The sequence below is a fragment of the Clostridium sp. AF37-5 genome (assembly GCF_003477605.1).
GTDB lineage: Bacteria > Bacillota > Clostridia > Lachnospirales > Lachnospiraceae > Eubacterium_F.
Genome location: NZ_QUDR01000001.1, coordinates 173,014 through 230,684 on the forward strand (window position 1 = coordinate 173,014; position 57,671 = coordinate 230,684).

The 57,671-nt window shown below is 41.5% G+C and carries 51 protein-coding genes (2 of these 51 only partly in view); 48 read left to right on the forward strand and 3 right to left on the reverse strand.

The window, feature by feature from the left end; genetic code table 11:
- From ilvB to miaB, 13 genes are all read left to right on the forward strand, one after another.
- Positions 1-1,680 carry the 3' portion of a biosynthetic-type acetolactate synthase large subunit gene (ilvB, locus tag DW019_RS00755; protein ID WP_022378055.1) on the forward strand. 9 nt of this gene lie to the left of the window's left edge, so 1,680 of the gene's 1,689 nt are visible here — the last part of the coding sequence; the start codon falls outside the window, past its left edge; the stop codon is at positions 1,678-1,680.
- Between the two features lie 28 nt (positions 1,681-1,708).
- The gene (serC, locus tag DW019_RS00760) at positions 1,709-2,791 is read left to right on the forward strand and encodes a 3-phosphoserine/phosphohydroxythreonine transaminase (RefSeq protein WP_117477689.1); all 1,083 of its coding nucleotides are present in this window, start codon (positions 1,709-1,711) and stop codon (positions 2,789-2,791) included.
- A complete protein-coding gene (locus DW019_RS00765; RefSeq protein ID WP_022378053.1) occupies positions 2,791-3,957 on the forward strand; it encodes a phosphoglycerate dehydrogenase in 1,167 nt (388 codons plus the stop codon). Before serC ends, DW019_RS00765 begins: the two co-directional genes overlap by 1 nt.
- Before the next feature lie 100 nt (positions 3,958-4,057).
- Entirely contained in the window at positions 4,058-6,463 is a 2,406-nt protein-coding gene (locus DW019_RS00770) for a glycoside hydrolase family 43 protein (RefSeq protein WP_182430991.1), read from the forward strand.
- Positions 6,464-6,614: 151 nt separating this feature from the next.
- The gene (locus tag DW019_RS00775) at positions 6,615-7,049 is read left to right on the forward strand and encodes a hypothetical protein (protein ID WP_117477692.1); all 435 of its coding nucleotides are present in this window, start codon (positions 6,615-6,617) and stop codon (positions 7,047-7,049) included.
- A gap of 19 nt (positions 7,050-7,068) precedes the next feature.
- Positions 7,069-8,355, forward strand: coding sequence for a folylpolyglutamate synthase/dihydrofolate synthase family protein (locus tag DW019_RS00780; RefSeq protein WP_118442179.1), 1,287 nt, complete (start codon positions 7,069-7,071; stop codon positions 8,353-8,355).
- 27 nt (positions 8,356-8,382) lie between these two features.
- A complete protein-coding gene (gene ybaK / locus DW019_RS00785; protein WP_117477694.1) occupies positions 8,383-8,880 on the forward strand; it encodes a Cys-tRNA(Pro) deacylase in 498 nt (165 codons plus the stop codon).
- Positions 8,881-8,975: 95 nt separating this feature from the next.
- Positions 8,976-9,530, forward strand: coding sequence for a GTP cyclohydrolase I FolE (gene folE / locus DW019_RS00790; RefSeq protein ID WP_022378048.1), 555 nt, complete (start codon positions 8,976-8,978; stop codon positions 9,528-9,530).
- Between the two features lie 17 nt (positions 9,531-9,547).
- Positions 9,548-10,357: a dihydropteroate synthase gene (gene folP / locus DW019_RS00795; RefSeq protein WP_117477695.1), complete on the forward strand. Its 810-nt coding sequence runs from the start codon at positions 9,548-9,550 to the stop codon at positions 10,355-10,357.
- 2 nt (positions 10,358-10,359) lie between these two features.
- Positions 10,360-11,181 (forward strand): 2-amino-4-hydroxy-6-hydroxymethyldihydropteridine diphosphokinase, encoded by an 822-nt coding sequence (gene folK / locus DW019_RS00800; protein WP_118442180.1) that lies wholly within the window; start codon positions 10,360-10,362, stop codon positions 11,179-11,181.
- Positions 11,178-12,311: a prephenate dehydratase gene (gene pheA / locus DW019_RS00805; RefSeq protein WP_118442181.1), complete on the forward strand. Its 1,134-nt coding sequence runs from the start codon at positions 11,178-11,180 to the stop codon at positions 12,309-12,311. Before folK ends, pheA begins: the two co-directional genes overlap by 4 nt.
- A 111-nt stretch (positions 12,312-12,422) precedes the next feature.
- Entirely contained in the window at positions 12,423-13,583 is a 1,161-nt protein-coding gene (locus tag DW019_RS00810; protein WP_181974889.1) for a trypsin-like peptidase domain-containing protein, read from the forward strand.
- A 12-nt stretch (positions 13,584-13,595) separates the two neighbouring features.
- On the forward strand, positions 13,596-15,044 hold the full coding sequence (gene miaB, locus DW019_RS00815) for a tRNA (N6-isopentenyl adenosine(37)-C2)-methylthiotransferase MiaB (RefSeq protein ID WP_117477699.1): 1,449 nt from the start codon (positions 13,596-13,598) through the stop codon (positions 15,042-15,044).
- Positions 15,045-15,102: 58 nt separating this feature from the next.
- Here miaB and DW019_RS00820 read toward each other — a convergent pair whose 3' ends face one another.
- Positions 15,103-15,627 (reverse strand): peptidylprolyl isomerase, encoded by a 525-nt coding sequence (locus DW019_RS00820; protein WP_022378042.1) that lies wholly within the window; start codon positions 15,625-15,627, stop codon positions 15,103-15,105.
- A 270-nt stretch (positions 15,628-15,897) separates the two neighbouring features.
- On the opposite strand from DW019_RS00820, the gene DW019_RS00825 reads away from it, so the two are divergent.
- Entirely contained in the window at positions 15,898-16,719 is an 822-nt protein-coding gene (locus DW019_RS00825; protein ID WP_182430992.1) for a sigma-E processing peptidase SpoIIGA, read from the forward strand.
- Between the two features lies 1 nt (position 16,720).
- Positions 16,721-17,467, forward strand: coding sequence for an RNA polymerase sporulation sigma factor SigE (sigE, locus tag DW019_RS00830; protein WP_022378040.1), 747 nt, complete (start codon positions 16,721-16,723; stop codon positions 17,465-17,467).
- 110 nt (positions 17,468-17,577) lie between these two features.
- On the opposite strand, the gene DW019_RS00835 is transcribed toward sigE, so the two are convergent.
- Positions 17,578-19,155, reverse strand: coding sequence for a glycoside hydrolase family 43 protein (locus DW019_RS00835; protein WP_118442183.1), 1,578 nt, complete (start codon positions 19,153-19,155; stop codon positions 17,578-17,580).
- Between the two features lie 278 nt (positions 19,156-19,433).
- Here DW019_RS00835 and DW019_RS00840 point away from each other — a divergent pair, with 278 nt between their 5' ends.
- The 12 genes from DW019_RS00840 to DW019_RS00895 all read left to right on the forward strand — a co-directional run bounded on the left by DW019_RS00840 (position 19,434) and on the right by DW019_RS00895 (position 37,583).
- The gene (locus DW019_RS00840; RefSeq protein WP_118442184.1) at positions 19,434-22,553 is read left to right on the forward strand and encodes an extracellular solute-binding protein; all 3,120 of its coding nucleotides are present in this window, start codon (positions 19,434-19,436) and stop codon (positions 22,551-22,553) included.
- A gap of 15 nt (positions 22,554-22,568) precedes the next feature.
- Positions 22,569-23,504, forward strand: a complete 936-nt coding sequence (locus DW019_RS00845; RefSeq protein ID WP_022378037.1) for a sugar ABC transporter permease — start codon at positions 22,569-22,571, stop codon at positions 23,502-23,504.
- Between the two features lie 17 nt (positions 23,505-23,521).
- Positions 23,522-24,385 carry a carbohydrate ABC transporter permease gene (locus DW019_RS00850; protein ID WP_117477703.1) on the forward strand — a complete coding sequence of 288 codons (864 nt, stop codon included), beginning with the start codon at positions 23,522-23,524 and terminating at the stop codon, positions 24,383-24,385.
- Positions 24,386-24,400: 15 nt separating this feature from the next.
- Positions 24,401-25,888 carry an SMP-30/gluconolactonase/LRE family protein gene (locus tag DW019_RS00855; RefSeq protein ID WP_117477704.1) on the forward strand — a complete coding sequence of 496 codons (1,488 nt, stop codon included), beginning with the start codon at positions 24,401-24,403 and terminating at the stop codon, positions 25,886-25,888.
- Complete coding sequence (locus DW019_RS00860; RefSeq protein ID WP_118442185.1) at positions 25,885-26,550, forward strand: YIP1 family protein; 666 nt, start codon at positions 25,885-25,887, stop codon at positions 26,548-26,550. The genes DW019_RS00855 and DW019_RS00860 overlap by 4 nt, the downstream gene beginning before the upstream one ends.
- Before the next feature lie 20 nt (positions 26,551-26,570).
- Positions 26,571-29,162, forward strand: a complete 2,592-nt coding sequence (locus tag DW019_RS00865) for a DUF5696 domain-containing protein (RefSeq protein ID WP_118442186.1) — start codon at positions 26,571-26,573, stop codon at positions 29,160-29,162.
- Complete coding sequence (locus tag DW019_RS00870) at positions 29,163-30,077, forward strand: sugar ABC transporter permease (RefSeq protein WP_117477706.1); 915 nt, start codon at positions 29,163-29,165, stop codon at positions 30,075-30,077.
- The gene (locus DW019_RS00875) at positions 30,070-31,062 is read left to right on the forward strand and encodes a carbohydrate ABC transporter permease (protein WP_118442187.1); all 993 of its coding nucleotides are present in this window, start codon (positions 30,070-30,072) and stop codon (positions 31,060-31,062) included. The genes DW019_RS00870 and DW019_RS00875 overlap by 8 nt, the downstream gene beginning before the upstream one ends.
- A 125-nt stretch (positions 31,063-31,187) precedes the next feature.
- On the forward strand, positions 31,188-32,621 hold the full coding sequence (locus DW019_RS00880; RefSeq protein WP_117477708.1) for an extracellular solute-binding protein: 1,434 nt from the start codon (positions 31,188-31,190) through the stop codon (positions 32,619-32,621).
- A 237-nt stretch (positions 32,622-32,858) separates the two neighbouring features.
- Positions 32,859-34,826, forward strand: a complete 1,968-nt coding sequence (locus tag DW019_RS00885; protein WP_118442188.1) for an alpha-glucuronidase family glycosyl hydrolase — start codon at positions 32,859-32,861, stop codon at positions 34,824-34,826.
- Positions 34,827-34,894: 68 nt separating this feature from the next.
- Positions 34,895-35,965, forward strand: a complete 1,071-nt coding sequence (gene uxuA / locus DW019_RS00890) for a mannonate dehydratase (protein ID WP_118442189.1) — start codon at positions 34,895-34,897, stop codon at positions 35,963-35,965.
- A gap of 13 nt (positions 35,966-35,978) precedes the next feature.
- The gene (locus DW019_RS00895) at positions 35,979-37,583 is read left to right on the forward strand and encodes a mannitol dehydrogenase family protein (RefSeq protein WP_118442190.1); all 1,605 of its coding nucleotides are present in this window, start codon (positions 35,979-35,981) and stop codon (positions 37,581-37,583) included.
- A gap of 99 nt (positions 37,584-37,682) precedes the next feature.
- Here the strand turns inward: DW019_RS00895 and sigG are convergent, their stop codons facing one another.
- Positions 37,683-38,462 (reverse strand): RNA polymerase sporulation sigma factor SigG, encoded by a 780-nt coding sequence (gene sigG / locus DW019_RS00900; RefSeq protein ID WP_117477712.1) that lies wholly within the window; start codon positions 38,460-38,462, stop codon positions 37,683-37,685.
- A 109-nt stretch (positions 38,463-38,571) separates the two neighbouring features.
- On the opposite strand from sigG, the gene DW019_RS00905 reads away from it, so the two are divergent.
- The 21 genes from DW019_RS00905 to DW019_RS01005 all read left to right on the forward strand — a co-directional run.
- Positions 38,572-38,832, forward strand: a complete 261-nt coding sequence (locus DW019_RS00905; protein ID WP_117477713.1) for a YlmC/YmxH family sporulation protein — start codon at positions 38,572-38,574, stop codon at positions 38,830-38,832.
- Between the two features lie 60 nt (positions 38,833-38,892).
- Positions 38,893-39,357: a transcriptional regulator NrdR gene (gene nrdR, locus DW019_RS00910; protein ID WP_117477714.1), complete on the forward strand. Its 465-nt coding sequence runs from the start codon at positions 38,893-38,895 to the stop codon at positions 39,355-39,357.
- Between the two features lie 70 nt (positions 39,358-39,427).
- Positions 39,428-40,960 (forward strand): YifB family Mg chelatase-like AAA ATPase, encoded by a 1,533-nt coding sequence (locus DW019_RS00915; RefSeq protein ID WP_117477715.1) that lies wholly within the window; start codon positions 39,428-39,430, stop codon positions 40,958-40,960.
- On the forward strand, positions 40,957-42,030 hold the full coding sequence (gene dprA, locus DW019_RS00920; RefSeq protein ID WP_118442191.1) for a DNA-processing protein DprA: 1,074 nt from the start codon (positions 40,957-40,959) through the stop codon (positions 42,028-42,030). The genes DW019_RS00915 and dprA overlap by 4 nt, the downstream gene beginning before the upstream one ends.
- Before the next feature lie 110 nt (positions 42,031-42,140).
- A complete protein-coding gene (gene topA / locus DW019_RS00925) occupies positions 42,141-44,204 on the forward strand; it encodes a type I DNA topoisomerase (protein ID WP_022378022.1) in 2,064 nt (687 codons plus the stop codon).
- A 70-nt stretch (positions 44,205-44,274) separates the two neighbouring features.
- A complete protein-coding gene (codY, locus tag DW019_RS00930; protein ID WP_022378021.1) occupies positions 44,275-45,054 on the forward strand; it encodes a GTP-sensing pleiotropic transcriptional regulator CodY in 780 nt (259 codons plus the stop codon).
- Positions 45,055-45,135: 81 nt separating this feature from the next.
- Entirely contained in the window at positions 45,136-45,525 is a 390-nt protein-coding gene (gene flgB / locus DW019_RS00935) for a flagellar basal body rod protein FlgB (RefSeq protein WP_022378020.1), read from the forward strand.
- Positions 45,526-45,546: 21 nt separating this feature from the next.
- A complete protein-coding gene (gene flgC / locus DW019_RS00940) occupies positions 45,547-45,987 on the forward strand; it encodes a flagellar basal body rod protein FlgC (protein WP_022378019.1) in 441 nt (146 codons plus the stop codon).
- Positions 45,988-46,008: 21 nt separating this feature from the next.
- On the forward strand, positions 46,009-46,335 hold the full coding sequence (fliE, locus tag DW019_RS00945; RefSeq protein ID WP_117477718.1) for a flagellar hook-basal body complex protein FliE: 327 nt from the start codon (positions 46,009-46,011) through the stop codon (positions 46,333-46,335).
- 32 nt (positions 46,336-46,367) lie between these two features.
- The gene (locus DW019_RS00950) at positions 46,368-47,996 is read left to right on the forward strand and encodes a flagellar M-ring protein FliF C-terminal domain-containing protein (RefSeq protein ID WP_118442192.1); all 1,629 of its coding nucleotides are present in this window, start codon (positions 46,368-46,370) and stop codon (positions 47,994-47,996) included.
- Positions 47,996-49,021: a flagellar motor switch protein FliG gene (gene fliG / locus DW019_RS00955; protein WP_022378016.1), complete on the forward strand. Its 1,026-nt coding sequence runs from the start codon at positions 47,996-47,998 to the stop codon at positions 49,019-49,021. The genes DW019_RS00950 and fliG overlap by 1 nt, the downstream gene beginning before the upstream one ends.
- Positions 49,014-49,841, forward strand: a complete 828-nt coding sequence (locus tag DW019_RS00960) for a FliH/SctL family protein (RefSeq protein WP_117477721.1) — start codon at positions 49,014-49,016, stop codon at positions 49,839-49,841. The genes fliG and DW019_RS00960 overlap by 8 nt, the downstream gene beginning before the upstream one ends.
- Before the next feature lie 29 nt (positions 49,842-49,870).
- The gene (fliI, locus tag DW019_RS00965) at positions 49,871-51,202 is read left to right on the forward strand and encodes a flagellar protein export ATPase FliI (RefSeq protein ID WP_118442193.1); all 1,332 of its coding nucleotides are present in this window, start codon (positions 49,871-49,873) and stop codon (positions 51,200-51,202) included.
- A 12-nt stretch (positions 51,203-51,214) separates the two neighbouring features.
- Complete coding sequence (gene fliJ / locus DW019_RS00970; protein WP_022378013.1) at positions 51,215-51,664, forward strand: flagellar export protein FliJ; 450 nt, start codon at positions 51,215-51,217, stop codon at positions 51,662-51,664.
- A gap of 13 nt (positions 51,665-51,677) precedes the next feature.
- Positions 51,678-52,439: a hypothetical protein gene (locus DW019_RS00975; protein WP_118442194.1), complete on the forward strand. Its 762-nt coding sequence runs from the start codon at positions 51,678-51,680 to the stop codon at positions 52,437-52,439.
- A gap of 74 nt (positions 52,440-52,513) precedes the next feature.
- Positions 52,514-53,908 (forward strand): flagellar hook-length control protein FliK, encoded by a 1,395-nt coding sequence (locus tag DW019_RS00980; protein WP_118442195.1) that lies wholly within the window; start codon positions 52,514-52,516, stop codon positions 53,906-53,908.
- Between the two features lie 15 nt (positions 53,909-53,923).
- Positions 53,924-54,742 (forward strand): flagellar hook capping FlgD N-terminal domain-containing protein, encoded by an 819-nt coding sequence (locus DW019_RS00985; protein ID WP_118442196.1) that lies wholly within the window; start codon positions 53,924-53,926, stop codon positions 54,740-54,742.
- A 23-nt stretch (positions 54,743-54,765) separates the two neighbouring features.
- The gene (locus DW019_RS00990; protein ID WP_118442197.1) at positions 54,766-55,128 is read left to right on the forward strand and encodes a TIGR02530 family flagellar biosynthesis protein; all 363 of its coding nucleotides are present in this window, start codon (positions 54,766-54,768) and stop codon (positions 55,126-55,128) included.
- A 92-nt stretch (positions 55,129-55,220) separates the two neighbouring features.
- Positions 55,221-56,672: a flagellar hook-basal body complex protein gene (locus DW019_RS00995; protein WP_117477728.1), complete on the forward strand. Its 1,452-nt coding sequence runs from the start codon at positions 55,221-55,223 to the stop codon at positions 56,670-56,672.
- 48 nt (positions 56,673-56,720) lie between these two features.
- Positions 56,721-56,936, forward strand: a complete 216-nt coding sequence (locus tag DW019_RS01000) for a flagellar FlbD family protein (protein ID WP_347461284.1) — start codon at positions 56,721-56,723, stop codon at positions 56,934-56,936.
- Between the two features lie 11 nt (positions 56,937-56,947).
- Positions 56,948-57,671: the 5' portion of a motility protein A gene (locus DW019_RS01005; protein ID WP_117477729.1), read on the forward strand. 92 nt of this gene lie beyond the right edge of the window; only the first 724 of its 816 coding nucleotides appear in the window; it begins with the start codon at positions 56,948-56,950; its stop codon lies off the right edge, out of view.

Sequence of the window (57,671 nt, forward strand, 5' to 3'; positions counted from 1 at the left end):
AATGGGTCACAGATTATGATTGAATGTCTGCTTGAGCAGGGCGTAGATACCATCTTTGGTTATCCGGGAGGTTCTATTTTAAACGTGTACGATGAATTATATCGTTATCAGGATAGAATCCGTCACGTGCTTACCTCTCATGAGCAGGGAGCTTCCCATGCGGCAGACGGTTATGCCAGAGCAACAGGAAAAGTTGGCGTGTGTATGGCAACGAGCGGACCGGGAGCAACGAACTTAGTTACCGGTATTGCAACGGCATATATGGATTCTGTACCGATGGTTGCGATTACCTGTAATGTTACACTTCCGATGCTTGGAAAAGATTCCTTCCAGGAGGTTGATATTGCCGGTGTCACAATGCCGATTACGAAACATAGTTTTATTGTAAAAGATGTAAAGGATTTGGCTGCGGTTATGCGCCGTGCCTTTAAGATTGCACAGACCGGTCGTCCGGGTCCTGTTTTGGTGGATGTAACAAAGGATGTAACGGCTGCAGTGACCGATTTTACACCACAGACACCGGAATTGATTCAGAGACAGGTTGACACGATTGATGAAAAAGATATCGAAAGTGTAGTCAATGCAATTAAAAAATCGCAGAGACCAATGATTTTTGTCGGCGGTGGTGCCGTAATTTCCGGCGCAGAGAAAGAATTAAAAGAATTTGTCTATAAGGTAGACGCTCCGGTAACGGATACTTTGATGGGAAAAGGTGCATTTGACGGCACAGACCCATATTATACAGGAATGCTTGGTATGCATGGTACAAAGACAGCAAACTTAAGTGTAACCGAATGTGACTTATTGATTGTATTAGGTGCCAGATTTTCAGACCGTGTTACGGGAAATGCAAAGAAATTTGCAAACCGTGCAGAAATTGTTCATATTGATATTGATCCGGCTGAAATTAATAAAAATATTCCGGTGGATTATTCCATTATCGGTGATTTAAAGGCAGTTTTGGAAATCTTAAACCGCAAATTGGAGCAGCACTATCATAAGGCTTGGGTTGATAAGGTTATGGCGAGAAAAGAAGCTTTGCCGCTTTCTTATCACACGGATGCTCTTACAGGACCTTATGTGATTGAGCGAATCAGTGAACTTACCGATAACGAAGCTATTATTACGACTGATGTCGGCCAGCACCAGATGTGGGCGGCACAGTATTATAAATACCGCTCTCCGAGACATTTTATTACGTCCGGCGGAATGGGTACGATGGGATATGGTCTTGGTGCCTGTATCGGTGCGAAAGTCGGAGTGCCTGACACACCGGTTATTAACATCGCAGGAGACGGATGTTTCCGCATGAACATGAATGAGATTGCGACAGCAACAAGATATAATATTCCGATTATTGAAGTAGTATTTAATAACCATGCACTTGGCATGGTAAGACAGTGGCAGACCTTGTTTTATGGTAAGAGATATTCTCAGACCATTTTGGAAGATAAAGTAGACTATTGCAAAGTATCAGAAGCAATGGGTGCAAAAGCAATCCGTGTAACGAAAAAAGAGGAGATTGACGATGCGATTAAGACTGCATTGTCAGCAGAGGTACCGGTTGTGATTGAAGTCGTAATCAACCAGGATGACAAGGTATGGCCAATGGTTGCTCCGGGAGCAGCGATTGAAGATTCTTTTGATGAGAAAGATCAGGAGAATCGCATTCAGAATTAATTAACAGTTATGTAAGGAGGATATAACAGTGGCTAGAGTGTATAACTTTTCAGCAGGACCGGCCGTATTGCCGGAAGAGGTATTAAAAGAGGCAGCAGATGAGATGCTTGATTATCAGGGAACAGGAATGTCCGTTATGGAGATGAGCCATCGTTCCGCAGCATATGATAAAATTATCAAAGATGCTGAGCAGGATTTGAGAGATTTGATGGAAATTCCGGACAATTACAAAGTATTGTTCCTTCAGGGCGGCGCTTCCCAGCAGTTTGCCATGATTCCGATGAATCTTATGAAAAACGGCGTGGCTGATTACATCGTAACCGGCCAGTGGGCAAAGAAAGCTTATAATGAGGCTTGCAAATATGGAAAAGCAGTTAAAATTGCTTCTTCTGAGGATGAGACATTTTCCTATATTCCGGATTGTTCCGACCTTCCGATTGATGAGGATGCAGATTATGTTTATATTTGTGAGAACAATACCATTTATGGTACAAAATATAAAACACTGCCAAATACCAAAGGAAAGACATTGGTAGCAGATGTGTCTTCCTGCTTTTTGTCAGAACCTGTAGATGTCAGCAAATACGGCGTTATCTACGGTGGTGTTCAGAAGAACATCGGACCTGCCGGTGTTGTTATTGTAATTATCCGTGAGGATTTGATTCCGGATGAAGTGGATGAGAAAGTTCCTACGATGCTTCAGTACAAGATTCATGCCGATGCACAGTCTCTTTACAATACACCGCCTGCTTACGGTATTTACATTTGCGGCAAAGTATTTAAATGGATTAAGAAAATGGGCGGCTTGAAAGAGATGCAGAAGAGAAACATCGAAAAAGCAAAAGTTTTGTATGATTTCTTAGATTCTTCCAAACTGTTCAAAGGAACCGTACGCAAAGAAGACCGTTCTTTGATGAATGTACCATTTGTAACAGGAGATAAAGATTTGGATGCAAAATTTGTTGCAGAAGCAAAAGCAGCTGGATTTGAAAACTTGAAAGGACACCGTACCGTTGGTGGTATGCGTGCCAGCATTTACAATGCAATGCCAAAAGAGGGTGTTGAGAAATTGGTTGAGTTTATGAAGAAGTTTGAGGAGGAGAATGCATAATGAGTATCAAAGTAAACTGCTTAAATCCGATTGCAGCCTGCGGTCTGGATATGTTGGGAGATAACTACGAGATTACGGAAAATACAAATGAAGCAGAAGCCATTTTGGTTCGCAGTGCCGGTATGCACGACATGGATTTACCGAAATCTTTGTTAGCCGTTGCCCGTGCAGGTGCCGGTGTAAATAACATTCCGCTTGATGCATGCGCAGAAAAAGGTATTGTTGTCTTTAATACACCGGGTGCAAATGCAAATGGTGTAAAAGAGTTAGTGATTGCTTCCCTTTTATTGGCTGCCCGTGATATCACAGGTGGTATCAAATGGTGTCAGGATAACAAAGACGATGAGAATATTGCAAAATCCGGAGAAAAAGCAAAGAAAGCATTCGCCGGAACAGAAATTAAAGGCAAGAAATTGGGCATTATCGGTCTTGGTGCAATTGGTGTATTAGTTGCCAATGCGGCAAACCGTCTCGGTATGGATGTTTACGGATGTGATCCTTATTTGTCCGTTGAGCATGCACTTAACATGTCCCGCGATGTAACGATGGTAAAAACAAATGAGGAATTGTATGAGATGTGTGATTACCTTACCGTACATGTTCCGCTTTTGGATTCCACCAAGGGAATGTTTAACAAAGAGGCATTTGACAAGATGAAAGACGGTGTTGTTCTTCTTAACTTCTCCCGTGATACACTGGTGAACGAAGACGACATCAAAGTGGCACTGGAGTCCGGTAAAGTAGCAAAATACGTTGTTGATTTCCCAAATCCGACAACAGTAAAGCTGCCAAATACAACCGTAACACCTCATCTTGGTGCTTCTACACAGGAGTCTGAGGACAACTGTGCGAAAATGGCAGTCAGTGAGATTCGCGATTTCATGGAAAATGGTAACATCAAAAATTCTGTGAACTATCCAAACTGCGACGCCGGTGTATGCCAGACAGCAGGACGTATCACGATTGCTCATAAGAATGTACCGAATATGTTGAGCCAGTTTACGACATTGTTCTCCAAAGATGGTGTCAATATCGAAAACATGGTAAATAAGAGCCGTGGAAACTTTGCGTATACAATTCTTGATATCTGCTCTGATTCGACCGATGAAGTGGTAAAAGAATTAGAGGCACTTGACGGTGTTATCCGCGTTCGTGTGATTAAATAAAAAGTGCTGGAAATATCAAAAACAGTGCATGACATATCATGGAAATATCTCCTTCTATTTGCTACAATTTAAGCAGATAAAAAAGAAGGAGGTATTTTTTATGTTACAGAAAAAAACAAAAAGAGTTCTTTCGCTTGCAACAGCACTTGCTCTTGTTTGTACAGGAATATCACTTCCTGACAGCAATGTAGCAAAGGCGGCAAAAAAGGCAAAACTCAAAACAAAGAAAATATCATTAAAAGTAGGAAAGAAAAAGAAAATTGCAATTTCCGGAAAAGTAAAGAAAGCAAAGTACACGTTTAAGAGTAGTAAAAAAGCAGTTGCTTCGGTTAGTAAATCCGGTGTTGTAACAGCAAAGAAAAAGGGTAATGCGGTAATTACGGTAAAAGAGAAAAAGAAGAAAAAGACAAAGGTAATTGGAAAGGTGAAAGTGACGGTTAAAGCAGTGAAAGCTGTTACACCTTCAAAGCCACAGACAAAACCAAATACGGCAGTATCGTCGCCGTCGCCGTCGCCGTCGCAGGCGACAAATGCTACGCCAACGGCTACACCTTTAAAACCGACGGCTACACCGACAAGTGTACCAACGCCAACGCCGGACCCAAATATTTTTAAAATGGAAGGTGACCAAGTGAAACCAACGGATGCAGATACAAGAGCTACTTATACACTAAACAGTGATGGCAGTGTAACAGTAGAGGCAGGATGGAAATATTATGCAATAGCTTTTGAGAGTCCATTAAACCTTAATAAAGTTAAAAGTATTACGATTGAGGGAAGTGCATCAGCAGGCTTTCGCTTGAGCTTTGGAAATAAAGATGGCGAGTACTTTATTGACCATAACAATCTGGACAGCTGGGTATATCCAAATGAATTCAGTGACAAGATTACGATTGATTTGACAGAACAAAATCCGTCAGGAAAAGCAGACTGGTTATTCCTTGGAACAAAACAGAATGATGAAGTTACTTTTAATATTAAATCTATTTCATTTAAATTAGGAGCAGAAAACTTGGAAAATGTAAACACAGACGGCTTGACTGAAGCGATAAAAGAAGTAGGAAATAATAACCCGATTGCGGCGCAGCGATTTATGGCGGATCCGTATGCAATTGAATATAATGGACGCGTTTATGTATATGGTACAAATGACAGCCAGTCCATGAGAATTGGTGAAGATGGCAAGATTCCAAATAACAATTATTCCAATATCAATACGTTAAACTGTTATTCTTCTGCTGATATGGTAAACTGGCGTGATGAGGGTATTATTCAGGTGGCAGGAAAGAAAGGTCCGGCAACTTGGTCAAAGAATAGCTGGGCACCTGCGGTATGCTATAAAAACATTGACGGCAAAGACAAGTTCTTTATTTACTTTGCTGACAACGGAAGCGGAATTGGTGTGTTGGAGGGAGATAGCCCGACTGGTCCATGGCGTGACCCAATTGGCAAGCAGTTAATCAGTAGAAATACTCCAAACTGCGGCGGAAGTGAAGTGCCATGGTTATTTGACCCGGCTGTATTTGTCGATGATGATGGACAGGGATATTTGTATTTTGGTGGAATTGGTGAAGCAACTGACCGTGAACATCCAAAATGTATTCGTGTCGTAAAACTTGGAGATGACATGATAAGTCTTAAAGAGGATCCGGTTGTTATCGATGCACCGGCACCATTTGAGGATTCCGGAATTAATAAATTTAACGGTAAATATTATTATAGCTATTGTACAAACTGGGATGGTGCCAAGAAACGGCCGACGACAAATGAACTTGGTATAGCGAATATTGCTTACATGGTTTCGGATTCACCGATGGGACCATGGTCCGAGGCAAAGGTTGTTTTGAAAAACCCAACATCTTATTTTACCGGTTTGCCAAGTAATGATAAAAATAATAATCACCACTGCATGCTTCAAGTAGGAGATAAAATTTATATGTTCTATCATTCACAGAAGCTGGCAGCCGATTTGGGAATTACACAGGGGTATCGTACTACTGGTGTGGATTTAGTTACCATGGATGAAAATGGTGATTTGACTTCTTCTATGACAAATGAGGGAGTGTCTCAGGTTGGAAGTTTTAACCCATATGATGTAGTGGAAGCAGAGACTTTTGCATGGTCAGATGGAACATCAACGATTGTTGGACCTGAGAAAAATGATGGAAGAAATAATCGTGTTCTTTCTTCCATTGACAAAGGTGATTATGTTGGATTAGAAGGTGTTGATTTTGGCAGTGATGGTGCAAAATCAGTAATGATGAGCATTGCCAGTGCAACAAATGATGCAGCAGAGGGAACAATCTCTGTTTATATTGACAAAATTGCAAGTAACAAAAAAGTTGGTGAAATCACAGTAAATGCGAATAAGGATTATCAGTATTTTAAGACCAAACTTACTAAAACCGTAATAGGAAAGCATAAAGTTTTCTTTAAGTTTAGTGTAAAGGGTATTTTAGTGGATACTTGGATGTTCTCGAAAGAGGAAGAGCCACAGGAACCGTAAAATAGAAGCATAGATATTTTTATAAACTGCGAGTTGGAAAAAGAGAACGTTTTCAATTCGCAGTTTTTCTTTGCCGAAAAGGGTTAGTTGTGATATAGTATTAGTAATCAAATACAAAAGGGAAATATAGCGTTAGGAGAGGATGATTGGTATGAAAGAGAGAAAAAATGTTTTTGCGAAAGAAACAGTCACCGTTTGCGATAAATGTTCCGGACATATGATGTATAAGGGCGGTGGCTGTTATGTCTGCGAGTCCTGTGGGGAAGAGTACCTCACAGATTTTGGAAAGGTGAAGCGTTTTATTAACACATATGGTCCGAGCAATGCAATTACGATTTCGAGAGAGACCGGTGTGAGCCGGCATAAAATACAGGAATTTCTGCGGGACGGGCGAGTGGAAGTCGTGGAGGATCCAACGAATAAGGTTGCTTTCTGCTTATCCTGTGGTGTGCCAATCCGAAGTGGCAAATACTGTAATCTCTGCCAGAGCCGCATGGCAGGAAAAGCATCCGGTGAAAAAGGTGTTTATAATGCGGTGGCAGACGGTGCTATTGACAAGCAGAAAGGTCAGATGAGATTTAAATAAGATAAAGGATGAGAACACGATGAAGATGACTTATGATGAGGCGAGACAGTATATTAAAGAGGCGTCAAAAGCCGGTATACGTCCGGGACTTTCCTGCATGCGGGAATTATGCAGGCGTTTGGGGAATCCGCAGGATGACTTGAAGATTATCCACATTGCAGGAACCAATGGAAAAGGTTCTACGGCGGCGTATTTAAGCAGTATTTTTGGAGTAAACGGCTATCTGACCGGACGTTATGTATCGCCAACGGTATTTTGTTATGAGGAATGTATTCAGTATGAAGATATGGATGGTGTCCACTACATTGATAAGGATTTGCTTACGGAGCTGATTGGCGAAGTGGCTGAGGCAGCAGAGGCGATGGTGAAAGATGGGTGGCAGCATCCGACCACATTTGAATTGGAGACGGCAGTCTCCTTTTTGGCGTTTTGCAGATGGCAGTGCCGGGTGGTTATTTTAGAGGCCGGTATGGGGGGGCGTGAGGATGCCACAAATGTGGTTTCTCATGTGCTTGCCTCGGTTATTACGCCGGTTGGTCTTGACCATATGGCGTGGTTAGGTGATACGATTGCAGAAATTGCCGGAGAGAAAGCCGGTATCATCAAAGCAAAAGGAAAGGTCATCAGTTTTCAGACAGAACCTGCAGCAAGGGCTGTGATTACTTCTGTGTGCCAGAAAAAGCAGGCAGAATTAACGGAAGTGTCAGAAGAGGATATGAGCCTTCTTTCGATGGATGAAAATGGATGTGTCTTTTCCTACTGTGGAGAAAATTACCGCACCGGAATGACCGGTATTTATCAGATGAAAAATGCCAGTTTGGCAATTGGCGTCTGCAGGAGTCTCAAAGAAGAATTTCCACTCGAGCCGGAGCGGATTATGGTAGGTGTAAAAGAGGCGTACTGGCGCGGACGGCTGGAGCGGGTATGTACAGACCCGTTGATTTATGTGGATGGTGCTCACAACGAAAGCGGAGCAAGAGCATTAGCTGATTCATTAAAAGAGTTATTAAAGGGCAGAAAGATACATGGCGTGATGGGTGTCTTTCGTGATAAGGAATATGAAAAAATTGTTTCGATTATGAGTCCGCTCTTAACCGATATCGTAGCGGTGCCTGCACCGGGGACAAGGGGTCTGCCTGCAGCCGATTTAAAGGCGGTATGGGAGAGAGAAAAGGATGTGCCGGCAGAATCCGCAGACTCTGTGGAAAAGGGCTTAAAAAAGGCAATTATAAAGTGTGAGAGCGGGGATGCTATTGTGATGTTTGGCTCATTATCCCTATTAGGAGAACTCCGCTGGAAGAACTAGCAGTAAATTAGAAAAGAGATGGAAATTATGGCAAAAAAAGAAAAAGAAGTAAAAACGAATGCGATGCGTATTTTGGAAAAACTTAAAATACCGTTTGAGGTAAAGACATATGAGTGCGATGAGTTTGTGGATGGCATGCACATTGCGGACCGATTAGGACAGCCGTATGCACAGTCGTTTAAGACGCTTGTTATGCAGGGAAAAAGCAAAGAATATTATGTCTTTGTTCTGCCGGTAGACAAAGAGGTCGATTTAAAAAAGGCGGCACATGTTGTCGGGGAAAAATCGCTTGCGATGGTTCACGTTAAAGACATTCAGGCAGTTACCGGTTATATCAGGGGCGGCTGTACATCCATTGGCATGAAAAAGAAATATCGTACCGTTATTCATGAATCTGCGAAAGAATGGGATACAGTAATTGTCAGTGGGGGAAGACTTGGTTCCCAGATTCTTCTTTCACCGGATGATTTGGTGAAGGCAGTGGACGGTGAAATGGCAGATATTGTTTTTCATGAGAACAAGTAAAAATATTGGCTGCTGCCCTTGTTAAAAGACGGTTTCGTGTGGTACAATGGGAAAGGTTATGGAGTGAATGGCAAGGAGATTGAGAGGTGCCGGTTATGGATCATAAGAAAATAGAAAAGGCAGTACAGTTATTTTTGGAAGGCATTGGCGAAGATTGTACGAGAGAGGGGTTAGCAGAGACACCAAAGCGGATTGCAAACATGTGTGAGCAGTTATTTGGCGGCTATGAACAGGATGCAGAAAAACATTTGTCACGTACATTTCATGCGGATACCGGAAACATGGTAGTGGAAAAAGATATTACATTTTATTCGGTGTGTGAACATCATTTTCTTCCTTTTTATGGCAAAGTCCATATTGGGTATATACCGGATGGTAAAGTAGTCGGACTTAGTAAGTTGGCAAGAACGGTAGAAGTATTTGCCAGACGTGCCCAAATACAGGAACAGCTGACGGAGCAGATTGCAGATGCCGTTATGCAGTCGCTGCAGCCAAAAGGCGTTATGGTTATGATTGAGGCAGAGCATATGTGTATGACGATGCGCGGGGTGCAAAAGCCCGGTACACAGACAATGACGTATGCGTTAAAAGGAGAATTTGAAAAAGATAAAAACCTGGCACAGATGTTTATGCAGATGATTGCCGGATAGAGAGAGGATGAAAGAAGATGAAAATAGGAAACCGTGAGTTCCCTTTGGGGGAGAAATCATATGTGATGGGCATTTTAAATGTGACACCGGACTCTTTTTCAGATGGTGGAAAATATAACGATATAGAGCGTGCACTTAAGCAGGCGGACAAAATGGTAGAAGAAGGAGCGGATATCTTAGATGTCGGCGGTGAATCGACAAGACCCGGTCATGTTCAGATTGGCGATGAAGAAGAAATCCGCCGTGTTGTGCCGGTTATTGAAGCATTGAAAAAAAGGTTTGATGTGCCGGTTTCAATTGACACCTATAAAAGTGCAGTTGCAAAGGCGGCACTTTCTGCCGGGGCAGATTTGTTAAATGATATCTGGGGATTTCGTTATGATGAGCGCTGTGCCAAACTGGCAGCTGAGTATGATGTCTGTGTCTGCTTAATGCACAACCGTGAGACGATGGAATATAACGACTTTATGGATGACGTAAAAAAAGATTTGGAAATCTCTCTTTCTCTTGCTGAGAAGTATGGAGTAAAGAAAGAGAAAATCATGCTTGACCCAGGGGTTGGTTTCGCAAAGACAAGAGAGCAGAATTTGACCATTATCAACCGCTTGGAAGAAATTAGAGCGATGGGATATCCGGTATTGCTTGGTACATCGAGAAAAAGTGTGATTGGACTTACATTGGATTTGCCGGTTGATGAGCGCGAAGAGGGAACGATTGCGACAAGTGTAATCGGAGCGATGAAAGGCTGCGAGTTCTTCCGTGTGCATGATGTGCAGAAAAATGTACGTGCCCTTCGCATGACAGATGCCATCAGAAGGGAGAACTAGTCATGGATGTAATTAAAATCCGCGATTTAGAAATCTATGGACACCATGGTGTCATGAAAGAGGAAAATGTACTTGGACAGAAGTTTTTGGTTTCTCTTGCTCTTTATACGGATACGAGGGCAGCAGGGGAAAGTGATAATTTGGCGGATTCGGTAAATTATGCAGAAGTTTCTTATCTTGTTAAAGAGCAGATGGAAAAGGAAACGTACCGTCTGATTGAGGCAGCAGCGGAGCAGCTGGCAAAAAAGATTTTGCTAAAGTTTCCCCTTGTAAAAAAAGTAGAAGTAGAGATTAAGAAACCATGGGCACCGATTTTACTTCCTCTGGATACGGTGAGTGTAAGCATTACGCGCGGATGGGAAACGGCATATTTGTCGATTGGATCCAATATGGGAGATCGAAAAGCTTATTTAGAGGCGGCGATTGAAGAATTAAAAAAAGTAGAGACAATCCGTGAGATAAAGGTTTCAGAAATCATTGAAACGGAGCCATATGGTTATACGGATCAGGATAAATTTTTAAACGCGGCAATTGGGTTTGAGACACTTTTGACGCCGGATGCATTACTTTCTGTCTGTCATGAAATTGAGAAGAAGGGAAAACGTGAGAGAAAGATTCACTGGGGACCAAGAACGATTGATTTGGATATTCTTTTGTATGGAGACTGTGTCATGCACACAGAGACGCTTACGATACCACATTCGGAAATGCATAAAAGACAGTTTGTTTTAGAGCCGCTTTCTGAGATTGCTCCGTATGTAAAACATCCGGTGCTTGGTAAGAGTGTCAGTATGCTGTTAGAGGATTTGGAGGAACATAAATGATTGATTTACAAGTTTCAAGAAAGCAGATTGATGAGATTGACAGTCAGATTGTCAAACTGTTTGAAGAACGCATGAAAGTTGCCAATGAGGTCGCCAAATATAAGATGGAGACCGGAAAAGCGGTATTTGACAAAGAACGCGAGGAACAGAAGTTAGACAGTCTTTCGAAAATATGTCATGGTAAATTCAATGAGCGTGCGGTTCGTGAGCTGTTCAGTCAGATTATGTCCATCAGCCGCAAATACCAGTATGGTGTTCTGACGCATACGGATGATATCACGGATTTTGAAAAAACAGAAAAAGCGTTTGATAAAGAACAGGCAAAAGTATATTATTTTGGCGTGCCGGGCACCCATACACAGCAGGCGATGGAAGACGTGTTTGGTGAGGCGGTACAGGGGATCAGCTGTCAGAGTTTTCAGGGCGTAATGGAAGCTGTTGAAAACGGACAGGCAGATTACGGTGTCCTGCCAATTGAAAATTCTTCGACGGGCGGTATCAGCACGAATTATGATTTATTGTTGAATTATAAAAACGCCATTGTCGGCGAATACGTGATGAAAATTGACCAGTGCCTTTTAGCACTTCCCGGTACAAAGTTAGAAGATATTCGGACGGTATTTTCCCATCCGCAGGGATTGTTGCAGAGCCGTAAATTTATGAAGGAACATCCTCTCTTTGAAGGTGTGGAATATGGTTCAACGGCAGCAGCAGCCAAGAAGGTGGCGCAGGATAAAGATAAGACGCAGGCGGCGATTGCAAGCCGGCGTGCAGCCAAAGAATATGGACTTGAAATTGTTGCCGATTCCATTCAGCAGGAGAAGAACAATTGTACGAGATTTATTATTATCGGACCAAAAGAAGTTTACACAAAAGAGAGCAATAAACTCGCACTGTGCATTGAACTACCGCATCAGAGTGGTACACTGTACCGAATTTTGTCCCATTTTCTTTATAACGATTTGAACATGACACAAATTGAGTCGCGTCCGATTCCGGGACGAAACTGGGAATACCGCTTCTTTGTTGATGTGGAGGGAAACTTAGACGATGCGGCTGTGCAGAATGCACTTCGCGGTGTGAAAGAGGAATCTGCCTTTATGCGTGTGCTTGGCAACTTTGAGGCATAAAAGACACACTTTCGTCAAAAAGAACACACAATTCATACAAAAAGCGAACAAAAACCGCACACATTTTCATATTATGATAAGAGCAACAAAGACGAAAGGATGTGTGCGAATATGAAAAAATTTGCTAAAATATTAGCAGCTGCTGTGTTATTTGGAACAGCCGCTGGAACCGCTTTTCAGGGAGCGGAAATGATTGGAAAGAATGTGTTAGTTAGCCAGAATGAGACGGTGAAAGATAGTGCCTCTGCGAAACTGGCAACGACTACGGTGACGACAAACCAGAGTACATCGACATCCGATGTTTCATCGATTTCGGAGCAGGTGCTTCCGTCGATTGTGGCAATTGATGTTACGGCACAGACTACAACCAATACGCCGTTTGGCGCACAGACGAGTGAAGGAACCGGAAGTGCATCCGGTATTATCATTGCTCAAAAAGATAACAAAATGTACATTGCGACAAACAATCATGTTGTCGAAGGAGCCACTTCAGTTACCATTATTTTTAACGATGGGAGCAAAGTGAGTGCTACTGTAAAAGGAACGGATTCATCAACGGATTTAGCTGTTGTAGAAGTGGATATGAGTAAATTGTCGGATTCGACAAAGAAGAATATAAAAATTGCTACGATTGGCGACAGTAAAAAGACGAAAGTCGGCGAACAGGCAATTGCAATTGGCAATGCCCTTGGCTATGGAACGAGTGTTACGGTCGGTTATATTAGTGCAAAGGACCGTGAGATTGACGCCGAAGACAGCGCAAGTGTAAAATTGATTCAGACAGACGCAGCAATTAATCCGGGAAACAGCGGCGGTGCATTAGTAAATAGCAAAGGCGAAGTGATTGCTATCAATTCCTCAAAATTTGCTTCTGAGGAAGTAGAGGGAATGGGATTTGCGATTCCGATGGCAACTGCAGAGCCAATCTTAGAAGAGTTAATGAATCAAAAAGAAGTGGCAGCAAACAATCAGGCTTATCTGGGTATTACCGGCCGTGATGTGACAAGCGAATACGAGCAGGCATATGGAATTCCGCAGGGAATTTACATTTCAGAAGTTTCAGCTGGTTCACCGGCAGAGAAAGCAGGATTGCAGAAAGGATATATTATTACCAAATTAAATGGAACGACCGTGAAAACACTTTCCCAGTTGCAGGAAAAACTTTCAAAGTGTGAGGCAGGAACACAGGGTAAAGTCACTGTAAAAATTGCTTCCGGTTCATCCTATCAGGAAAAGACATTTTCTGTTACGTTTGGTAAAAAACAGAACTAATGGAGGAACAATATGTTTGATTATGAACGTTTGGAGGCACTTTCCATCGAAGGAGAGGCTCCACAGTCAGAACCGGAGAGACAGTATTATTTTATGAAAAAGTGCAGGCAGTGGGCAGAGGAAGAGAAAGAGCGAATCGGACATCCTCTTACCATGTCAATTCAGACGCTAGGCTGTCAGATGAATGCAAAGGACTCGGAGAAGATGACAGCAATTCTTGAATATATTGGATACAAAGAAGTAGAGGAACCGGTTGCGGATTTTGTTTTATACAATACGTGTACTGTTCGTGAAAATGCCAACTTAAAAATCTATGGACGGCTTGGTTATCTCAAAAACCATAAAAAGAAAAATCCGTCAATGAGGATTGCTCTCTGCGGATGTATGATGCAGGAAGCGGATGAGGTAGAGCGGATTCGCAAGAGTTATTCGTTTGTTGATTTAGTGTTTGGTACACATAACATTTATAAACTGGCAGAGTTATTGTATACACAGGTGCAGTCAGCACGTCCGGTGATGGATGTGTGGAAGGAGGCCAAAGAGATTGTGGAAGATTTGCCGGGAAAACGTAAATATCCATTTAAGACCGGTGTCAATATTATGTATGGCTGTAATAACTTTTGCAGTTACTGCATTGTACCATATGTGCGCGGGCGGGAGAGAAGCAGAGAGCCGGAGGATATTATTTCCGAAATCAAAGGTCTTGTAGCCGACGGCGTGGTAGAGGTAATGTTACTTGGACAAAATGTAAATTCTTATGGAAAGACTTTGGAAAATCCGGTCACGTTTGCTAATCTATTGCGTCAAGTAAATGAAATTGAAGGACTTAAGAGAATCCGGTTTATGACATCGCATCCGAAGGATTTGTCGGATGAGCTGATTGAGGCGATGGCGGAATGTGATAAAGTATGTACCCATCTGCATTTGCCATTGCAGTCGGGAAGTACGGAAATCTTAAAGAAAATGAACCGTAAGTACACGAAAGAATCCTATCTTTCTTTGGTGGAGAGGATTCGGGAAAAGAATCCAAAACTATCGCTTACGACGGATATTATTGTTGGATTTCCGGGAGAGACAGAAGAAGATTTTGAAGACACATTAGATGTAGTAAGAAAAGTTCGCTATGACAGTGCCTACACCTTTATTTATTCAAAGCGCACCGGTACGCCGGCAGCTGCAATGGAAAATCAAGTGCCGGAAGAAGTAGTGAAAGAACGGTTTGACAGATTGCTGCATGAAGTGCAGGGGATTTCCACAGAGATTACAAAGAGTATCGAGGGAGAGACGGTTCCGGTTCTGGTAGAAGAGATAAATACACAGAACGAAGAACTTTTAACCGGACGCTTATCCAATAATGCGGTCGTTCATTTTCCGGGCGATGTCTCCTTGATTGGAGAAATCTTACCGGTAAAATTAGTAGAAAGCAAAGGCTTTTATTATATGGGAGAAATCGTGAAATAAAAAAAGAAACTGCAATTCATTTCCTAAAAAGGGGGATGAGTCTGCAGTTTCTTTTTTGTTAAACTGTTTTTGGCTCCGGATAATCTTCTCCAAAAGTTTCTACTGTTACTTTTTCCATAATAACCGGTGTGAGCGGCATATCACTCCAGTCAGTAGCAACTTCGGCTAATTTATCTACAACATCCATGCCCTCAATAATTTTACCAAAAGCGGCATAAGAGCCATCAAGATGAGAGGCTTTCTTATGCATAATAAAAAACTGGCTTCCGGCGGAGTCCGGATGCTGGGAGCGTGCCATGGAGATGACACCCGGGTCATGGCTTAATGAGTTGTCATAGCCATTTAAAGAGAATTCTCCGGGGATGCTGTAACCGGGACCGCCGGTTCCGTTTCCATCCGGGTCACCGCCCTGAATCATAAAACCACTAATGATGCGGTGAAAGGTGAGTCCGTCATAAAATCCTTTGTTTACCAAAGAAATAAAATTGTTTACTGTGTTCTCTGCAACTTCCGGATAAAGTTCAAGCTTCATAACATCGCCGTCATTCATCACGATTGTTACAATGGGATTTTTTTCTGCCATAATGATAGTTCCTTTCCTATTCAAATTCCAGCGGTTAAAACCGCTTTTTTTATTGTAAAAGATTTTTGCGGCAGATGCAAGCCTTTCGACAAACAATGATAGTGAGAAATGTAGAAACTCTACTGTCTTGATTGGATTGTGTCTAACGATGTCAGATGAAAGAATGATTTGGCTGACAATAATGGGAAAAGGGAGCGGCCGTTTGACAAGCTTTGCAGAGTCTATCGTCTATAATGAGCCTACACAAACGGAAAGGGGATGAAGATGCCAATGAGAGTGAAGTTATACTTAGATGTATTCTTTCTGATTAACACAGGGATGAATCTGGTGGTTTTTCTGACACAGAGTTTATTGATGCAAAAAACCATTCGGTTGTGGCGCCTTATCCTTGCGTCAGTATTAGGAGCTGTGATGGCGTGTCTTTTGGTATTGTTTCATGTGCACAGAAATCTCCTGTTGCTTGTTTTGTCCTATTTTTTTGTTAGTGTTTTTCTTGTCCGGTTTGCTTTTGGTAAAATGACGACTGCAAGAACGGTGATGCACCTTTTACTTTATTATGCATGTGCTTTTATTCTGGCGGGGCTTTTGCTTCAGGTACAAAAAAGTTTTCATTACCCGCTTACCGGGGCATCGATGTTAGGGCTTATGCTTTTTGTTCTCTTTCTTTTTCGGTATTTTATGCCAAAACTAAAAAAAGAAAAAGAACGGGTGTCATATCTTTACCGGATGCGGATATATGACCGGGGAAATAAAATCGAAGGAATGGCACTTTTGGATACCGGAAATGGACTTTACGATGCAATCAGCAAAAAGCCGGTTATGCTCGGCAGTAAAAAATTTTTGGAAAAATTGTGGAAGGGAAAAGACCCTCCGTTGATGCGGATGATTCCCTACCATTCTGTAGGGAAAAAGATGGGAATGCTTTGTGCTTTTCGGGCACAACGACTGGAAATTGAATGTGGGGGAGATTGGCAGTTTGTGGAAGATGCGTGGGTGGCGGTATGCGAAGAATGTGTTTCTGTGGATGGAGAATATGAAATGATACTGCATCCCGATATGTTGAATAATGAAAAAGGAAAGGAGAAATCATAGTATGCTGCTTAAGATTTCGATGCCGGGACAGTTTCAGTTCCGGATGATTCAGGATTGGAAAAGTGTATTTTTTCACCGCGGAGGTGATATTCATTATATTGGAGGGGCAGAGATTCTGCCGCCGCCTTTAGAGCCGGGAGAGGAGGCAGCCTGCATTGAGAAATTGGGGGGAGAGCAGAACGACAAAGCGAGAAATACACTGGTAGAACATAACCTTCGCCTTGTTGTGTACATAGCGAAAAAGTTTGATAATACAGGTGTCGGCGTGGAGGATTTAATCTCGATTGGAACAATTGGTCTGATGAAGGCAATTAATACCTTTAACCCGACGAAAAATATCAAACTTGCAACCTATGCGTCACGCTGTATTGAGAATGAAATTCTTATGTATCTGCGTAGAAATAATAAAACGAAATTAGAGGTATCCATTGATGAACCTTTAAATGTTGACTGGGATGGAAACGAACTGCTGCTCTCGGACATTTTGGGAACAAGTGAAGATATTATTTACAAAGACATTGAAAAAGAAGTTGATAGAAGTTTACTGCGTAAAGCATTGGAAACATTATCTGAACGAGAACAAACGATTATCCGTCTTAGATTTGGAATCGACGATAAACTCGGACAGGAACTCACACAGAAAGAAGTCGCAGACCTCTTAGGCATCTCCCAAAGCTATATCTCACGATTAGAGAAAAAAATAATGAAGCGGTTAAAGAAAGAAATCTTGCGCTTAGAGGGACGTTAAAAATAAGGTGCTTTCAATAAAAAAGAAGTTACAAATCAGCGAGAAACTTTATTCGCGAAAGCGAATCTTTTGTTTCGAGTCGATTTGTAACTTTTTTTATAGTAACTATCTTATTTGTTATCATCCTCATACAAGAAGTGATCGAATGCTGCGACGGTGCTGCTTTCCTCACCGTTTGAGGTTGCATACAGTCCGATGGTGTTTCCGACAAAGCCACCGGCTACATCAGTAGACAGAATTCTTGCATCTACTTTATCCGCAAGTATTTTCTCAGATTTACCATCGACAGAATAAGCAAAGGTTAAATCCTGTTCATTTTCCGTGATGCGAAGTGTGAGGTCAGGATAAAGGGCATCCAGTATTTCTTCTTTTAAGACAGTGACCTTATCACGTTCTGTCTTAACAAGAGAGAGAACAGTGGCGTCTCCTTTTTTGCCGGCCAAGAGCTGGTAGTTAAATGACTGGCTCTGGTAAATGGCAATTCCTGCCTGCTCGTTTTCTACAGCAGGAGAAAACGAAAGTTTTGTTTCTGCTGTAAAATCAAAACTAAGCTGGCGCTGACACACATAGGAAGGAGTTCCTTTTGAGGATAACGTATCAGCATCCGGTTTCATTTCTAAATATCCCGGACGATTCGTAAGAGAATAGTTTTCCTCTTTCGGATTGCGTAAGTACATAAAATGAAGTGGAAGCGTATCGGTGTCAAAATCTTCTTTTGCAGGAATTTCTTTCGCTTCATAAGCAGGAAGATTAGGCATTGGGAAAGTATCTTCCAAAATACCTTTTCCCGGATTGATTACCGGCCATCCATCTTCCCAGATAAATGGTACTAGGTAAGTTTCGCGTCCTAAATTTCTATAGTAGCCGCCACGTGGACGGGATGCTAAGCATACCATCCACCACTCACCATTCTGGGTTTCAACGATATCCGGATGTCCGACATTTACAATCGGATAGTGGTAGCCAAGATGACGGTGCGTGAAAATTGGATTTGCCTTATGACCGGTAAAAGGTTCTGTCAAACTTTTGCTTCGTGCAATCGAAACTGCATGGTTGTGTCCGGTTCCGGCCTCGGATATCAAAAGATAGTAATAGCCGTCTTTCTTGTAGATATGTGGTCCCTCCGGCCATTCCACACCGCGGAGAGCACCATGCCATGCCGGGTAACTTTCGCCGACAAGTTTCATCGTATTTAAATCTAATTCCTGAATATAAATTTCATTATCACCGAAATAGCGGGAGCCTTCTCTGCGGTTCTGTGTACCACAGTAGTAGCATTTGCCATCATCATCAAAGAAGAGAGATGGGTCAATTCCGGCAGAATCCAAAGGATATGGATCCGACCAAGGACCGGCAGGGTCCGTTGCAGTGACAATAAAATTATTGATATCATTCGTTGGTGTTACGTTTGTTGTAATCATGTAAAAGGTTCCATCGTGGTAGCGCAGTGTCGGTGCAAAGATACCCTCACTTGTTTCTGCATTTACCAAAGGAAGCTGTTCTTTTCTTTCTAATATGTTACCAATCTGATTCCAGTGTACTAAATCACGGCTGTGAAAGATTGGAACACCGGGGAAATAAGCAAAAGTTGAAGTTACCAAATAATAATCATTGTTTACACGGCAAATCGATGGATCCGGGTAGAAGCCAGGAAGTATCGGATTCATGCCTGTTTTTTTGTTGCCCATAAAAACCTCCAAGTTATGAAATATGTATACCTGCATTCTACTATATGGATTCTCTCTTGTAAATACAAAACATTTTTCAAGGGAAAAACAATCATTTTTTAGCAAAAATACATAAAAAAATCTATCAAAAACTATGGACATGTTACAAAAATGGTGATATACTTTATAACAAACTGTATACATATTATACAAAAAAACATTATGTGTTTTGCTCCGATGGCTTATTTCACTGGCAGAATGCATAAAAAGAGAAACAACGAAAGGAGATTGCGACAGCTATGTCAAAGTTGATGAAGAAAAAAGGCTTACGGACATTCTTGATTGTAGTACTGGTGATTATCGCTTTTGTACTATTTTTCAAGTTAAAAGGTTCTTCCGTAAGTGACAACTCCGACAAGTACGCAGGTGTGGATTTTGACACTATGAACAGCGAATATCAGCGTGAAGGCCAGTACAGTGATTATGTGGCTAAGCGCACGGACGCCAATACACCAAGTGGTTCCTATGATATTCCGGTTGCCGGTTTCGTGAAGAAAGAGACAACCAAAAACGTCACTGTACATAATGATCTTGGTCCGGAGAATGAAAAATCAGAATCGGTGTTGATTCCGGAAGGAGAAAGCGCAGTGTATTCTGTTAATGTGGAAGAGGAGGGTTATTACAACTTGAACCTTGAGTACTATCCTTCCACAGGAGACAAGGACGACCGAGGAATTGCAATTGAGACCAAGGTAGAACTTTACAATGAAAAAACGGGTAAATACGAAACTCCATTTAATGGTGCCGAGGGTATTGACTTCGAACGTGTCTACACGGATGATGGCAAACCAAGCAAGGATAACCAGGGAAATGAGATTCGTCCTTCCCAGATTGAGGATCCGACACGCGGATGGATTTCTTCCTATTTTGAAGACCCAACCGGATATGAGATGGATCCGTATTACTTCTATTTAAAGAAGGGTGTCAATAAGATTCGCTTAACTGGTGTCAACGAACGTTTGATTATGCGTAAGTTCACAGTAGGTAATATGAAGAAGATTCCTACCTATGCAGAGTACGCAGCAGAGAACAAAGGAAAGACAAATAACGTTGACAAATCTTACGTTCAGAAGATTCAGGGTGAAAAGTCGGACAGACGTTCATCACCATCTTTATATGCTACTTATGACCGTACATCGGGAGATACCGAATACGAGGATGAAAAAGGAAATGTTACCAAGCATAATACAGACAAACAGGTTTTGAATGTAATTGGTGGTACACAGTGGAAAGTTGCCGGTGACTGGCTGGAATGGACTACGAAAGTAGAAAAAGAAGGCGATTATGTAATCGGTATTAAAGGACGTCAGGGATATAACCGTGGTTATATCGCAAACCGTTCTTTGTACATTGACGGAGAGGTTCCTTTTAAAGAGGTAGCTAGTCTGCAATTTACTTACAGCAATGTTTGGGAAATGCTTTGCTTACAGAATGATAAAGGCGAGGCATACAAATTCCACCTCACTGCTGGAGAACATAAAATTCGTTTGAAAATTACACTTGGTGAGCTTGGTGAGTATCTCTCCCAGTTGTCTGAAAGTGTATACCGTATGAATCAGTACTATCGTCAGATTCTTGTATTGACAGGTACAGAGCCGGATGAGTTCCGTGATTACCAGATTGAAAAAGTATATCCGGATATCATTAAGGCAATGGGCGATGAGTCCAAAATCTTATATCGCTTAGTTGATGAAGTTACTGCATATACCGGTGAACGTGGTGGTGAAATCGCCGTAGCACAGACACTGGCTGCACAGATGGAAGAGTTTGTTGACCGTCCGGATAAAATTCCTCAGACGTTATCGAACTTCAAAGAGAATGTATCTTCTCTTGGTACATCAATTAACAACTTAAGTGCAACGGCGATGGATATTGACTATATTGTTCTTGCCGGCGACAAATCTTCAATTGAAGAAGTAAACGAAGGAAGTTTTGACCGAATTGTACATGAGTGTACATTGTTTATTAACTCCTTCCGTTCCGATTCCTCTGCACTTGGTAATGTGTATGATTCGGATGATCCGGATGTTATCGATGTATGGATTACTGCCGGACGTGACCAGAGTAATATTTTGAAGAACATGGTAGATCAGCAGTTTACTCCGACTTCAAAAGAAACATATGGAAAAGAAATTAAAGTAAATGTTAAATTGATTGATGCTGCAGCGTCAGCAAATACAGTTACAAACTCTGCCGGTGCGGTAAATGCGATGCTTCCTGCCGTTATGTCAGGTAATGGTCCGGATGTAGCGCTTTGTATTTCGCAGACAGAGCCTGTCAACTACGCACTTCGTGGTGCGACTGTGGATTTGACCCAGTTCTCGGACTATAAAGATGTACTTTCTGAGTACCAGGCAAGTTCTTATGAGCCTTACTGGTTGAAAGATAAGTCCGGACATAAAGGTTTGTATGGTCTGCCGGAGACAGAAAACTACAACGTATTGTTCTATCGTACCGATATTATGGAAGAACTTGGTATTGATGCGACACAGATTAATACATGGGATGATGTAATCAAAGTACTTCCGAAACTGCAGAAGAACAGCATGTCGTTTGCAATTCCTTCGGTAGAGCGTAAGATTAACAACGCATCCAACCCTGACCTTGCAAACTACTATGCTCAGCTTGTTCAGCGCGGCGGTTCCTTGTACCGTGATGACGGTATTGAGACAACAATTGGTAGTACAGAAGGTATTCAGGCATTTGAATTCTATACCAAATTATTTACCAACTACAAACTGGTTAAACAGTACGATTTCGCAAACCGTTTCCGAAGCGGTGAGATGCCAATCGGTGTAGCAGATTACAGTACATTTAATACATTGTCTGTATTTGCTCCTGAGATTAAAGGTCTTTGGAACTTCGGTATGGTTCCTGGTGTGAAACAGGAAGATGGCTCAATCAACCGTTCCGTTCAGTCATGGGGTACTGCTTCTATGATGCTTAAAGGTGCGGAACAACGTGGCAAGAAAGAAATCGCATGGGATTTCTTGAAATGGTGGGCAAGTGCTGATACACAGGCTACCTACGCAAGAGAGCTTGAGGCTGTTATGGGTGCTGCGGCACGTTATGCAACAGCAAACAAAGAAACCTTTAAGACATTGTCTTGGAGCAGCAAAGAGTCCACTGTACTGGATGAACAGCACAAATGGGCATTTGGTATTCCTCAGGTTGCCGGCGGATATTACACAGAGCGTCATATCACGAACGCAATCCGTAAAGTCATGAATAACAACGAGGACCCTCGAGAGACGATTCTTGATTATGTTATTACGATAAATAAGGAGTTATCAAACAAACGTGAAGAGTTTGGGTTGAAGACTCTGGAACAAGAAGAAAAAGAAACAAAACAAAAATAAGAGAGGAGTGAAAAAATGAATTTTCTGGGAAAATACATGCAGATTAAAAAGCGCAATGCTAAAATCGCATGGAAGAAAGCTAAGATGTCAAAGACATGTTACCTTTTCCTTCTGCCGTATTTGATTGTGTTTACTGCATTCTACATTTTGCCCGTGCTGATGTCAGTATTTTACAGTTTCACGTACTATAACGTACTGGAACCGGCAAGATTCGTTGGTGTAGACAACTACATCAACCTGCTTCTTGCAGATGATGTATTCTTGATTGCGGTTAAAAATACATTCTTACTGGCAGCAATTACCGGACCGCTTGGTTATATCATGGCATTTTTGTTCGCTTGGTTCATCAACGAACTGCCACGTTATATCCGTGCTTTTGCCGTAGTTGTATTCTATGCACCGACAATTTCAGGTCAGGCATACTTAGTATGGTCTATCTTATTTAGTGGTGATGCATATGGATATGTAAATTCATTTTTGATTAAATTTGGTTTTATCAGTGAGCCGATTCTGTGGCTCACGGATACTGCCTACATGATGAATGTTATTATTATCGTCGTATTGTGGATGAGTCTTGGTCAGGGATTCCTTTCCTTCGTAGCCGGACTTCAAGGTATTGATAATTCGCAGTTTGAAGCGGGTTATGTGGACGGTGTTAAAAACCGCTGGCAGGAACTTTGGTACATCACACTGCCTGGTATGAAACCTATGCTTCTGTTTGGTGCCGTAATGGCAATAACACAGACATTCGGTGTCGCCGACCAGACGATGGCGCTTTGTGGTTTCCCTAGTACGGACTACGCGGCGCGTACCGTAGTTACCCATCTGATTGACTATGGTACTACACGATTTGAGATGGGTTATGCTTCCGCAATTGCAACAATTTTGTTCGCCGTGATGCTGTTGTTGAATAAGGCAATTCAGTCACTGCTTAGCAAAGTTGGAACTTGATAGGAGGTATAGCAAAGATGAAATTAATTAAATTAAAACGAAGAAAACCAAACCGCTCAGTCGGTGGTGATATCGGTATTTACATTTTGCTGATTTTGTTTGGTATCTTCTTTGTACTTCCGTTGGTATATTCCATCAGTAGTGCATTTAAACCGCTGGATGAGATTTATCTGTATCCACCGAGATTTTTCGTGAAGAACCCAACATTTAATAACTTCCAGGATTTGCTTGTTGTTATGTCAAGCTCCTATGTACCATTTACCCGTTATGTCTTTAACACGGTATTTATTACATTGCTTGGTACGGTAGGTCATTTGATTATTGGTTCAATGGCTGCTTATGTTTTGGCAAAGTATGAGTTCCCGGGAAGCAAAAAGATTTTCAAGATTATTCAGGCTGCAATCATGTTCAATGCTTATGTATTGCAGATTCCTACTTATATCATTATGAGTAAGCTTGGATGGATTGATACGTACTTAGCACTGATGGTGCCGGCGTTCGCACTGCCGATGGGATTGTTCCTTATGAAACAGTTTATGGAGCAGATTCCGGATGCATTGATTGAAGCGGCTAAGATTGATGGTGCGAAAGAGGGAAGAATCTTCCTTCAGATTGTCATGCCTAACGTAAAACCGGCATGGTTGACAGTAACAATTTTCTCTGTACAAAACCTTTGGAACATGAAAGGTCAGGTGTATATCTACTCGGAAGAATATAAGATGCTGCCATATGCATTGCAGCAGATTATGGCCGGTGGTGTTGCCCGTGCCGGTGTAGGTTCCGCTGCGACAATGGTCGTTATGATGGTGCCGATTTTAATCTTTATTTTGGCAGAGAGTAACATTCTGGAAACAATGGCTAGTTCCGGAATTAAAGACTGATAAGGAGGAAAGAAAATGAGAAAAATGAAACGACTTACTTCGGTATTTGCGTTATTACTCGTTGCATCCCTCCTTGTAAGCAACGCGGAGGTCCTCGCGAACAGTTCTGATGGCAAACATTATACATATACTTATGATTGCTGGGATGTTGACCGTGAGTCTCCGGATGCTTATTCGGTTGAGCGAGTAATTTCCGGTTCTGATTTTAAAGATTGTGGCAACTTTTCTGAGCCACAAGGTCTTTTCTCGACTGGAAATAAGATGTATGTTGCAGATACAGGAAATAATCGTATTTGTGAATTTACATATGAAAACAATGAGTTTACTTATGTAAAAGAGGTAACCGGTTATAAAGATGCTGAGGGAAAAGATGTAAAATTGAATGGTCCTCAGGATGTATTTGTAACAGATGATGGACAAATGTACATTGCCGATACCGGTAATAACAAAATTGTTCACTTGGATGCAGACGGCAATATGGTAAAAGTAATTGGTCGTCCAAATGATAAAACCTATACGGATGCAAAATTTCTCCCACAAAAGTTAGTTGTGGATGGTGCAAAACGTATTTTTGCTCAGGTTCAGAACGTAAACAAAGGTTTCCTTGAGTTTGATGACGCCGGAGACTTTACGGGATTTGTCGGAGCCAGTGAAGTAACTTATGATTTCTTTACTTATTTGTGGAAAATGGTTGCTACAAAAGAGCAGCGTGCACAGATGGATTTGTTCGTTCCGACAGAGTATTCGAACCTTTGTCTGGATTCCGAAGACTTCATTTATGCAACAATCAGTACATTTGATGGAGCTGTAGAGTCGGCTGAACCGATTCGTAAATTGAATGCAAAGGGAACTGACATTTTGGTACGTAACGGTTACAATGATCCATATGGTGATTTGCGTTACACCGAAAAAGGCGAGATGAAAGGACCTTCCAAGTTTGTAGATATCTGCTGCTTGTCAAATGATGTTTATTATGCACTGGATAATACAAAAGGCCGTATCTTTGCTTATGATTTCCAGGGTAATATGCTGTATGCCTTTGGCGGACATGGTTATAAAGCCGGATTGTTTATGAATCCTTCGGCAATTGAAGATCTTGGAGATTCTCTCTTGGTTACAGATCAGAAGTTAGGAACGATTACCCAGTTTACTTTGACTGATTATGGTAAAATGATTAACGATGGCCTGGCTGAGTACAAGAAAGGTAATTATGATGAATCCGCTAATATCTGGCGTGAAGTTCTGAAGCATAATGGTAACTACGACCAGGCATATATTGGAATCGGCCGTGCACTTCTTCGTGAGAAGAATTATAAAGAGGCAATGAATTACTTTGAATTAAAACTTGATGCCAAGAATTATTCTAAAGCATTTAAGCTTTACCGAGAGGTTTGGTTTGAGGAGAACATTGGTACGATCTTGATTATTATTGCAATCCTCATTCTCCTTGGATTTGGTGTTGGATTTGTGAAGAAAGCCAGAAGGGAGGTTGAAAAAGGATGAAAATAAAAGAAAGACTGACCAATAAAGATGCATGGATTCGTTACCGCGATTCTCTGCGTTATGCCCTTCATTGTATCGTAAGACCTTTTGATGGTTTTTGGGATTTGACACATGAAAAGAGAGGGTCTATGGCGGCAGCCAATACAATTGTTATTCTGGTCCTTTTGACAAACCTGATTAAATTAGGTGCAACCAGTTTCGTGTTTAATCCGGTAAACTGGGATAAGGTAAACCTGATTTTAGAGATTGCAACATTCCTTGTACCATTTATTGTGTATGTTGTTGCAAACTGGTGTCTTACCACCTTGTTTGATGGTAAAGGTACATTAAAAGATATATGGATGGGTACCGCTTATGCAATGACACCATATGTAATTATTCAGTTGATACTGATTCCTATGAGTAACGTTGTTACTGAAGAAGAGGGTGCATTTTACACTGTGTTCAGCAACTTCTCCATGATTTGGTGTGGATTGCTGATTATCGCATCTGTAATGATGATTCATGACTTCATGCTGGGTAAAGCATTTTTATCTTTGATTTTCTCAGCGGTAGGTATGTTGATTATCGTATTTTTGCTTGTACTGTTCTTCAGTTTGATTAGTGATGGTTTCTCCTATTTCTATTCGATTTACAAAGAAACCATTTTCCGAATGTATTGATGAAAGGAGGAAATGACAGAATGAAAAACAAGTTGTATTTGCTCCTGATTACAGTTATGGCGTGTTTCGCTCTTAGTGCCTGCGGTGATTCCGATGAGGGTACGAAAGAGATGAAAACTTATGAGTATGACAACAGCGGAGATGTAGTAATTGAAAATGATTCATTGAAACTCTCAGTGAGTGGTTCTTCCACACAGCTTGAGGTTACAGACAAGGCAACCGGAAAGGTATATCGTTCCAATCCGACCGCTGAGGATGTAGAGAAGTATGCAAATGCCGATGGACATTACAAAGATGTGTTAAGCTCAACTTTGAACCTTACTTACTCCAACAGTACTGATACGAAGAAAGAGATTGATAACTACTCTCAGTGTATTCGGGACAATAAGTTTTATAAAATCGAGAAAGTAAACGATAACGAAATTAAAGTAAGTTATTCCGTAGGTGATTTTGAAAAAACCTACACTTGTCCGGTCGCAATCAAAGAGTCCAGAATGAAGAAGTATCTGGATAAGATGTCAAGATCGGCACAGAAGTCAGCACTCAGAAGTTATGTTTATTTTAACTATGAGGAACTTAGTAAGTCGGATGATTCTACCGACAAGCAGCTGTTGACAAAAGGTGAAAAACTTTTCCCTGACTTGAAGGATGAGCCAATTTATTATTTGGATGAGTCGGTTACCGATTCCCGTCTTCAGCAGTTGGAAGACAAATTCGTAGAAGCAGGATATACTTTGGAGGACCGTACAAAAGATATGGGCAATTACAAAGTATCCCGTAACGAAGGGAAACCAATTTTCGATATTAGTGTTCACTATGTATTGGAAGATAACCAGCTGGTTGTAAAAGTACCGATGAAGGAAATCTCCTACAACGAAGATTATCCGATTGTTAAACTTCAGGTTCTTCCATATATGGGAGCATCAAATGTTGATGAAAAAGGTTACATGATTGTTCCGGAAGGAACCGGTGGAAAAATTAACTTCAACAATGGTAAGACCGGACAGCAGAGATATCAGAGTGATGTTTACGGCTGGGATTATGGTCAGGCACGAACAACGATTGTCGATGAGACAAAATCCAATTTCCCACTGCTTGCCATTGCAAATGAGACTACCCAGAGTTCATTCCTTTGTGTTGCTGAAGAGGGAAGTTCTTACGCAACCGTTCAGGCGGATATTTCAGGAAAGAACAATGGATATAACTATAGTACATTCATTTACAGTCTGATTCACGGCGAAAACATGGATGTATCCACAAAATCGGATACAACCGTTCGTGTTTATGAAGACGGGCTGCCAAATGAAACACTTTCCCAGAGATACATTTTCTCTGATAAAACCGATTATTCGGATTTGGCAAAAGAGTACCGCGGATATCTTCAGAAGAAATATCCAAGTCTTGGTAAAGTTGACAGTGATAAACAGGCATTGGCTGTTGAGATGATTGGTGCCGTAGATGATACCGAGCATATCCTTGGTTATCCGGTTGTTCGCTCTCAGTCATTGACTTCTTACACACAGGCCAAATCGATTTTGGAAGATTTGCAGAAAGCCGGCATTGGTAATATTAATGCGAAGTATACCGGATGGTTTAATACCGGTGTGAAACAGACATCTGCTGCTAAAGTAAAAACAGTAGGACGTTTGGGAAGTTCTTCAGATTTGGAAGATTTGACTGCTTATGCAAATAAGACAAATGGTATGCAGCTTTATCTGAATGGTACATTTAACTATGTATACAAAGACAAATGGTTTGACGGATTCAGTTCCACAAGAAATGCAGCGAAGTTTGTCAGCCGTGAAGAGTGTGAGCTTTATAACTGGGATCCAATTACTTACCAGGCAAATGATGATTACACCGATTATCATAATTACGATAGTTATTACTTGGTAAAACCGTCGTATGCAATGGATTCGGTTGACACTTATGTAGAAAAAGTAAATGGTTACGGCAGCAAGAATATCGGTATGGAAGATATCGGTAATACACTTGCCGGTGACTACAATCCAAAAGACAGAGTATCGCGTGAAGCAGCTTTGAATCTTCAGGTTAAGAAATTACAGTCACTGAAACAGGGCGGAAACAAGGTTATGATTACAAGTGGTAACCAGTATGCAGTACCTTACGCAGACTTCGTTACAGACATGAACTTAGATGCCCGTGCCGTAAACATCATTGATGAGCAGGTTCCATTCTATACCATGGCATTGCATGGTTTAGTAAATTACTCCGGCGGTGCAATTAACTTGGCAGATGATGAGAAGGAGAATATCCTGAAGTCCGCTGAGTCCGGTGCCGGATTATACTTCACTTACATTGCTGAAAAGACAAGTGTTTTACAGGATGGTAAGTACACAAGATACTATGCTTGTAACTACGATGACTGGAAGAAAGATACTTTGAGTCTGTATAACAAGTTTAATGAAACATTCGAAGGAACATACGATAAAGCAATTGATAAGCATGAAAAAATTGCAGAGGGCGTATATAAGACAACCTTCGAAGGCGGAAAAGCAGTTGTTGTAAACTACAACTATAGCAACTATCAATATAATGGCCAGGAAATCGCGGCCAGAGATTTCGCAGCTGTGAAGGGAGGTGAAGAATAAATGGCTCGCAAGAATAAAAAGAAAAAGACATTAGCATTTAAAAATGCGGTTGCAGGCTATTTATTTATTGCACCATTCATCATCGGTTTTATCCTGTTCTTGGTTGTGCCGTTAGTACAATCCTTAAGAATGAGTTTCAGTACGGTAGAACTTGAAGGTGGATTGTCCATGACATGGGCGGGACTTGAAAATTACCGTCAGGCATTTTTGGTAGATGAGAAGTTTGTACCAAACCTCATTTCTGAGTTGGTAAAAATGCTGACAAACGTTCCGGCAACACTGATTTTCAGTTTCTTTATTGCGTTACTTTTGAATCAGTCTTTCAAAGGAAGAGGTGCGGTTCGTGCGATATTCTTCCTGCCGGTTATTCTTTCATCCGGTGTTATTGTTGGTTTGGAAAGTGGAAATACACTTTTGGCTGACATGAAAGATGCGATTGAAGCAACAAACAATAATACAAGTATTACAGGTGTACTTGAGAGTATCCTGATTACATCAGACTCAAGTCCGATGTCACAGATGTTTAGTTATGTATTTGATATTATTAATAGTGTATATGATATTGCGATTGCATCTGGTATCCAGATTATCATTTTCCTTTCTGCATTGCAGACGATTTCGCCAAGTATGTTCGAGGCGGCAAAAATCGAGGGATGTACAGCCTGGGAAAGTTTCTGGAAGATTACACTTCCAATGGTAAGTTCCATGATTTTGGTAAATATCGTATATACGGTAATTGACTTCTTCTTGAAGACAGACAACACAGTTATGGAGCGTATCGATGCAATCGGTATCGGTGGACGAATGGACTATGGTCAGGCGTCGGCGATGGCGTGGGTATATTTCCTTTGTGTAATTGTTGCGTTGGGTATTGTTTCGTTGATTATTTCTAGGAGGGTATATTATTATGAGTAAAATGAGTAAGTTTAAAGCCTTCAGGGAACGTAATAGAAAATCCAACGGCTATCTGTTGCGCAAGGTATCCTTTAATGTAGCTTACAAAATCGTGCGTTTTGTATTGTTGTTTGGATTGTGTTTCTTGATTTTGCAGCCACTCTTAAATAAGATTTCCATTAGTTTTATGGAAGAGCGTGATTTGTACGATTCGACAATCAACGTAATTCCACGTCACTTCACATTGGATAACTTTAAGATTGCCGCTGATTTGATGGATTATTGGGCTGCTTTAGGTAACACATTATGGATTTCTTTATTGGTAAGTGTTTTGCAGATTATATCCTGTACATTAGTTGGATACGGTTTTGCGAGATACAAATTCCCATTGAAGAACCTTTGGTTTGCAATGGTGGTACTTGTTATCGTTATTCCACCTTCAACCATTCAGTCTTCCCTGTATTTGAATTTCCGTTATTTTGATATTCTCGGAATATTCAGCCTGATAACGGGGCAGCCACTGAACTTATTGGATTCCTTTGCACCATACGCATTTATGTGTCTTGGATGTATGGGATTGAAAAATGGTTTGTACATTTACATGCTTCGTCAGTTCTTCCGTGGTATTCCGAAGGAATTGGAAGAAGCTGCTTATGTAGATGGATGTGGTAAGGTTAAAACATTCGTGCGTATTATGCTGCCGGATGCAAAACCAATGATTACATCATGTTTCCTGTTCTCCTTTGTATGGCAGTGGACGGATAGTTTTTATTCAGGAATGTTTCTTCCAAACTATTCGATTCTGGCAAACAAAGTGGCTCGTTTGTCTGAGGTGCTGAACTCTTATGTGAAAGCAACCACTGGTCTTGATAAAGCGTCGACCGCTTATGCATCCGCCATGATTGGTACAGGTACATTGTTGGTAATTATTCCTTTGATTGTTGTATATTTATTTGCACAGAAGGGCTTCGTAGAAAGTTTGAGCCAGTCTGGTATCAAGATGTAACAAAAATAATTTGCCCTATTTGGCATCTGCCTGTTTTGGCAGGTGCCGTTGGGCAGTAATGACTTAGGTTATCACCGGGATTTTCCGGTATAGCAATATATTATATAATAAGGAGGCAAAACAAAATGAAAGCAAGCATGCAGAAGCTGATTGCGATGGGTCTTTGTGTTGTTCTTGCAGTAGGTTCTCTTACTGGATGTGGTGGCTCCTCCAATGATGCAGGTAGTGCATCGGGCGATGGCGCAAAAACATCATCTTCTTCAAACAAGAAAACATTTAGTGACCTTGGTGGCATGGATATCACGGTAGGTGACTGGTATACTTCCAAAGATACCCTTGCAGACAGAACCGACGAGTTTGGTAAAAAGCAGAATGAGTACTGGAAGAGTATTCAGGAGAAGTACAATTTCAAAATTACTCGTGATTCTGTTTATTCCTATACAGATGCAAAATCAGATTATGTAAATGACGTTATGGCAAGTAGTCCAAAATACGAAATTTACTATCTGTATCAGGAATTTGTTTCTGAGCCTTTGATGAAAGGCTTGATGTATGATTTGTCAACTCTTCCGGAGTTCAATTTCGATGAAGAAAAATGGAACCCAACAGTTAAAGAGTTGATGAGCATTGGTGATGGTATCTGGGGTATGAGCCCAGACAGTGAGCCACGTGGTGGTATTTTCTACAATAAACGTCTCTTCAAGGAAGCTGGTATTCCGGAAGATGAGCCATATGATTTGCAGAAAAACAATCAGTGGACATGGGACAAGTTCGAAGAGTATTGTAAGAAACTTACAAAGGATACCGATGGTGATGGTAAAACAGACCAGTATGCTATGGCAAGTTTCTCAAAATACTATCTGCCAATGTGTGCAGCTAACAACAATGCAACATTTGTATCTCGTGACAAAGACGGTAAATACGTTGATGCAATTACATCCAAAGAGTTCAAAGATGCTATGAACTGGGGTGTTGACTTGATTAAGAAAGGTTATATTAAGCCAAAACCATCAGAAAACGTAGCATGGGATTGGTATAAAGCTGCATTCCGTGATGGCGAAGCTGCTATGCAGACTGCTGAGGTTTATGAGATTAGTGCGTTTGCTGATATGGAAGATGACTGGGGATTCGTAATGTTCCCATACAACCAGGATCAGAAGGGTGCTACAAATAAGACAGTACCAAACGACAACATCGTTGTTATGCCAAGCTGCTTCGATCAGGAAAAAGCTGAGAAGATTGCATTTGCTTACGATTTGTACACAGAGCCTGTTGAAGGATATACTCCTCATGATCAGATTCTTGAGCAGTATTACCCACAGTTCAGAGATGACCGTGCAGTAGATGAAACAATCGCTATGATGTTGGAAGAGAAGCATAAATCTACTTCTTATCTGCCAATGATTAGTGAAATCGACTATGGTGATTTCTGTTATCCTGTATATGCAAATGCAACAACACCTGCTAAGAAGATTGAAGAGCTTTCAACCAAATGGGATACGAAGATTAGCAAAGTTAATGCTGAGTATGAGAAGTTTGCAAAAGAGCATACAAAATAATAACAAAAAGAAACAGGTAATTTAGTTTCATGGGGCTGTTCAGAATAAGCGAAAGCTTTGTTTTGTACAGCCCTTTCTTAAAATCTGAAGATTGAAAATTAGGGATTGAAAAACCATTTATATATAGATTATAATAATAAAGTCATAAGGCTATGCTATAACTTGAATTGTTGTAGCATTTATGGTAACTTATTAAAGACAATTGATTTAAAACCTGATGAATAAGAGGAGAAACAGATGGATTATAGCAGATGCTGGCTGGATTATCAGCCCGTAGATACAATTGAAAAAGAATGGCTGACATATTTTCAATCCTGTGAGGGAGAAATCGTAGAAAGTGCTATTAGTGAATACAAACTTGCTATGGAAAATATGGCAGGAAAAGTTCCTCAGTTAGTAAAAAAAGAAGAGGCAGGCGTGGTATTTTCCGTGGATTCTTCTATAAAAGAGGGAAAAGACGGATATATTATCACGAAAGAGGAGAGCCGGTATCAGATTACCGGGAAGTCAGAGAGCGGACTGTTATATGGTGTATTCCATTTTCTTCGTTTGATTCGTACTAACAGTCTTGACAGTCTTCCGGTGCATAATAAACCGGAAATGCCGCTTCGCATGATGAATCACTGGGATAACATGGATGGCAGCATCGAGAGAGGTTATTCGGGGGAATCTTTTTTCTACAAGGATTACGAAATTTTATGGAATGAGCGCATTGTGCAGTATGTGAGAATGATGGCATCAATTGGGATCAATGCGATTGTAATCAATAATGTTAATGTTCATGAGAATGAGACTTATTTGATCACGGACCGTTATTTGCAGCAAGTAAAACAATATGCCGACTTGTTTGCAAAATATGGAATTAAATTGTATACAAGTGTAAATTTTGCTGCGCCGATGGAGTTAGATGGTTTTACGGATTGTGACCCATTAAATCCTATGGTAGCAGACTGGTGGAAAAAAACGGTGTCACATGTGTATGAGGTGATTCCAAACTTTGGAGGCTTTTTGGTAAAGGCAGATTCTGAGGGAAGACCGGGACCATTTACGTATGGAAGAACACATGCAGATGGAGCTAATATGTTAGGTAAGGCACTTGCTCCGTATGGCGGAATTTTAGTATGGCGCTGCTTCGTATATAATTGCGGGCAGGACTGGCGTGATAAAAAGACAGATCGTGCCAGAGCGGCATATGACAACTTTATAGAATTAGATGGAAACTTTGATGACAATGTTATTTTACAGATAAAAAACGGACCGATGGATTTCCAGGTGCGTGAGCCGGTTTCACCGTTGTTTGGCGGCTTGAAAAAGACCAACATGATTTTGGAAGTGGAGATTGCACAGGAATACACCGGACAGCAGATTGATTTGTGTTATCTGCTCCCGATGTGGCGTGAAATTCTTGACTTTGATACGTATGCTGCTGGCGAAGGTTCAACCGTGCAGAAAATTGTAGATGGCTCTGTTTATGGACAGCATTTGTGTGGTATGGCAGCTGTTATTAATACTGGTAATGACTATAATTGGACCGGAAATGATTTAGCGGCAGCAAACACTTACGGCTATGGAAGATTGGCGATGAATCCGTCCGAAGATTCGGCGGTTATTGCAAAAGAATGGGCAGAACTTACCCTTCCTAAATCGCTTTCCGACGGCGTCGTTTCGATGCTTATGAAGTCCTGGTCCACATATGAAAAGTATACGTCTCCGCTAGGTATTGGCTGGATGGTGACACCGCATTATCATTACGGACCGGATATTGACGGATATGAGTATGACCGCTGGGGAACTTATCACAGAGCGGATAGAAATGGTCTGGGTGTTGACCGTACACCAAATGGTACCGGCTATACAACTCAGTATAATGAGCCGTGGTGCACAAAGTATGCAGATAAAAAACAGTGCCCACAGGAGCTTTTGTTATTTTTCCATTATGTCCGCTATGATGAAGTGTTATCTTCAGGGAAAACACTGATTCAGCATATATATGACACGCATTTTGAGGGTGTTAATGAAGTGGAAGAAATGATTGCTGGTTGGAAGGCATGGAAAGAGGAGATGGCAGAGGATGTCTATGAGAGAGTCCTTTCCCGCATGGAGAGACAGCTTTCTAATGCAATCGAATGGAGAGACCGCGTAAATACATATTTTTACCGGAAGAGTGGAGTAAAAGATGCACTTTCCCGAAAAATATATGAATAGGATGATTTAGACAAGGTCATTCGTAACATAATAAGAAAATATAATAATAAGAAAAGAGGTTATTGATTATGGACATGACATTAAGATGGTATGGAGAAGGAAACGATAGTGTGACACTGGATCAGATTCGCCAGATTCCCGGCGTGACCGGTGTAATTACAGCACTTCATGATATTCCTGCAGGAGAAGCATGGACGTATGAAGACGTCATGAAAAGAAAGCAGGAAGTAGAAGCAAAAGGTTTGAAGTTAGTTGGTGTGGAAAGTATTAACGTACACGAGGATATTAAAATTGGTCTTCCGACAAGAGATGAATTGATTGAAAACTACTGCAAATCGTTAGAAGCTATTGGAAAAGCAGATATTCATCTTGTATGTTATAACTTTATGCCGGTCTTTGACTGGACACGTACGGATTTGGCTATGCCTTTGGAGGATGGTTCTACAGCACTTGCTTATGATTCATCTATTATTGACGGTATTGATGCCAGCGAGATGTTTGACCGCATTGAAAAGGCAAGTGGCGGCTTTGTAATGCCTGGCTGGGAGCCGAACCGCCGTGATGAGATTATGGATTTGTTTGAGAAATACAAAGACGTTGATGCAGACAAACTGCGTGAAAATTATAAATATTTCTTGGATGGTATTATTCCTACCTGTGAAAAATACAAAATTAAAATGGCAGTTCACCCGGACGATCCGGCTTGGGATGTATTCGGACTTCCACGTATTGTAACATGCGAAGAGGATCTTTTAAAAATTGCCGATATGAATCCAAGTATTTACAATGGATTTACACTTTGTACCGGTTCTCTTGGAAGTAATTTGAACAATGATCTGCCAAAGATTATCCGCAATCCGAAAATTGCAGAGAGAATTCACTTTGCTCACCTGAGAAATATTAAGTATGAGAACAAAGATTTGTTCCATGAAGTATCTCATTTGTCAAGCGATGGAAATCTTGATATGTATGAAATTGTAAAAGCATTGATTGATACCGGATTTGACGGATGTATTCGTCCGGATCATGGACGTATGATTTGGGACGAGCAGGCAAGACCTGGATACGGTTTGTATGACCGTGCTCTTGGTGTCGCTTATCTGAATGGTTTGTGGGAAGCAATTCATAAAAATAAATAAGAGGTGACTAGGCATGAAATTATTAGATTTACAAAATGGCGAGACAAACGTCTGGGAGGAGAAAGGATATCTTCTTCCCAAGTATGACAGAGAAGAGTTAAAGAAAAAAACAAAGGAAAACCCGACATGGGTTCACTTTGGTGCCGGTAATATTTTCCGTGCATTTCCGGCTGCAAAATTACAGGATTTGCTGAATTTAGGAGAATATGACCGCGGTGTTGTTGTGGCAGAGAGTTTTGATCATGAGATTATTACAAAGGCATACAAGCCGTATGATGGTTTGAGTTTGTCGGTTGTGTTAAAAGCTGAGGGAACCATTGAGAAACACGTGGTTGGAAGCGTAACGGAATCGTTAGTTGCTGACCCGGTGGCACCAAAAGATTTTGCACGTCTTACCGAGATTTTTGAAAATCCTTCCCTGCAAATGGTAACATTTACCATTACGGAAAAAGGTTATTCGTTAGTTAATGGTAAAGGGGAAAAACTGCCGGGTGTAGAAGATGGATTCTTAGCAGGTCCGGGAAATCAGAGTCATCTGATGGGACGTATTGCCTCTCTGTGCTACGCACGTTTTGTTAAAAATGGTACACCGCTTGCCCTTGTCAGCACCGATAACTGTTCTCACAATGGGGACAAGTTAAAGGCCGGCGTTATGGCATATGTAGATGCTTGGAAACAGGCCGGAAAAGTGAATGATGATTTTGTTTCTTATATGGAAGAAAAGGTATCCTTCCCATGGTCAATGATTGATAAAATCACGCCAAGACCGGATGAGAAAGTAAAAGAAATGCTCGAAAAAGATGGTTTTGAAGATACCGACTTGATTATTACAAGCCGCAATACGTATACAGCTCCGTTCGTAAATTCAGAGGAAACCGGTTATCTTGTTATTGAAGATAACTTCCCGAATGGACGTCCACCATTAGAAAAAGCTGGCATTGTATTTACAGACCGTGAAACGGTGGATAAAGTAGAAAAAATGAAAGTTTGTACCTGCTTGAACCCGCTGCATACAGCACTTGCTATTTATGGCTGTATGTTAGGACATACTTCCATTCATGATGAGATGGAAGACAAAGAACTTTCTCGGTTGATTCAGAAGATGTGTTATGAGGAAGCAATGCCGGTTGTTGTAAATCCAGGTGTTATTGATCCGAAAGAATTTGCAAACGCAGTATTGACAAAGCGTCTGCCAAATCCATTTATGCCGGATACGCCACAGAGAATTGCCTGTGATACGTCACAAAAACTCCCAATCCGCTTTGGCGAGACAATTAAGTTCTATGAGAACAGAGAAGACTTAGATACAAAGAGCCTTACGTTAATTCCACTTGTATTAGCAGGCTGGTGCCGCTATCTGATGGGAATTGATGACGAAGGAAACGCTTTTGAACAGAGTCCTGACCCACGTTTGGATGAAGTGAAAGCTCATGTCGCTGGAATTTCCTTTGGTGACACGGATGTACATGATAAATTGCAGCCGATTTTGAGCGATGCATCGATTTTTGCCGTAGATCTTTATTCGGTTTCTCTTGGTGAGAAAGTGGAGAAGATGTTTGTGGAATTGATTGCCGGAAAAGGTGCAATTCGCAGCACATTAAAGAAGTATGTAGACTAAAACAACGTATCGCTTTAAGATATGAAAAAGAAGTTCAATTTGTGAGAGATTTTAACATGGGGTGTTATCACATCTTAAATCAAATTGAACTTCTTTATTTTATGCCTCTAAGTGATTTTTCATAATTTTCAGGGCGTTTTTTTCCAGTCGTGAGACCTGTGCCTGAGAAATATGGATTTCGTTTGCCACTTCCATTTGTGTTTTACCTTCCAGATAGCGGAGTTTTATAATGTGGTTTTCCCGTTCCGGCAGATGGCTCAACGCGTCTTTTAAGGAGAGATGTTCGACCCAGTTGGATTCCTTGTTTTTTTTGTCACTGATTTGATCCATGACATACAACGTATCCCCGCCTTCAGAGTAAACCGGTTCATACAGGGAGACCGGACTTTGGATGGCATCCAGTGCAAAAACAATGTCTTTTGGTGGAACATCAATCATTTTTGAAATTTCTTCTAAGGTTGGTTCTGTTTCTTGTTTTTTCATCAGTGCTTCTTTTGCATAAATAGCTTTGTAGGCAGTGTCGCGGAGAGAGCGGCTCACACGAATCGCATTGTTGTCGCGAAGATAGCGCCGTACCTCGCCAATAATCATCGGTACTGCATAGGTTGAAAATTTTACATTCTGTGTAACGTCAAAATTATCAATTGCCTTCATTAAACCAATGCATCCAATTTGAAATAAATCGTCTACATTTTCGGTACTGTTATTAAACCTTTGGATGATGCTTAACACGAGACGGAGATTGCCGTGGATGTAAGTTTCACGTGCCTTTTTATCACCCTTTTTTATTTTATCGAACAGTGTCTTTTTTTCTTCATTTGACAGAAGTGGGAGTTTGCTTGTATTAATGCCGCAGATTTCAACCTTGTAGTGTGCCATGGTATGTCCTCCATTTTGTCCATTGATTTCCTTTCTTTTATCATGAACAGATGAAGCACAAATTATGCGTTTGTTACATATAATATTTTAGAAAGAGAAGGAGATTTTTATGCGGATTTGTGATTTGAGGGAGAAGGAAGTTATTAATATTTGTGATGGCGAGAGACTTGGTTTTGTAGAAGACGTCGAGTTTGATTTGTGCACCGGAAAAATTACACATATTATTATTCCGGGCCCATGCAAATTTTTTGGTGTGCTGGGTAGAGAAGAAGAATACGTCATTGAAATATGTCATATCTGTAAAATCGGAACAGATTTGATTCTTGTGGAGGTAAATAAGGAGCGCGTTACAAACAAATGTGGAAACTAGTCTTTACTTCATGTGAAAAATTCGATATACTTACAGTAGTGAAAAGAAGGAGAGAAGACTATGAAATGTCCATTTTGTGCAGAAGAAAATACGAAGGTAATTGATTCAAGACCGGCCGATGACAATAATTCGATTCGTCGCCGTCGCCAGTGTGAAAAATGTGGGAAGCGTTTTACAACTTATGAGAAGTTGGAGACGATTCCTCTTGTTATCATAAAGAAAGACCGGATGAGAGAGCCGTATGACCGTTCAAAAATTGAACGCGGTGTATTCCGCTCATGTATAAAGCGTCCAATTTCGGTTGACCAGATTAATGAATTGGTAGATTCTGTGGAAAGTGCAGTTTTTAATCTCGGAGAAAAGGAAGTTGAGAGCAAAAAAATCGGAGAAATTCTGATGGACAAGCTTCAGCAGTTAGACCCGGTTGCCTATGTTCGTTTTGCCTCAGTATATCGCGAGTTTAAGGATGTAAATACCTTTATGGATGAAATTAAAAAATTGTTGGAAAAGCAGCAAAAGAATTAAAAAAGACTTGCGTCCTTCTGACCTGTGTGTTATAATGTGCTTGGTTCGTTCCTCAGGTTAGGAGGAATTTATGTTTAGTCAATCGTTTGGCGCGGATGTCTATGGTACAAAAGCCAGAGTAATCCGCATTGAGGCAGATGTCAGTGATGGTCTGCCCGTTTTTGATATGGTGGGATTTTTAGCCTCTGCCGTGAAGGAGGCGAGAGAGCGCGTGCGGATTGCTGTGCGCCAGATGGGGATTCGTTTTCCCGCAAAACGCATTACGGTGAATCTGTCGCCTGCGAATGTAAGAAAGGAAGGCACAACATTTGACCTTCCCATTGCAATTTGTCTGTTGACCGCATTCGGTCATTTATCCAAAGAATGTATCAAAGATACGATGTTTATCGGGGAACTTGGTTTAGATGGTTCCGTACAGAGTGTAAATGGTGTATTAGCTATGGTTTTAGAAGGAAAGAAGCAGGGACTTCGACAGTTTCTTGTGCCAAAAGGAAATGTAAAAGAAGCTGCCGTATTAGAAGGAATTTCTCTTTATGGGGTGGAAAGCCTTTCAGAAACGCTGCGTTTTTTACGAGGAGAAATTTCCCTGAAGAAAGTGTATATTCCTTTTGAAAAGTGGGATGAGTCACAGGAAGAAGGACTTGATTTTTCTGATATTAAAGGACAGGAAATGATGAAGCGTGCGGCAGAAATTGCGGTGAGTGGAAGACATAATCTTTTGATGATTGGACCACCGGGAAGTGGGAAGACGATGCTTGCGAAAAGACTTCCAACGATTCTGCCACCGATGACGTTAGAAGAAAGTGTGGAAGTGACGAGATTGTACAGTGTGTGCGGACTTTTAGGAGAACATGCGTCTGTACTGAAAAAGCGGCCGTTTCGTGCTCCCCACCATACAACGACGGCAGCGGCACTTACCGGAGGCGGCAGAATTCCAATGCCGGGAGAGATTACATTGGCTTCAAAAGGAATTCTGTTTTTAGATGAACTTCCGGAATTTTCAAGGAGTGCGCTAGAGGTGCTCAGACAGCCTTTAGAAGAACAGAAAGTAACAATTGCACGTGTTGGGAGCAGTTATGAGTATCCATCGGACTGCTCGTTTGTGGCGGCGATGAACCCATGCCGGTGCGGTTATTATCCAAACCGAGATAAATGTCGATGCACGACAGCAGATATCAAGCGCTATTTAGCAAAAATCAGTGAGCCGTTGTTAGACCGGATGGATTTATGTGTAGAAACAGGACTGCCGGAATTTTCCCTGTATGAGAAAAAAGGAGAGACAAGTAAGCAGATAAGAGAGAGGGTGAAGAGGACTCACAGGATACAAAAGAAACGCTATCGAAAAGAAAACTTTTCCTATAATAGTGAGTTGACACCACAGGCAATGAAAAAATACTGTATCATGGGTACAGCGGAGAAAGAATTGTTAGAATTCTTATTTCACGAGGAACAGATGAGCGTGAGGCGGCTTTGCCGGATTGTACGTGTGTCGAGGACAATTGCGGATTTAGAGGAAAGTGATACGATTTTAGAAAGCCATATAACCGAGGCAGTTCGTTTTCGCAGTGTGGACCGCAAATACTGGGGGGTGGAGACGATATGACAAAGGAAGAAGAAAAATATCTGTTTTGGCTGACTTCCCTTTCCGGACTTGGTTTGCCTTTTGTACAGAGGTTCTTTGAGCGGTATAAAAGCATAGATAAGGCGCGTTCTCTTTCTGAAACGGATATTAAAAAAGCAGAGTGGATGAAACCACGTGAAAAGAATTACTTTGCCAAAGCATATAAGCAGGAAGGCTGGCAGCATGAGTGGGAGCTGTTGGCGAAGAATCATATATCATTTTATTCCTATTTTCATGAATCTTATCCGGAGCGGCTAAAGCACATTGATTCCCCGCCAAAGAGGCTTTTTGTAAAAGGGAAACTGCCGGATGCATCAAAACTTTCTGTAGCGGTTGTTGGGGCGAGAAATTGTACGCCGTACGGACGGGATATGGCACGGATGTTTAGTTATCGTCTGGCTGCGGCAGGCGTTTTTGTGATTAGCGGGATGGCTCTTGGAATTGATGGATGGGGGCACCAGGGGGCATTGGAAGCCGGGGGTGAAACTTATGCTGTTTTAGGTTCCGGTGTGATGCGGTGTTATCCTTCGTGTCATCAGAATTTGTATGAAAGTATTGTAAGGCATGGAGGAGTGATTTCAGAATTTCCGGTGTATGCTCGTGCCAAGCCTGTTTTTTTCCCTATGAGAAATCGTATTATCAGCGGTCTGTCGGATGGAATCCTAGTTGTGGAAGCCAGAGAAAAGAGCGGATCTTTGATTACAGCAGATGCGGCACTTGAGCAGGGAAAAGATGTATTTGTTATCCCCGGACGGATTGGAGATGAATTAAGTGTCGGTTGTAACCGGCTGATTCGTATGGGAGCAGTGCCGGTTTTGACACCGGATGATATACTGGATTATTATGGAGTTAAGACGTCTGACGGCTCGCAGAATGTGAATGAGACAGAGCAGAAAATCCTTGCTTTTCTCGGTGGAAAAACGATGCATATGGATGAGATTTCAGCAGGGTTATCTCTGCCAATGACACAGTTATTAAAGTGCATGATTGTACTTCAGAAAAAAGGATATGTCATCGAGGTCGGCAGAAATTTTTTTATGAAAAAAATATAAATATTGCTTGAAAGCCCGATTAAAATGGTGTATGCTAGAGTTTGTGAAAATTTTTGGAAGAATATGATTCATTAAATAGAGAGCATTTATCATTAGCAATGGAGGGTAATATGGCAAAGAATCTTATTATTGTAGAGTCTCCGGCAAAGTCGAAGACGATTAAAAAGTTTTTAGGGAAAAATTACGAAGTCGTAGCATCCAACGGTCATGTCAGAGATATGCCAAAGAGCCAGATGGGTGTTGATTTCGAAAATGATTTTGAGCCGAAATATATTACAATCAGAGGAAAAGGTGAGCTATTGGCTTCTCTGCGAAAAGAAGTCAAGAAGGCAGATAAAATTTATCTCGCAACTGACCCCGACCGTGAGGGAGAGGCAATTTCCTGGCATTTATGTCATGCTTTGAAGTTAGACCCGAAAAAAACAAGCCGGATTACCTTTAATGAAATTACAAAAAATGCGGTTCGCCAGTCGTTAAAGCAGTCGCGGGAAATTGATATGGATTTAGTGGATGCCCAGCAGGCAAGACGTGTTTTGGACCGTTTGGTTGGTTATTCGATCAGCCCGTTATTGTGGCAGAAGGTAAAAAGAGGTTTGAGTGCCGGCCGTGTGCAGTCGGTAACACTGCGTCTGATTGCTGACAGGGAAAGTGAAATTGATGCCTTTATTCCGAAAGAATACTGGTCGATGGAAGCAAAATTGTCAGTGCCGGGTGTAAAAAAGCCATTGGTGGCTAAATATTATGGTAATCCGGGCAAATGTGAAATTGCTTCCGGTGAAGAGGCAGAAAAAATCCGCAAAGAAATTGAAAAAGAAGATTTTAAAGTAAGCAGTATTAAGAAGGGTGAGCGCACCAAGAAGCCACCTCTTCCTTTTACAACGTCTACGTTGCAGCAGGAGTGTGCAAAACACTTGAATTTTCCAACGAGAAAGACAATGCAGATTGCCCAGCAGTTATATGAAGGTGTGCAGGTAAAGGGACATGGAACGATTGGTCTGATTACGTATCTGCGTACGGATTCGGTCCGTATCTCGGAAGAAGCGGATTTAGCTTGTAAAGATTATATTCGTGAAACATATGGAGAAGAAAATATTATTGAAAAGGCAGCAGTGTCAAAAACAAAGGGCAAGATTCAGGATGCGCACGAAGCAATCCGTCCGACATATGTGGATTTGACACCGGTTCAGGTAAAGGAATCTTTAACGAGAGACCAGTTCCGTTTGTATCAGCTGATTTGGAAGCGCTTTGTGGCAAGCCGTATGCACTCAGCAAAATACGATACGATTTCAGTTCGTATTATGGCAGGAAAACATCAATTTGCAAGTTCCGGTTCCAAACTTGTGTTTCCGGGCTTTTTGTCGGTGTACCAGCAGGATGATGATAAAGAAGAGCCAAATGCTGTGCTTGCTAAAGTAACAAAGGATTCTGTGCTGTCTTTAAGTGAATTACTGCCGGAACAGCATTTTACGCAGCCGCCGGCGCATTTTACCGAGGCTTCTTTAGTAAAAACTCTTGAAGAGTTAGGAATTGGACGCCCAAGTACCTATGCGCCAACAATTTCAACATTGATTTCACGCCGCTATGTGGCAAAGGAACAGAAGAATTTGTATTTGTCAGATTTGGGAGATATTGTAAATCAGATTATGGTGAGTGCATTTCCTAGTATTGTGGATGTAAACTTTACAGCAACGATGGAAGCTTTGCTAGATGGTGTTGCCGAGGGTAATGTGGAATGGAAGACCATTGTGAGAAACTTCTATCCGGATTTGGAAAAGGCTGTTTCACATGCAGAAAAAGCACTCGAAAAGATTAAAATAGAAGATGAAGTAACCGATGTCGTGTGTGAATTATGTGGACGCAATATGGTAATTAAGTACGGACCGCACGGAAAGTTTTTGGCGTGCCCCGGATTTCCGGAGTGCAGAAATACCAAACCATATTATGAAAAAATCGGTGTGAAGTGCCCGAAATGCGGCGGCGAGATTGTCATTAAAAAGACCCAGAAAGGCCGTCGTTATTATGGCTGCGAGAACAATCCGGAGTGTGATGTGATGACTTGGCAGAAGCCGTCGAATGAACGCTGTCCAAAGTGTGGCGGCATGATGTTGGAAAAAGGCAGTAAGTTAGTCTGTGCCGATAACACATGCGGTTATATTGAAAAGAAAGAGAAATAAAAAACAGACGACATAATGCTTGTCAATAAGGTGAAATTGTGATAATATTGTTCCATGGGGGACAAGCAATATGAGTATTCAATTATTGGATAAGACTCGAAAAATAAACCGTCTCCTCAACGACAAACATTCATCTAAGGTGGCATTTGCGGATATTTGTTTTGTGCTGGGACAGATGCTTTTAGCAAATGCGTACATAATCAGCAGTAAGGGAAAGTTGTTGGGAACTTATGTGAATGATGACGGGATGATTCCGAGTTTTCAGAGTAAACGGGGCAGTTATATCGAGACGATGTTAAATGAACGTTTCCTTAATGTGCTGTCAACAAAAGAAAATGTGAATCTGGAGACTCTTGGTTTTTCCAAAGAAGAAAGACAGGGAGTTGAGGCACTGATTACACCGATTAGTATTGGTGGCGAGAGGCTGGGAACGTTGTTTCTGTGCCGGTGTCAGAAAGCATTTTCGATTGAGGACATTATTTTAAGTGAATATAGCACGACTGTGGTAGGGCTTGAAATTATGAGGTCCATTCAAGAGGAATCAGATATTGAGCAGCATAAGAAGAGCAATTTCTCTTCTGCCTTGACGACGCTTACGCCACTTGAGCAGAAAGCGGTCAGTTACGTATTCCATGCAATGGGGGGAGAGGATGGTACCCTTGTGACGAGCAAGCTTGCCGGAAAAATTGGCATTACAAGGACTGTTATTGTCAATGCTTTGCGAAAATTAGAGAGCGCTGGCTTAATCAAGACAAAGTCATCCGGAGTGAAAGGAACGCACATTAAGGTTCTGAATGATATTGTCTATACCGAGTTTAACAGTTATTATCGTGAGAAATGGAATTCGTAAACGCAAAGGGAATTGTGATGGGAAGTCATAATGCCGTTTGCGTTTTTCTAGAAATAAAGAAATAAGAAAGGAAGTGCTACGATGGTTTTATCCAATGCATACAATTACATCAATGTGTTAGATAAGGCAGCGGATGCGAGCTGGACAAGAAATGATGTGCTGGCAAATAATATCGCAAATGCAGACACGCCGGGTTACAAAAGAAAAGATGTACAGTTTGAGACATATTTGTCGAATGCGGTGGCAGGAACAGATTCATTAGATGAGACGGTGGCAAATCTTGATTTGAATGATTTAAATGCAACGGTGTATAATGAACAGCCGGGGCTTAGTTATCGGAGTGACGGAAACAACGTAGATGTATCGACAGAAAACGTGGAACTGGCAAAAAACCAGATTAAGTATTATACGTTGATGAATTCTATTAGTCAGGAATTTTCACGGATGAAATCAGCGTTAAAGACTTCATAAATCAATTAAGGAGGAATGACTATGTCAGTATTTGGGGCTTTGGATGTGAGCGCTACCGGTATGACGGCGCAGCAGCTTCGAATGGATACAATTTCGGAAAATATTGCCAATGTAAACACGACTCGTGGAAAAGATGGCAAACCATATAAGAGGAAGACAGTTCTTTTTGAGGAGAAAAGTTATCCGAGTTTTAGTGAAAGTCTTAGCATGGCAAACCGTCATAATATTGGAAAAGGTGTTAAGGCAAGTAAAATAGTGGAAGATAATTCCGAAGGAAGTAAAGTATATGACCCTTCCCATCCGGATGCGGATGAAGATGGATACGTGACGTATCCGAATGTAAATACCGTGACCGAGATGACAAATATGATTGATGCGACAAGGGCTTTTGAAGCAAATGTTACGGTAATGAATTCGACAAAAGGGATGGCTCTTAAGGCACTTGATATTGGACAGAGTTAATTGTGAATGGAGGAAACCTAAATGGATATTGCTAGTTTGTCTGCAATTAGTGGCATTGAAAATATCAGTAAATACGCAGATAATAGTTTACAGACGGAAAAATCAAAAGGAAGCGGCACAGCAAGCTTTGACAGTCTGTTAAATTCAGCGATGAATTTAGTGCAACAGACGGAAGATTATTCCAATGCAGCAGAAGTAGAAGAAGTAAAGTATGCAATGGGGCAGAGCGACAGTCTTCATGATTTGATGGTTGCTCAGCAGAAAGCAAATGTATCACTGCAATATACGGTAGCAGTAAAAAACACAGCAGTAGAAGCATATCGTTCGATTATGAATATGCAGATTTAACTGACAAAGGCGTTGAGGAGCGATAGAAAACAATGATGGAACAATTGATTGCACTCAAGGACAAAATTCTTGAGTTTTGGAATAAGTATACGTCAAAACAGAAAACAATTATAATTTGTGTAGCATGCGCAATTTTGGTTGCGATTGTTTTGCTTGCTTATTTTATGACCCGCCCGGTGTATACCGACGTTGCTACGTTAAGTGGTGAAACTGCTACGACGTTTGATACGGCACTGCAGGGGGCTGGACTTGATTATGTAAAAGAATCGGATAACAACGGAAATACAACATTTAAGGTGGAGCAGTCACAGTATTCAGATGCCGTTTTGCTGATGGGGGAAAATCAGATTACGGATGATGAAATGACATGGGAAAAAGCACTTCAGTCAGACATGACGACATCTTCGGATGAAAAACAGACTAAAGCAACACTGGCTTTGCAGTCATCGATTCGCAAAGGACTTTTGAATTTTGATGGCGTGGAAGATGCGACTGTTTATATCAACCGCCCGAAAGATGATGGCACGATTTATGCGGACAAGCAGGATACTTCGGTGAGCGTATCATTTAAAATGGCGGGCAACAAAACCATGGACAGCGATACTGCAGATGCGATTGCTTATTATCTTGCCAATGCAGTAGGAAGCACCAAACCGGATCATATTGTTCTTACCGACACAAAAGGAAATCTTTTGTTTAACGGACAGCAGGATGCCGGGCTTGGCGGAACAATCAGCAGTACCGAAGATTACCGTGATAAACTGAAAAATAACTTTGCTAAATATGTGCGTGACCTTTTGACAAAAGCTGGTTATGACGATGTTGAAGTTTCTAAGAATAATATCGTGTTTGATATGAATAAATTAACGGAACTGGTTACTACATATACGACAAATGAGGGACAGGATCAGGGCTTGTATGGCAGTTCATACGAGTATAAATCAACAGGAGCCTCCTCTTCCGGCGGCGTGCCTGGAACCGATTCGAATGGTGATGTTACGGACACGATGATTACCGATAACGGAGATAGTTCATCGGAAACGATATTAAATAAATATGACTATCTGCCGAATAAAACCGTTCAGAATATTGAACATGAAATTGGTGCAGTAAAGAAGGATGAGTCCTCTATTGCAATTGTGCTGACACATTACCGTGTGGTGAAAGAAGAGACTTTAGAGTCACAGGGTGCTCTTGATAATATGACATTTGATGAGTATGTGGATGCAAACAGTAATGTGACGGAACAGCAGGTGCCAACCGATTTGCCGCAGCTTGTGGCTGCCGCTACCGGTATTACTGAAAATAACATTCAGATTCGTGTAGTGGAAAAACCGGTATTTGAGGCAAAAGAAGCAAGTTCATTTGGAGATAATGTAACAAATTACCTGATGGTGATTCTCACGGTTTTGATTGCAGGTTTGTTAATCTTTGTTATTATTAAAGGTACTTCACCGGTTGAGGTTACCGAGATGGAGCCGGAGCTTTCTGTGGAAGATTTGCTCGCTACAACGCAGGATAATGCACAGACATTGGAAGAAATCGAACTGGAAGACAAATCCGACACCCGCATCATGATAGAAAAATTTGTAGACGAAAATCCGGAAGCGGTAGCTTTGCTTTTGCGTAACTGGATTAATGAAGATTGGGGGGCGATGTAATGGCAGGAAATTCAGCATCATCCTATAGTGAAATGGATGGGATTCAGAAGGCGGCAATTCTCCTCATTACGTTAGGACCGGAGAAGGCGGCTGTCGTATTTAAACATTTAAAAGAAGATGAGATTGAACAGCTCACACTGGAAATTGCCAATACCAGAAGTGTGACACCGGCTCAAAAAGAACAGGTTTTGAATGAGTTCTATGAGGTATGTCTTGCCCAGCAGTACATTGCCGAGGGTGGTATTGGATATGCAAAAGACTTGTTGCAGAAAGCTCTTGGTGAGAGCAAAGCACAGGAAGTTCTTGGCAAGCTGACGGCGTCGTTACAGGTTCGTCCGTTCGAGTTTATCCGCAAGACAGAAGCTTCTCAGATTTTGAACTTTATTCAGGACGAGCATCCGCAGACGATTGCGTTGATTTTGTCGTATTTGTCCCCACAGCAGGCGGCCGGCATTATCAGTTCTCTTACACCGGATAAGCAGACAGATGTGGCAAAACGTATTGCGATGATGGATCGTACTTCACCGGATGTCATCAAAGAAGTGGAAAATATATTAGAGCAGAAACTGGCATCACTTGTCAGTCAGGATTACACGATTGTCGGTGGTGTGGATTCGGTGGTCGAAGTATTGAATACAGTAGACCGTGGTACCGAGAAACACATTATGGAAAACTTGGAAATCGAGGAACCGGAACTCGCCGACGAGATCCGAAAAAAGATGTTTGTGTTCGAGGATATTCTTATGCTGGACGACCGCTCGATTCAGCGTGTGCTTAGAGAAGTGGAGAACAGCGAACTTGCTGTTGCACTTAAGAATGCAAACGAAGAGGTACAGAATGTAATCTTTAACAACATGTCCACAAGACTTGTTGATATGATTAAAGAAGATATGGAATACATGGGACCGGTTCGATTGAAAGACGTCGAAGAGGCTCAGCAGAAGATTGTAAATATTATCCGTAAACTGGAGGATTCTGCTGAAATTGTAATTTCCCGTGGTGGAGGTGACGAGATCATTGTCTAATCTCATCAAATATCCCTATGTGAATATGCAGGGGAAAGAAGCAAAAGTGATTTGTTATGAATCGGAGGAAGAGAAGTTTCAGCCGCTTGATGCAAAAAAGAAAGTGGTAATGAAGACCTTTGAGGAGGTTGCTAAAGAAGAAAGAGAGAGAGCACAGGAGGAGACCGGTGATGAATCTTTTCAGGAAGGACTTCCGGTAACCAATTACGATGAGGTAATTGAAGAGAAAATACAGAAAGCCGAAGAAGAGGCAGCGGCAGCTATTGCCGAGGCAAAACAACAGGCAAATGAGATTGTCGAACAGGCAAATAATCGGAAAAATCAGATTTTGGAAGAAGGCAGACAGGAAGGAATTACCAGAGGGTATGAGGAAGGTCTTTTGCAGGCGCAGGAGGAGATTCAGGCGCAGAAAGATGAACTTTCCGGTCAGCAGTTAAAAAAAGAGCAGGAATATCAGCAGATGTTAGCGGAAACCGAAGGACGCTATGTTGATGTTTTATGCAATCTGATTCGTAAATTATCCGGTGTGATTTTGACAGACAGAAAAGATGTTATTTTACATTTGATTCGCAGTGGAATTGCGGATATGGAACCGGCAAAACACTATATTATCCGTGTAGCATCGGATGACCTTTTGTATGTGGAAGGGGAAAAGGATGCTTTGATGGAAAAGGCTGGAATTACCGGTACAATAGAGGTGCAGGAAGAAAAAAGCCTTTCCGAAGGAGATTGTATTATAGAGACAGATAATCAGATGATTGACTGCGGTTTTCGGACGCAGCTTGATAATATGGTTCGTACACTACGCATGCTTGTGTAAATATGTACTCGCGCAAAGAAGGTAGAACTATGCCACTCATTAATTTTGAAAAATACAATGTGCTCATGGACAAAAGTTACACCAGTCAGTTAGGAAAAGTTGCTAAAGTGGTTGGTCTTACGATTGAGTCCATCGGGCCAAGTGCAAAATTGAATGATTTGTGTTTGATTCGTTCAAACAACCGAACAGAACCCGTAAAAGCGGAAGTAGTTGGCTTTCGTGATGACAGGGTTCTTTTGATGCCATATGATGATGTCGAAGGTGTCGGACTTGGAAGCTGGGTGGAAAATACCGGAGCACCTTTGCAGGTTGCAGTTGGCGAGGAACTTCTTGGCTGCACATTAAATGGTGTAGGAGAACCGATGACAGAACTTGAGTTATCGGAAAATTGTCCGCGGTATTCAGTAGAAGCGACGCCACCTGACCCGCTTACCAGAGAGATGATAGCGGATGTTCTGCCGCTTGGTGTAAAAGCGGTAGACGGCTTGATTACTGTTGGAAAGGGACAGAGAATTGGTATTTTTGCCGGTAGTGGTGTCGGGAAAAGCACGCTGATGGGGATGTTTGCGAGAAATACGAAAGCAGATATTAATGTGATTGCACTGATTGGAGAGCGCGGACGTGAGGTTCGTGAATTTATTGAGCGGGATTTAGGCGAAGAAGGTATGAAACGCTCGGTTGTGGTCGTAGCAACCTCGGATAAACCGGCTTTGATTCGTAATAAGGCGGCGAAGACGGCGACGGCGGTTGCGGAATATTTCCGGGATCAGGGGAAAGATGTTTTGCTTATGATGGATAACCTGACCCGTTTTTCCATGGCACAGAGAGAAATCGGACTGGCTTCCGGAGAACCACCGGTTTCGCGCGGGTATCCGCCAAGTGTATATGCGGAAATGCCGAAATTGCTGGAGCGTGCCGGAAATTCAGATAAAGGTTCCATTACAGGATTGTATGCGGTCTTGGTTGATGGTGATGATTTTAACGAGCCGATTGCCGATACGGCGCGTGGTATTTTGGACGGACATATTGTTCTGTCGCGTTCCATGGCACAGAGAAATCATTATCCTGCAATTGATGTTTTGGCGAGTATATCTCGTGTTATGAGTGCTGTGGCGTCCAAAGAACATAAGGAGTTAGCCGGAAAGATGAAAAATATACTGGCGGTTTACCGGGATGCAGAAGATTTGATAAATATCGGTGCTTACCGCCCCGGTTCCAATAAGGAAATTGACTTCGCGATAGAAAAAATTGATGCCGTTAATGAATTCCTTCGTCAAGGAACCGATGAAAAATTTTTATTTGATGACATTATTCAGATGATGCGGGATATTTTTGAAGAGGATTCCGCAGAGGAAGAATAGAGAGGGTGAACGATGGCACGATTTATTTTTTCCATGCAGAATATTTTGAACATGAAAGAAAAGCTTGAAGAGCAGGCGAAAAATAATTTTGCGCAGGCGAACCGTTCCCTTCAGGAGGCACTGCTTATGCAAAAACAGTGTGAAAATAGACTGGAAGCAGGAAAGCAGACGTTGAAAGAAGCAATGCTTGAAAATCTGAAAGTCGGGCAGATAAGGAGAAGGGAAGATGACGTTGAGATTTTTCGAATGTATTTGCGACAGCAGATATTAGTTGTAAAGCAGAAAGAAAAAGAAGTTGAGGTGGCAAGAGAACATCTCAATGAAGCAATGAAGGAAAGAAAGACCTTTGAAAAGTTAAAAGAAAAGGCTTTTGAAAAATTTGTAGCGGAAGAAAATCAAAAAGAGCAAAAAGAAGTGGATGAGCTTGTGAGCTACCGCTATGGTGCAGAGAAATTCGAGTGAAAGGAGATTTGTCATGGCAAAAAAGGACAAGAATAAGGAAAATAAGGTTTCGACAGATGAAAGTACAGGAAGTAAAATTGTTACAATGCTTATTGTACTTGTCATTGTTGTGATATGGCTTGCTATCTTTGGTGTGCTGATTAAACTGGATGTGGGGAACTTTGGAAGTGAAGTGTTGTATCCGGTTTTGAAAGATGTTCCTGTTGTAAATATGATTTTGCCGGAACCGGCGCAGAACCAGGATGCATCGGCAAGTAAAGAATATGATAATCTGACGGAGGCAAATGCGAGAATTAAAGAGCTTGAGAGCCAGCTCGCAGCAAATAAAAATGCCGGTAGTGCCAACCAGAGTGAAGTGTCCGAACTGCAGGCGGAAATTAACCGATTAAAGAAATTTGAGCAGGAACAGAGTGCGTTTGCAAAACGTGTGCAGGAGTTTGATAAAAACGTCGTTTATAACGATAAGGCACCGGATACGGAAGAGTATAAAAAATACTATGAAGAAATAGAGCCGGACAATGCAGAAAAAATTTATAAGGAAGTCTGCAAGGATTATGAGTATTCGCAGGAAATCAAGGATCAGGCGGATGCATACGGCAAAATGGAACCTGCCAGCGCAGCAGCAATTTTGTCCGAGATGACCAATGATTTAACTTTGGTTGCAAAGATACTTGACAGTATGCAGACTTCGAAAAGTGCTTTGATTTTGCAGAACATGAAACCAACGACGGCAGCTCAGGTTACGACGAAGATGACGGCGATGAAAAATAAATAAAAACTAAAGAAAAGACAGGTAAATGCCGATATAAAATTTGTAGTAGATTTTTAAGAAGAAAGGAGGGAAATGAAATGACGATGCAGGGAATTTCAAATGTTCTGCCAAAGGCTGCTGCAGCAGTTGCTGAGAAAAGCGAAAAGGCAAAAGGTACCTTGTTTGAGGCCGTAATGAGCAGTCAGGGAAATAAGCAGCAGACAAAAAAATCCATGGATGATTTTGCACTGGATGACAAAGTAGATGATGGCATGGCGAGAAAAGAGTTAGCAGCAAACCGTTATCAGAAATCAAAAGCCATTCATACAAAATCCGACACAGCGGCTTCAAATGATACGCAGGATTCACTGACGGTAAAACAGATAGCGGATGATGAAGCGGATATCGAAGAAGTTACCGTTGTTCTTGCTTCGCAGGTGACAGTTTTATTACAAGATTTACTTGGTCTGACAAATGAAGAATTACAGGGTATCCTAAATTCATTGGATTTGCAGCCGGAATCACTCATTCTTTGTAACAGCGAGAATGGTATTATGGCAGTGAATGCAGATGCGCTTAAACAGTTGGTTCTCAGTGTTCATGGCATAGAAGATGCGAGTGCATTTTTAACCAATGATGCGTTGAATACAGAACTTTCAGAAGTGACAGATGCAATTGCTGATTTTGTGTGTGATACGCTCGGTGTGACGAAGGAAGAGCTTGCTTCTCTTAAGGCAGAGGCGATGCCGCAACTGTTAAAGCAGGCAGTGGATACATTGCAGGCGGCAAGTCAAACGGACACTATGGCTGCAGACAAAGATGCGTTAAACCAGACAGGAACAGTGGAGAATACCATGACCGCAATAGCGGAAGATGCAAATTCTTCAAATTTGCAAAAAGATTCACAGCAGGATATGTCTATGCGTGATGACAGTGAGATGTTGCAGGGCGATGATTCATTGGTTCCTACCCATGCTACGATGGCGGAAACGTTTACAGACCGTCTTTCACAAGCACTTGAAAAATCAAGTGGCATGAAGGGGCAGAGTGTAACACAGACGATGAATCAGATTGTGGAGCAGGTTGTTCGACAGGTTCGCATCCGTGTAATGCCGGAAACGACCAGTATGGAACTTCGTTTAAATCCGGCAAGCTTAGGCCGTGTCAATATCACGGTGGCAGCAAGCGCAGGAATTGCGACAGCGACGATGGTTGTAGAAAACCAGATGGCAAAAGAAGCACTTGAAAGTCAGATGATTCACTTAAAAGAAGCTTTTAACGAGCAGGGACTTAAAGTGGATGAGGTAGAAGTGACAGTCGCTGAGTTTGGACTGAAAAAGGACGGCGAAGGACAAGAGCAGACCGGTTCCAAACAGAGCGGAAACCGCAAATTCCGTCCGAATGAAAGTTTTTCGGATGAGGAAAAGAATGAAGATTTGACGACAGCGTCTGAACGGCGTGACGTTAATAGTATGGTCGATTATACGGCTTAGAAAGGAAGTGAGAAGATGGCAGTAAGCAGTACAAGTGATTTGACGACAGCATTGGAAGATTTGACGTATGGAACAACTGAGCGTAAAGTTAATCAAAGAGGTTCAAGTGAACTTGGTAAAGATGAGTTTTTGAAACTTTTAGTGACTCAGCTTCAGAATCAGGATCCGTTAAATCCACAGGATGATACACAGTTTATTTCTCAGTTAGCACAGTTCTCTGCGCTTGAACAGATGACCAATATGAGTTCTACGATGTCAAATACAAGTGCTTACAGTTTGGTTGGCAAAGAAGTTATTGTACAGACAACTGATTCTGCGGGAACTTATAAAGAAGTGCGCGGAACGGTAGATTGTGTCGAAATGAAGAATGGCAAGGCTATGTTGGTTGTTGATGGAAATTCGTATGACTTAGACGATTTGGTACAGGTAATGGATAGTTATTATGCTATTAAAGAGTATTTGCCAAGTGTTACAGCACAAACGAAGACATATGATCTTTCAAACCCATCCCTTATTGAAGTTTCTATTGATTTAGGAAGTAAAGGGTATGAGGCAAGCAGTGTGGCAGTTGCGCTAAACGGCCAGTACATAGATTCCAAGTATCTAAAGTACGATAATGGAACGGTAACCATTTCCCCGGAAGCTTTCAGTGAATTAGAGCCGGGTGATTATTATTTAGGCTTTTACTTTGATGATCCGCTTAAAACAACAGTCAAAGATAAGGTATGTATCAAAGTAGTACGAAGCGGTATTCCAAACGGAGATAAGGATTCTTCGGATGCGAATAAAGACACCGAAAAAGCTGAAGAAACAGAGAAGACAAAGGCTGAATAAGTGTGACAAGGAGGTCGGGTGCTATGAATGTAACGAATGGTTTTACATCCATGGAACAGATTCGTCACCGGATGCAGACAACAGATTCACAGAGACAGGTTTCCAAACAGACTGTGCAGACAAATACAGCATCGTTTGATGAAATCTTATTTTCCAAACATGCGTCAAAGCGGTTAGAAACCAGGCAGATTGATATGTCGGCAGATCAGAAAGAAAGACTGTTAGAGGCAACCTGTAAGGCGAAAGAAAAAGGGATGAAAGAGTCCTTAGTCATGGTTGACAATTTTGCGTTTATTGTGAATGTGAAGAATAATCTGGTGATTACTGCGGTAAATGACACAAAAAATGCTGTATTTACCAATATCGATGGAGCGATAATTAACTAAAAACAAATATATGCTGGCCCTTAACAGGAAGCATACATGCTCTTGACTGACAGAGAGAGCATAACGAAAGTAAAATTGGAGGGTGATTCATTATGATGAGATCATTGTATTCCGGTGTATCCGGATTGAAAGTTCATCAGACAAAGATGGACGTAATTGGTAATAACATTTCAAACGTAAATACGGTTGGTTTCCGTGGAAGTACAGTAAACTTTACCGATGTATTTTATCAGACAACACAGAATGCATCCGGTCCGAACGCAACAACTGGCACAGCAGGAACGAACGCAGTACAGATTGGTCTTGGATCTAACGTGGCAGCAATTAGCGTGGATTTAAGTGGTACCGGAGCAACGCAGCGTACCGATCGCGGCATGGATCTTATGATTAACGGTGATGCGTTTTTGATTGTAAGAAGCAATGGAAATACATATTTCACAAAATCCGGGGCGCTGGATATTGATGCAAATGGTACTTTATATTGCACAACAAATGGTGCTTCTGTTCTTGGATGGGGTGTTGATGAAAATGGAGAAATCCGCAAAGATACCGTATCTACCTTGAATTTGATGGGTGGCGAGAATGCTTATTCTGACCCAAATGCGACAACGAAAGTTTCCCTTTCCGGAAATGTAGACCAAAAAGACCCTTTAGTTGCTTATAGTGCAGATGGAGCCGGTTACCCAATGGCAGTCAGCTTTTATGATAATTTAGGTAATTTGTGTACAGCAAAACTCAGTATTATCCAGACGAGTGCGGATGCGCCAAATACATACAGCGTTCGTCTTCATGATGTTCTTGGTGCAGATGGTAAATCTATTTTGAAAAAGAAAGATGATGCGACAGGTAATTACATTTCTACCGAGCAGGTGATTAATTTTAACGAGATAGATCTTGGGGGCACAAATTATACAGTAGATCCAAGTAGTGGTGATATTTCGTTTCCTGCTGATACGGACTGGCCGGTACTTACCTTTAATCCGGTGACCGGTGCATTTACCAGTGTAAGCAGTGCTGATGGCAAGGTGCTGAAATTAAACTTAAGTGATACCGGAAATTCGTATCCAACCAGTGGTGTGGATGTTAACTTCTCGGATTTGACGATGTATGCGAGCAATAAAACCTGTAAAGTAAAACCAAACCGTGGTGACAGCAATAACAACGGGGATGGAGCCGGTAATGCGGCAGGAACTTTAAATGGTTTCTCAATTCAGACTGATGGTATGATTTATGGTGTATACAGTAACGGTGACAAAAAATTGTTAGGACAGATCGCAGTGGCAACATTTGCTAATCCATCCGGCTTAGAGGCGGTTGGTAACAGCATGTATGCAGCAACCTTGAACTCCGGTGATTTTGATGGAATTGGTGTGGATATTTCAGAAGTTGGTAAATTCTCAGTCGGAGCTTTGGAAATGTCCGATGTTGATCTGGCAACCGAGTTTACCAATATGATTACGACACAACGTGGTTTTCAGGCAAACTCCCGTGTTATTACTACATCTGATACAATGCTTGAGGAACTCATTAATCTGAAACGATAATGATTAGGCATATTGACCCATCCGCATGAATTATGCGGATGGGTCAGTGTGCTTTTTACAAGTAAGGAGGGGTTTATGATTGATGTGACAAGAATGAATGGTTCATTACTTACCATTAATAACCATTTGATTGAAATGGTAGAGGAAACACCGGATACGGTGATAACTTTAACAACGGGAAAAAAAATAATTGTAAAAGAAAGTAGACAAGAAGTGAAAAATCTAGTAAAATTATACGAGAAAGAAATAACATGTAACAGTTAGGTGGTGTCATTTTGGATATAGCTACAATTATAGGCCTCGTAGGATGTGCGGGAGCCGTAGTATATGGTATTGTTTCTGGTGACTTAGGATTTGCTGCATTGGAAAACTTTTGGGATTATCCGTCCTTTTTGATTGTTATTGTTGGATGTTTGATGTGTATGCTGACGATGTCCGGCAACATTGGAGAACTTATAAACTGCTTAAAGTCATTCCTTTTGACAATCAAAGTACAGGAATCCAGCGAGGGGGAGACGATACATAAAATTATTGATTTGGCAAACGTAGCTCGTAAAGAAGGGCTTTTGCAGTTAGAAGAGGCAGCCGGTGACATAGATGATGATTTCCTGAAGAAGGGAATTATGTTGATTGTTGATGGCACGGATCAGGAATTGGTATCAAGTATTCTAGAGACAGAACTTGATTGCATTGAGCAGAGACATAGCAAAGTTTACAGCTTCTGGGATAACTTGGCCGCTATGGGTCCTGCATGGGGAATGATTGGTACTTTGATTGGATTGATTAACATGTTAAAACATTTGGATGATCCAAGTTCAATTGGACCGAACATGGCGGTTGCGTTGGTTACTACTTTGTATGGTTCGCTGATTGCCAATTGGATCAGTATCCCGATTGCAACAAAACTGCGTGCGAAAAACCAGAAAGAAATTATTATGAAGGAAGTTATCTGCGAAGGAATTCTTTCTATTCAGGCAGGTGAAAATCCACGTGTGATTG

Bases quoted from the DNA above. Each gene is read 5' to 3' on its own strand.
- fliE (WP_117477718.1), top strand. From the start codon at position 46,009: ATGGATATTGCTAGTTTGTCTGCAATTAGTGGCATTGAAAATATCAGT.
- DW019_RS00980 (WP_118442195.1), top strand. From the start codon at position 52,514: ATGACGATGCAGGGAATTTCAAATGTTCTGCCAAAGGCTGCTGCAGCA.
- ybaK (WP_117477694.1), top strand. From the start codon at position 8,383: ATGGCAAAAAAAGAAAAAGAAGTAAAAACGAATGCGATGCGTATTTTG.
- DW019_RS00835 (WP_118442183.1), bottom strand. From the start codon at position 19,155: ATGGGCAACAAAAAAACAGGCATGAATCCGATACTTCCTGGCTTCTAC.
- DW019_RS00865 (WP_118442186.1), top strand. From the start codon at position 26,571: ATGAAAAACAAGTTGTATTTGCTCCTGATTACAGTTATGGCGTGTTTC.
- DW019_RS00985 (WP_118442196.1), top strand. From the start codon at position 53,924: ATGGCAGTAAGCAGTACAAGTGATTTGACGACAGCATTGGAAGATTTG.
- sigG (WP_117477712.1), bottom strand. From the start codon at position 38,462: ATGGCACACTACAAGGTTGAAATCTGCGGCATTAATACAAGCAAACTC.
- uxuA (WP_118442189.1), top strand. From the start codon at position 34,895: ATGGACATGACATTAAGATGGTATGGAGAAGGAAACGATAGTGTGACA.
- fliJ (WP_022378013.1), top strand. From the start codon at position 51,215: ATGGCACGATTTATTTTTTCCATGCAGAATATTTTGAACATGAAAGAA.
- DW019_RS00875 (WP_118442187.1), top strand. From the start codon at position 30,070: ATGAGTAAAATGAGTAAGTTTAAAGCCTTCAGGGAACGTAATAGAAAA.
- codY (WP_022378021.1), top strand. From the start codon at position 44,275: ATGAGTATTCAATTATTGGATAAGACTCGAAAAATAAACCGTCTCCTC.
- miaB (WP_117477699.1), top strand. From the start codon at position 13,596: ATGTTTGATTATGAACGTTTGGAGGCACTTTCCATCGAAGGAGAGGCT.
- DW019_RS00880 (WP_117477708.1), top strand. From the start codon at position 31,188: ATGAAAGCAAGCATGCAGAAGCTGATTGCGATGGGTCTTTGTGTTGTT.
- pheA (WP_118442181.1), top strand. From the start codon at position 11,178: ATGATTGATTTACAAGTTTCAAGAAAGCAGATTGATGAGATTGACAGT.
- DW019_RS00885 (WP_118442188.1), top strand. From the start codon at position 32,859: ATGGATTATAGCAGATGCTGGCTGGATTATCAGCCCGTAGATACAATT.
- DW019_RS00840 (WP_118442184.1), top strand. From the start codon at position 19,434: ATGTCAAAGTTGATGAAGAAAAAAGGCTTACGGACATTCTTGATTGTA.
- dprA (WP_118442191.1), top strand. From the start codon at position 40,957: ATGACAAAGGAAGAAGAAAAATATCTGTTTTGGCTGACTTCCCTTTCC.
- folE (WP_022378048.1), top strand. From the start codon at position 8,976: ATGGATCATAAGAAAATAGAAAAGGCAGTACAGTTATTTTTGGAAGGC.
- DW019_RS00855 (WP_117477704.1), top strand. From the start codon at position 24,401: ATGAGAAAAATGAAACGACTTACTTCGGTATTTGCGTTATTACTCGTT.
- flgB (WP_022378020.1), top strand. From the start codon at position 45,136: ATGGTTTTATCCAATGCATACAATTACATCAATGTGTTAGATAAGGCA.
- folK (WP_118442180.1), top strand. From the start codon at position 10,360: ATGGATGTAATTAAAATCCGCGATTTAGAAATCTATGGACACCATGGT.
- DW019_RS00895 (WP_118442190.1), top strand. From the start codon at position 35,979: ATGAAATTATTAGATTTACAAAATGGCGAGACAAACGTCTGGGAGGAG.
- flgC (WP_022378019.1), top strand. From the start codon at position 45,547: ATGTCAGTATTTGGGGCTTTGGATGTGAGCGCTACCGGTATGACGGCG.
- DW019_RS00850 (WP_117477703.1), top strand. From the start codon at position 23,522: ATGAAATTAATTAAATTAAAACGAAGAAAACCAAACCGCTCAGTCGGT.
- DW019_RS00810 (WP_181974889.1), top strand. From the start codon at position 12,423: ATGAAAAAATTTGCTAAAATATTAGCAGCTGCTGTGTTATTTGGAACA.
- DW019_RS00860 (WP_118442185.1), top strand. From the start codon at position 25,885: ATGAAAATAAAAGAAAGACTGACCAATAAAGATGCATGGATTCGTTAC.
- DW019_RS00770 (WP_182430991.1), top strand. From the start codon at position 4,058: ATGTTACAGAAAAAAACAAAAAGAGTTCTTTCGCTTGCAACAGCACTT.
- DW019_RS00915 (WP_117477715.1), top strand. From the start codon at position 39,428: ATGTTTAGTCAATCGTTTGGCGCGGATGTCTATGGTACAAAAGCCAGA.
- DW019_RS00950 (WP_118442192.1), top strand. From the start codon at position 46,368: ATGATGGAACAATTGATTGCACTCAAGGACAAAATTCTTGAGTTTTGG.
- fliG (WP_022378016.1), top strand. From the start codon at position 47,996: ATGGCAGGAAATTCAGCATCATCCTATAGTGAAATGGATGGGATTCAG.
- DW019_RS00825 (WP_182430992.1), top strand. From the start codon at position 15,898: ATGAGAGTGAAGTTATACTTAGATGTATTCTTTCTGATTAACACAGGG.
- DW019_RS00775 (WP_117477692.1), top strand. From the start codon at position 6,615: ATGAAAGAGAGAAAAAATGTTTTTGCGAAAGAAACAGTCACCGTTTGC.
- DW019_RS00820 (WP_022378042.1), bottom strand. From the start codon at position 15,627: ATGGCAGAAAAAAATCCCATTGTAACAATCGTGATGAATGACGGCGAT.
- DW019_RS00780 (WP_118442179.1), top strand. From the start codon at position 7,069: ATGAAGATGACTTATGATGAGGCGAGACAGTATATTAAAGAGGCGTCA.
- DW019_RS00975 (WP_118442194.1), top strand. From the start codon at position 51,678: ATGGCAAAAAAGGACAAGAATAAGGAAAATAAGGTTTCGACAGATGAA.
- sigE (WP_022378040.1), top strand. From the start codon at position 16,721: ATGCTGCTTAAGATTTCGATGCCGGGACAGTTTCAGTTCCGGATGATT.
- folP (WP_117477695.1), top strand. From the start codon at position 9,548: ATGAAAATAGGAAACCGTGAGTTCCCTTTGGGGGAGAAATCATATGTG.
- nrdR (WP_117477714.1), top strand. From the start codon at position 38,893: ATGAAATGTCCATTTTGTGCAGAAGAAAATACGAAGGTAATTGATTCA.
- topA (WP_022378022.1), top strand. From the start codon at position 42,141: ATGGCAAAGAATCTTATTATTGTAGAGTCTCCGGCAAAGTCGAAGACG.
- DW019_RS00990 (WP_118442197.1), top strand. From the start codon at position 54,766: ATGAATGTAACGAATGGTTTTACATCCATGGAACAGATTCGTCACCGG.
- fliI (WP_118442193.1), top strand. From the start codon at position 49,871: ATGCCACTCATTAATTTTGAAAAATACAATGTGCTCATGGACAAAAGT.
- DW019_RS00995 (WP_117477728.1), top strand. From the start codon at position 55,221: ATGATGAGATCATTGTATTCCGGTGTATCCGGATTGAAAGTTCATCAG.
- DW019_RS00765 (WP_022378053.1), top strand. From the start codon at position 2,791: ATGAGTATCAAAGTAAACTGCTTAAATCCGATTGCAGCCTGCGGTCTG.
- DW019_RS00845 (WP_022378037.1), top strand. From the start codon at position 22,569: ATGAATTTTCTGGGAAAATACATGCAGATTAAAAAGCGCAATGCTAAA.
- DW019_RS00905 (WP_117477713.1), top strand. From the start codon at position 38,572: ATGCGGATTTGTGATTTGAGGGAGAAGGAAGTTATTAATATTTGTGAT.
- DW019_RS00870 (WP_117477706.1), top strand. From the start codon at position 29,163: ATGGCTCGCAAGAATAAAAAGAAAAAGACATTAGCATTTAAAAATGCG.